Here is a 55,479-nt window from a genome sequence, read left to right as displayed (position 1 = left end):
TAGCGATTTCTTTGCGGTCTTTGAAAAACTCAAGGTGAGCTTCCCCAATGAGGGTCACGATCGCTGCCTTAGGATGCGCAATTTCTGAGAGAAGATGGATATCTCCCAGATGGTCCTGCCCCATTTCAAGGACAAGCTTCTCTGTCCCTTCTGGCATATGGAGAACCGTATAAGGGAGGCCAATCTCGTTATTGTAGTTCCCTTGTGTTTTATAGGTTTTATAAGTAGTAGATAATAACTGAGCCAACATATCTTTGGTCGTTGTCTTACCGTTTGAACCGGTGACAGCTAAGACATCTACTTGACTCTTCTCCAACACATATTGGGCTAATTTTTGAAAGGCCGCTAGAACATCATCTACCAACAAATATGGGTGGCCTTCTACTTCTTTTTCAGACAAGGTCGCTACGGCCCCGTTTTCAAAGGCCGTCTCGATGAAATCATGCCCATCACGCGCCCCCTTAAGAGGGACAAAAAGGTCACCAGTCCCAATCAAACGGCTGTCAAATTCCGGCTTGACGAGGGCTACATCTTTAAATTGACTGATATCATTGCGAGCAGCCAGGACACCTGCTACTTCGTGCAAGGTTAGATTCATAGTATTCTCCTCTAAAAAGGGGGAGCAGGAAGAAAATCGACTCCTCATTGAGTTGATTCCATCCCCTACTCCCACTTGGAACAGATTCTTACAGTAAGTGTGCTTCGCGTTTTTCGAAAGTTGCTTTTGCCAACTCAACCAAACGCTCGATCAAATCAGGATAGGACAAGCCCATGTTGTCCCACAACAAAGGATACATAGACCATTGGGTAAAGCCAGGCATGGTATTGAGCTCATTCAAGTAGATGCCCCCATCCTCTGTGTAGAAGAAATCACAACGGGAGAGACCTTTCCCACCAATGGCACGGAAGGCCAATTCGGCATTCTGACGCATGGTCGCAGCAACTTCTGCAGGAATTTCAGCCGGAATCGCCATCGTAATCTTATTATCGATGTATTTGGCTTCATAGTCATAGAAGGCTACATCTTTGACCACCTCACCAGGGAGGGTACTCTTGACATCGTAGTTACCCAACAATCCCACTTCAATTTCACGCGCTACGACACCCTGCTCAACCAGAACACGGCTATCATATTTAAAGGCCAATTCCAAAGATTGACGAAGTTCTGCCTGGTTCTCTGCTTTTGAAATCCCGACACTAGAGCCCATATTAGAAGGCTTGGTAAAGACAGGATAGGTCAATTCTTTTTCGATTAAGGCAATTTTAACTTCTAGGTCATCTCCTTCAAGGACTGCCACATAAGGAACTTGTGGAATCCCTGCAGATTCTAGGACCCGTTTCGTGGTAATCTTGTCCATCGCCACACTAGAAGAAAGGATATCACAACCCACATATGGGAGTTTCAAGACTTCTAGGAAACCTTGAACCGATCCATCTTCTCCCATTGGTCCATGAAGGACTGGAAAGACAACCGCTCCTTCTTGGTAGATACTGCTCGGAGATACTTTAGCTTCCCAATCAATGGTCTCGTTGGTCATCAAGCGTTCTGTTTCAGCAGGCTTCTCTTCAAAGCTTTGGGTCTTGATGAAGTCTCCCGCCTGAGTAATGAAATAGGTCTCAACAGAATACTTGTCATAATTAATCGCCCGCATGACGCTTTCAGCTGAAAGTACAGACACTTCGCGCTCTGCGCTACGGCCACCATAAAGAAGTACAATTTTTTCTTTTGCCATTGTTTGGTCCTAATCCTTTTTTTAATTTTGTGCTTCCTGATTGACTTGTCAGAAGCACTCCTCACATACGAGTTCGTCCCTCTAGTATACCACACTTTAAAAAGAAAGAAAACGAGAGAGAACACCTAAAAAACAAAAAAACCGGAGGGGTTCCTCCAGTTTTTGTAACCGCTTATAACTCGGTTCGATTTTCAATAGCTCGGAGAAGGGTCACTTCGTCCGCATATTCGATATCAGCTCCGACAGCTAATCCACGTGCCAGGCGGGTCACTTTGATGCCAGCTGGTTTGAGGACGCGTGAGATATACATAGAAGTTGCTTCCCCATCTGCAGTTGCATTGGTCGCCACAATTACTTCTTGGACCTCATGATCCATTAATCGTGTAATCAAGGACTTGAGGTTAATATCATCTGGTCCGACCCCATTCATAGGCGAAATCAAGCCATGAAGGACATGGTAGCGACCGTGGTACTCCTGGATATTCTCCATGGCCGACACATCTCGACTATCTTCTACCACTAAGATGGTCGATGGATCGCGCGTCTCGTCTCGACAAATGGCACACTCTTCTTCATCTGTTAGGTTCCCACAGATGGAACAGTAGCTTAATTCCCGCTTTGCTGACAAGAGATTCTTGGCAAACTCATTGACATCGTCATCACTCATTCCGATGGTATAAAAGGCCAGACGAGTTGCTGTTTTGATCCCAATACCAGGGAGCTTGGAATAACTTTCAATTAATTTTGCGATAGGTGTTGGATAGAGCATAGCTTCCTTTCTAGTTCATAGGATGTTTTTGCTGGTAGAGATTGATAATCTCTCTGGTAATACTGTGACTAACAGTCGCTTGGAGATTGGTATTGTGAGGGAAGACGACTGCCACCGCAATCTGAGGATTTTCAGATGGGGCATAGGCGATGACATTGGTATTTACAGCAGGGGTCCCACCATTTACAAATGTTTCTGCAGTCCCGGTCTTCGCACTGATTGGAACGGCAGCTCCTTCTCCGATGGTTTTACCAGTTGTTAAGCCACTGGTTCCGTATACCACCTGATAAAAACCTTGTTTAATGATAGCTAGATTTTCGGGTGTCAAAGCTACTTGATTGAGTTCTTTTGTTGCAATCTCTTCTTTCAGAGGGCCCAAACCTCCCTTGGCATCATTCTCATAAATTCCTTGGACCAGGTGTGGAGCCACGCGTTTCCCATCATTGGCAATGGTTGCAACATATTGAGCCAACTGCATAGGGGTATAGTTATCAAACTGACCAAAGGCGTCTGTTAGGTAATTACCAATCGTGAACTCTTTAGGAACATAGCCCGTAGATTCATTCGGAAGGTCAATTCCTGTCTCTGTTCCCAGACCATAAGAGGCAAAGGTCGAACGCAATTTGTTCATAGCTGGATCCAATTGGTCAGTCTTCAAGCTCATGTTTGGCTGATAGGGTTGGCCCATCAAATCAAGAGCTATCTGCACCATATAGGTGTTGGAAGAATATTCCAACGCTTGGACCGCATTGATTTCTTGGCTTCCAAACTGGGTGAACCAAGAAGTGATAGGAGCTGAACCAGAAAAGGAGATTGGTTGATCCAATAGGACTTGATTCCCAGAAATCACTCCATTTTCCCATCCTGCTGTCAAAGTCGCTGCTTTCACAACCGATCCTGGAACAAAGACATTGGTCACTGTTCCTAAAGCGTCAGGGGTCAGGTCTTGCGAACCAGCCTCATGTTTCATCCCCGCCATCGCAAGGATTTTACCCGTTTTTGGATCTAAGGCAACCGCATAGACTCCTTCTGAGTAGGTGGCATTTCCAGCGGCCAATTCTGCCTGGAAGGACTTCTTCAAGATGTCCTCCACTCCTCTTTGGAAATCCAAATCAATGGAAAGCTTGATATTGTTCCCTTTGCTTCCTTTGGAGAGGGTTTCGATTTTTTCGACATTGCCATTCTTGTCTAAATGGATTTCTTTTTCAACCCGTTCTCCTTGGAGAACAGACTCATATTGTTTTTCTAAATAAGAAGTTCCGACGCGATCATTTAAGGCATAGCCTTTTTCCAAATAATCATCCACTTCTTCAGCTGGAAGACCTGCTTGCTCTGTCGACACACTACCGACGATGGAAGCCAAGGGGCTATCAACCACTTTTCGATCCCAACTTGTGATCACTTCAAATCCTGGAAATTCTTTTAAATGATCTTTGACTGTCGTTACCTGCTCATCGGACATCGGATCGGTCACAATCGTAGCACTGGCAAAGTTTTCAACGGCATTCATTTGGCTAAAGAGATAGATGGCCTTCTTTTCTTCTTCTGTATAACCTAATTTTTCAGTCTCAATACTATCAACAGCATGCTGATAGATGGTTGCTTCTGGAAGTGGATTGCCGTCCGTGTCGATACGCTCTTCCTTGGGCAACTTATCCACTACCTCTTTATAGACTTCCGAATTTGCGAGATAAAAGTCGATCTCTTGACGCTTGGTGATTTGGGGATTCGAAACACTTACATAATTCAGAAGAAGCTGAGCTGTTTGACGCATTTCTTCTGCAGTAAACTTATTGCTTCGGGTAAAAGACAAGACCTTCTTGTCAACATTTTCTACCAGAGGCTGACCAGAAGCATCATAAATCTGTCCCCGGAGACTCCCTCTTGTTAAGTGTTTTTTGGTAGCTTTTGCCAATTTTTGTGTATAAAAGCCTTGATGAGTAATCTGCATATACCCTAGTCGAGCAATTAAAATCAAAAAGAGGGTACAGACTATACTGAATAACAAATAAAGTCGTCTAGTAATCCACCGATTATCAAATTTTCTCACCTTAGCATTCGCTTTTTTTGAACGTTTAGATTTTTGCGCCATACCTCTCCTTTCACCGTGATTCTCAGCCCCAGTCCCTAACAATCCATGGTAAAAATAGGATAACTTTAAAGGAAATCTGAGGAATATTTCTATTTTAAACTCAACCTCCATTATAGCACATTTCATCCAGACACGAGTCGCTAGACCAGATAAAATAATCGTCATTCTGAACTCCTCGGTAAGCATTCTTTTATGCATATGCGGGAGGCATAGCTCTTGACTGCAAAATAGCTCCCTTCTCAAATCACAGGAGACAAGTGATAGGAGATTTTTTGGTATAATAGAAACATCGAAAAAGTTAGTAAAGGAAACGATATGAAACTGATCTCATGGAATATTGACTCATTGAATGCCGCCTTGACGAGTGACTCTGCACGCGCAAAACTCTCTCAAGACGTCCTCCTCACCTTGGTTGCAGAGGATGCGGATATCATTGCCATTCAGGAAACAAAATTATCTGCTAAAGGACCAACAAAAAAACACCTAGAGGTCTTAGCAGAACTCTTCCCTGGATATGAAAACACCTGGCGGTCCTCTGTAGAACCAGCCCGCAAAGGATATGCAGGAACCATGTTCCTCTATAAAAAAGAATTGACACCAAGGGTAACCTTCCCAGAAATTGGTGCTCCTTCTACCATGGACGTCGAAGGTCGAATTATTACCCTTGAATTTGATGACTTCTTTGTGACCCAGGTCTATACTCCGAATGCTGGAGATGGGCTCAAACGCTTGGAAGAACGCCAAATCTGGGATGCCAAATATGCAGACTACTTGGCAGAACTAGACCAGCAAAAGCCTGTTCTGGCAACAGGAGACTACAACGTAGCCCACAAGGAAATCGACTTGGCTAATCCAGCCAGCAACCGTCGTTCCCCAGGCTTTACCGATGAAGAGCGTGCTGGCTTTACTAACTTGCTAGCCAAAGGGTTCACTGATACCTTCCGCCACTTGCATGGGGACCTTCCAGATCAATATACTTGGTGGGCACAGCGTAGCAAGACATCTAAAATCAACAACACAGGCTGGAGAATTGACTACTGGCTCACTTCTAACCGCATTGCGAACAAGGTAACTAGATCAGCTATGATTGACTCTGGTGCCCGTCAAGACCATACACCAATTGTCATGGAGATTGATCTATAAGGAGGAAACAATGGACTATCAAGCCGTCATCCCTGAATTTGTAGTATCTGACATCGAAAAGTCGCGCCACTTCTACTGCGACTTGCTGGGTTTCTCTGTCCAATACGAACGTCCAGAGGAGAAATTTCTCTTTCTCTCGCTTGAAGACTGCCAGCTGATGCTAGAAGAAGGCAACGCAGAAGAATTAGCCCAACTGACCTATCCTTTCGGGCGCGGTGTCAATATTTCCTTTGGTATCAAGGATGTCCCTCAGCTCCACCAAAAACTGCTGGAAGCCGAATATCCCATCCATCGTCCGCTGATAAAAAGAGAATTTCGAGTAGGAGATAGCTTTATTTATCCCCATGAATTTGCGATTTTGGATCCAGATGGTTATTTTTTAAGATTTAGCGAATAAGAAAAAGGAGGCTCTTAGCCTCTTTTTCAGTAAGTAACTATCCATTGACAGGCTTGTAAATCTATAGTCAAAAACAGTTGCTAAACCCTATGAAATCAACATGTCAAAGAACTTTGATAGCCCTTTTTTATAAAATTGAGTAGAATGAAATCAGGAAGCGAGGAAATCTTATGCAAGTCGGAAAACAAATCCAGCACTATCGTAAAGAGAAAAACTTATCTCAAGACGAATTAGCTGAAATCATCTTTGTCAGCCGTCAATCCATTTCCAACTGGGAACGCGGCGCAACCTATCCTGATATTCAAAACCTGCTCTTACTAAGCAAGGTCTTTGGAGTGTCATTGGACAAACTAGTCAAAGGAGATTTGGAAACCATGAAACAAATTATTCACGACCAAGAATTTATGCGCTATCAAAAAGATGAAGTGGTTTTTAGCTTACTGCTAATTGGCAGTCCTATCATCAGCACTCCCCTTATTCTTTATTTGGATGGATACGGCATCGCTATTAGTTGCTTGATTCTTGCTGTCGGTATATTCTACGCCCTACGCATTGAAAAATTCAAGAAAAAGCATAATCTTCGTACTTATCGCCAGCTTGTCGCCTATGAACAAGGACGCAGTCTGAGCGAGATTGAAGAAGCTGAAGAAAGGGGTAAAGCTCCCTACGAAGGAATCCTCATTCCTATTCTATTTGTCCTTGGAATTGGCGCTATTACTCTACTGATTTCTTGGCTCTTACTTACTTTCTTCCCTATCAAATAAAAGCGAAGTCATTAGACCTCGCTTTTTAACTGTCTTTAAAGTTATAGAGTTGCGGATAGTGATCACATTCAGGATTTTTCGGATGGCAAATGGCCCGTCCAAAATAGATCATAGCCTGATGAGCTGGGAGCCAGCGTTCAGGAGGAAGAACGTCCATGACTCGTTTTTCCACTTCTAATGGTGTTGCTGATTTCTTGACGATGTCATGGTGCTTGCAAATCCGCTCTACATGAGTATCAACAGCAAAGGCAGGAATTCCGAAACCGACACTCATGACCACATTGGCTGTTTTACGTCCCACTCCGGCTAAACTCTCCAGTTCCTCCCGTGTCTGAGGGACTTGGCCATCAAAGTTGTCCAACAATTGTTGGGCACATTTTTTGAGAAACTTAGCCTTATTGCGATAGAGACCTAATTTGGAAATATGCTTGGCAATGTCGGCTTCACTGGCGACCGCCATGTCTTGAGGAGTTGGGAAAGCTTCAAACAAAGCGGGCGTTGCCTTATTGACCGCTGCGTCCGTCGTCTGAGCAGAGAGCATGACCGCTACTAATAATTCAAAATGGTTACGAAAATCCAAACTTGGCTGAGCATCTGGAAAGAGGGCAATAATTTCTTCAATCACATGTCGTGCCCGTTTTTTTGATAAAACCATAACGTCTCCTTTGTATTACTAGACTTTATTATAGCATGAAGTCCGTCTATTTCTGAAAAAATCGGCTTCAGAAAAGGAAGTAGGACAGAATGAATTTTAAATGATATTCATTCTGTCCCACCTCCTACTTATATTAAAGGCGCCTTAACTCTATTGTTTGTTTTACACCAATCTCTTCAAGAAAGAAATCAAGGTTTGAGCAGAGCGTTCGCCAGCCTCTACGATAAATTCATCAAAAGAGATATTAGCCACGTGATCTGCCGTATCACTCATAGCCCGAATAACCATGAAAGGACGGCCAGCTGCATGAGCCGCTTGGGCAATAGCTGCCCCTTCCATCTCAACGGCCAATACTTCTGGGAAATGTTCCCTAATCGATGCGACTTTTTCTTCACTCGCGATAAAGCTATCCCCAGTCGCAATCAGGCCAACATGGGTTGGTGTTTGTTCCTCAGCTAGCACTTTTTTCATCTCTGAAACAAAATAGCGGCTGGATTCAAAGTAAAGAGGTTGCCCTGCCATTTGACCATACTTATAGCCAAAGGCTGTCACATCCACATCATGATAAGCCAATTTGTCCGCTAGGACAATATCTCCAACAGCCATCCCTGGTGCTACGGCACCTGCAGAACCTGTATTGATAATGGCTTCCACCTTAAAATCGTTGGCCAACACAGCCACACTCATGGCTGACATGACTTTTCCGATACCACTTTCAACCAAGACCACTTCATGGCGACCAATCGACCCTGTATAGTAAACCTTTCCTAGGCGAAGGTGTTTCTCTCCGTTCTGCAAAGCTTCCACTAAGATTTTTAATTCTTGTGGCATGGCCGCAATGATTCCAATTTTCATAATCGTAACTCCTTTGGTAGACGCTGCTTATAAGCGCCAGATTGCAAGAATTAACAAGATGAGGAGCAGGATGACCCAAAATAAGATCTTATTCAATTTTGATTGAATCACCTCATCTTTTTGGTTCTCAATCCGACGACTCTTGGTCACTGTAGGTTGGACTCTGATTGGAATAGTCTCCTGAGGATACGATGCTCCATGTCCACTATCTTCTTCCCTTGAAGTCACTGGCCGTTCATAACCAAAGCCTCTGTTCCCTGTCGGGAGAATTTTTGTTTCTTCCTCATCAAAGAGCGGGGGACCAGAGATCGCTTCTCCCCGGTTTGCCCGCTCAATCATTTCATCGGTTAATAAAGGTTTGCCCATCGGTTTCTCCTCTATTCTTTATTTGTTTTGTAGGTGTTTCCAGTATTGAATTGCCATAATGGTTTTGGCATCACAGATATCACCCGTTTGTATCAGCTCCTCAGCTTCTGCTAAAGTCACCTCAAAGAGCTCCAAGGTCTCATCTGCATCTTGAGGGCGAGGATTTTCCACTTTTTTCAAATTGGTCGCAAGATAGAGTTTGATCCGCTCGTTACAAAAACCAATGGCAGAATAAAAATCATACAACAACTCTAGATCCGCTGTGTAACCAATTTCTTCTTCCAATTCACGCAGAGCAGCTGCTTGAGGATCCGCATTTTCACCCTTTTCCAACTTGCCTGCTGGGATCTCTACAGAAGTTCTCTCGATCGCCTTGCGGTACTGCTTGACCAAAATAGTCTTGCCCTCATCTGTGATCGGTAAAACCGCAACAGCTCCATTATGAAAAATCAAATCACGCTGCGCTTGACCTTTTCCATCGGGTAGTTCCACTTGATCTGTAACTACTTGGAAAATCGGTCCTTGGTAAATCTCCTTGCGTTCAATGGTTTTTTCTTCAAATTGCATGAAAATCTCCTATTTATTTTTAGGATGGTGAGGAAGGCGAGTCGCGTACTCATCCTTATTGACTTGACGACCGCGACCAATCGCAATCGCGTCAGCCGGTACATCCTTGGTAATGGTGGATCCAGCACCGACTAGGGAATTATCGCCTAACTCAACAGGTGCAATGATGGTCGAATTAGATCCGACAAAGACATTGTTTCCAATAAGGGTCTTGTATTTATTCTTCCCATCATAGTTGACGGTGATGGTTCCTGCACCAAAGTTGACGTTGCTTCCGACTTCACAGTTACCAATATAGGTCAAATGGCCCGCTTTGGTATTTTCGCCGATAGACGAACCTTTGACTTCGACAAAGTTTCCGATATGGACATCTTTGGCAAGGCTAGAACCTGGACGAATATGGGCGTAAGGTCCTACTGTCACGCCATCGGCTACGGTGCTTTCTTCAATCATAGAGTTGGTAATAACAGCACCTGCACCAATCTCACTGTCCACGACATAGGTTCCATTAGTTAAGACTGTTTCAGCCCCAATTTTTGTTTGTCCTTTTAGGGTGACATTGGCTTCAATTTGTACCTCTGGGGCGATTTCGACATCGATATCGATATAGGCCGCATCTGGATTAACAAAGCTCACTCCATTAACCATGTGGGCTTGGTTAATACGGCGACGCATGATACCTTCTGCTGTCGCAAGGGCCACGCGGTCGTTAACCCCAAGACTTTCATCAAAGTCTTTGAGCGTATAGGCTCCAACTTTCTCTCCTGCTTCTCGGAAGATCCCAATCACATCTGTGATATAGTATTCACCTTGAGCATTGTTGGTGTTGATATTCTTCAAAGCTTCAAAGAGGCGGGCATTGTCAAAAACATAAGTCCCTGTATTGATTTCTTTGATTTGCTTTTCAAAATCTGTCGCATCTTTTTGCTCGACGATTCGAAGCACTTCCGCATTATCATTACGGACAATCCGACCATAGCCAAATGGATTAGCCGCTTCGGCTGTCAAAATCGTTGCCACATTCTTGTGATTGATATGGAAGTCGATCAAGTATTTGAGGCTTTCACCCGTAATCAAAGGTGTATCCCCTGCGATGACAAGGGTGTGGCCTTCAAGAGCTTCCAAGACTGGCTCTGCCATCATAACTGCATGACCAGTTCCCAATTGTTCGGTTTGTTTGACAAACTCTGTTTGTCCAGCTAAGACTTGCTCCACCAATTCAGCCTTGTGGCCCACAACCGTTACAGTCTTTTCGGGTGAGATGGCTCCAACACTACGGAAAACATGTTCCAACATAGAGATCCCAGCAACCTTGTGTAGAACCTTCGGCAAATCTGATTTCATACGGGTACCTTTTCCCGCTGCTAAAATAATGGCATAATTTGGCATATACATTCTCTTTTCTGTACAATATCGCTTACATTATACCATTTTTTGGCCGATTTGAAAAATTGACGTAGATCAAAAAACTCTCCTAAAAGGAGAGCATGTTCTATAATGGATAAACTTTGCGAAATTCTTCTAAAACCACCTTGCTGTCAGGTGTAAACGTCAGTCCTGCTTCCTCCAGCCACTCCGTGAAAAACTCCTCATGAACCTGACGCCAATAGGCTAAGGATTTGTCCCCCTCACCTTCCTTGTAGGCATGGTCGGCTGACACATGATGAAAAGGTTGAACAGAAACCTTGGTAATTTCGACAATACAGACAGCTTGATCTTGACTGTCTAAAACGACATCAAAGGTCCCTACTTGGGGAAGAGGTTCGTCCTCTACTGCGTAAAGATCGTAAGCTGAGGCAGTTGCTGTTTTTTCGCCTGTAAACACCAGATCCGCTAAAAGGTCTGGGTCCACTCCAAAGGCCCAGGCGTCTATCTCATCTCCGATAGAGGGGTTGATTTGCTTGTAGGCATTCCACATTTCTTGCGGTGTCATGGGTTCTCCTTTGTAATTTTTTACTTTCTTCTTTTATATGTTTAAGATGGTCTGGATGGTCAATTTCTAAATCAAAAATCTCTGGAATAGAGCTGTAATGGAGAATACATTCGATACCCATCTGATTCATTTTTTGTATGAAAGAAGTATTCAGATAGCCTGCTACAGCAAAATCAATCTTGTTCTTCCTTGCTTTATCCTGCATCTGTCTCAACATATCTAAAATAATTGGACTTTCCATATCATGCCATTGACTGTTTCTCACAGTCGCAAAAATAAAAGAAGTTAAATCATTCATTCCAACTACAATCTTTGAAATACCAGTTTCCAGTATCCTGTCCAAGTCGAAATAAGCTGATGGTAATTCAATCATCGTGCCGACTTTCCCGGTAAAACCATACTGACGCAATACTGTAATAGCTTGTTTTAATTGTTCGGCATCATTGACAAAAGGAAAAATAACAGACAGATTGGGTTTGGTTTGAAAAACTTCTGTAACAACACTTGTCTCAGCCTGAAATTCATCTGGACACGCCAACAAACGCCTGATACCTCTGTATCCAAATAAGGGGTGGCGTTCGTCAAAATACTCTTTAGTCCCGTCTAGAATATTTGCTTCTGCATTTGTTAACTCTGAAAAGCGATACCAGACTTCTTCATCTGAGTACAAATGACAAATAGTGTCTAGATAATCTTTCACAAATTGCTGACAATTTGGTAATAGTATGTTTTGATTGAGCTCTCTTAGCAAGTATTCCCCACGAATCAAGCCGACGTGGTGCAATAAATGGGGATAAACTTTTTCAACAATTTTTTCGCCACTAAGAGACAGTTGATTTCTCATCTTTCACCTCGTCTTAAAAGATACAATATCAGATATCATTATACGACACTTTCCTCTAGTTCAAAAGCTTCATAAGGTCCAACTAACTCATATCCTAAAAATTCTGCTACTTTTTTAGAAGCCACGTTATGAGCATCCCAAAGTGGAAACGTATCTCTATTTAAACTCTCTAGAATCATTGTAGCACCAAGCTTTTTAGCAAATCCATTTCCTTGTTCGTTTGGTCTAGTTGCAACTTCCACTTCAACTGCTCCTTGGTAAACTAACCCTGAGGAAATCCCAGCAATCAGTTCTTTATTTTTAACAATCACAAAGCCAAATCCACCTTTTAAAGTAAAATTCTGGTAGGACTCAAAATCTCCCTGTAAATCTTGTGACCATTCATCCTCAGAAAGGCAGTTATAAATATGATTATCAATAGGTACAATATTGTAACCTTTCTCTAACTGACTAACTAGATCATTTAGAAATTCAACTTGAAAATTTGCCTTATCCTTAAAAGAATAGCGAGTAAAAGAAATTAACCCAACTTGTCGACGCATAAAATCTTGCCACTTAGTGTCTTCTGAAATAATAATCTTATAATCTAAACCATATTGCCTAATAAAATCTTCCCAAAATCTAGAATTTAGCTCCCCTGCTAGGTATAGAAAATTCCCAATATCATAAAAACTTGTTGTCCCATCACTGTTTCGGTATACAGTTCCAATTTGAGATTTAAGACCATAGAGAACCATATTTTTCTTCCAGGTTTTAAATAGTTCCATTATCCCTCTATTTCACCTTCCAATTCCTATAACTTGTCAGTTCTAATTCTGGAAATCCTCGTAACTCTGCCTTCACTTTTAATACTAAAGGCGAGGCATTGTCTGCAGTAATTGCTTCCAAATTCAACCAAATTGCATTTGCTGAATCATTGCTTCCATCAAAAACTTCATGAGGAAGGGATTTTTGAGAGCTCTCGAAATCGAGTACGATATCATAAAAGGCCATGATATGGTGTACGGCGAAGTCTTGCCCCTCTTCTTGAACCAGCACGTCATAAATCCTAGGATTTGAATAACAGCTAAGCGTATAGCCTGTCTCTTCCAGAACTTCTCTCTTGAGGGTTTCTGTCAACCCCTCACCGAGTTCCTGACTACCACCCGGTAGGTCAAAACGATGCTGATAGGGGCCTCTTGTTTTTTCAATACAAAGCAATTTTCCATTCTCATAGCAAATGCCATAGACACCAAAGTGTTTTTTGATTTCCATATTCTACTCTTTTCTAAAAGTCCAAGATCAATAACTTACCTTATCCCTTAAAAGGAAAGAGGCTATAGATTTCATGCTCCTTGATATACTTCTTTAGTATCTCCATATTCTCTTCGATTTTTGCTTGGATATCTATCTTTTCACAAGTTGACTCAGCAATAAATATGAAGACATCGGTCATAAAAAGCTGTATTAAAGGCATTTTTTACCCCTTACGCATGCAAACATGTGGTAACTCTCTTCTAAGAAGTTCCCTTTGCTTTTGATTTGTTCTTCCCGTTGTTAAAAATCGGAGATGTTTCAGACTCTTCAGGTAGCTAACTGTTGATGCGTAGTTAAAAATAGACGTATCGACAAAATCCAAAAAACGAAGCTCACTAGAGGGCTGGATAAAATCCAATTCTGGTAATTTTTTATTTGCCGTAAATGAAAGATAGAGCAACTGATTTAAATCTCTAATAAAATTAAAGTTAGGCAACATTACACCATAATCAACGTGCAGATAACGCATGCCAGTATGAAAAGAAATGTTCTCTATCGTTTCCAAATTTGTCATGGAAGATATCCCTAGGGCTTTCACACAATCATTCTGGGGTAAGATAATCTTTTTTACTTTACTAGCCCCAACTATTAAAATCTTTTCTACTTGTTCATATTTTGAAAAGTCTAGCACATCAGATTTACTTCCCATCAAGTAAATCACCCTCGTATTGCTAGGTAAAGAAAGCTGATTAAAATCCACATCTTTCAGCATATCCTCTGGGTTTTCGACAATGTACTTTTGTCTTAATAAGCGATTGATATCGATAAATTCTTTATAAGTCAATTTTTCATCCAATAATGGTGCAATCTCTTCAATAGAATGCAGAGGCTCCATTGACAATAAATTCTCTCTTTCGGAAAATCCTTTTTTAATGATCTCTAAATATTTATCTAAACTGGTCATTATTCACCTCTTTTTATGAATATCATGCTTCGTTTTCTTTGTTCAACCTATCTATTTTTACAATGACACTTTTACAAGAAGAATAAACCATTGCTTGTCTCAAAAACTAAAATCATGAATCTTCAGAGTATTTTTTCTAAATAAACTATATCCTGCTTGCTCAATCTCGATCAAAAATGACCTTGACTCTGGCTCTACCCGAAGCGTCTAGATATTGCTCTAGTTTCGTAATAGACTCCTCTGAATCAGACAATTGAACAAACAAATCCCCATTGATGGTCATGACATCCTTTGTCGGTAAAAGCATGAGATTCTCAACGCTTGGATCATTCACAATCATTAAGGAAGGGGAATAAATACAGCTTGTGGAGAGGTCTAGATTTCCAAATCGTTCCCTAGCAGACACAAAAATAGATTCCATCCCACCTTGAGCTTTTAGCACAAATTCCCTCTCAAAAAATGCTTCAAAACTGTCGTAGATCTCGATGACATCCATAGTAATCCCATCTAAATAATAAACTTGATGACTTTGAATGTTCCCATCCTTCAATCTATAAGCGAATTGATCTCCAATAGCAGACATACCAAAAAAATAGTAGTCTGATGCATAATCTCTCCAGACGTCTTTCCATACCTCATCCGAATTCCAGGAATCTAGCGTAATAGCTTGAGTAGAATCCGTCCCAAACAAGCGATAATAGCCACCATAAAATTCCAAGCCATTGGTTATGGAGAGCAAATCCAGGTGAGCTCGCGGAAACTGTCTGGCTTTTAGTTTTTCTAGTTCAAGAGCTGAGGCCCCACTTTCTTGTATGACCAGATCCTCACAACATTTTAAAAAATTTTTCATTTCCATTTGCTTCTCATCTCTCCCTATTTGGCTTTAACCCAGCATAAATGCTATAAAATCATTTCGATAGTCTTCAGGAAGTTGCTTCTCGACAATAGCATTGATTCCTGTTAGAAAACCTTCTTTATAGTCCGACAAGTCCTCATCAATGTAGATGTTATTCTCAAACTTGGTGATTTCTAGCTTTTTCATCTGACTATAGGTAGACAAGAAAGTAGATAAAGAGGGGCTTAAGCTATAGAGCTTAGAATTTCCAGGAATCTTGCCATATACAGGACTAAGCTCGCTAGTTAGATCACAAAAGATTGGCTCATCCCCCATCATGTGAGCAAAAACCATATAACTCTCTTTCCAGCTAGGATCCTGCCATCCTTCTGATGCAGCTTCACATAGAGGGAGAGGAATTAGAGCAAGATCATAGGGAGCTCCTCTAAAATAAGCTTCTTCATCAAAGTCTAAATGCTGATAGAACTCTTTCAATTGACCAGACAAATCTGGCTTTTCGACATGGAGACAGTCACTAGTAAATACAAGCTCTCCTAAGCCCTTGTTTCTATGATAGACTTCTACGAATTCCTTCAACAAATTGAGCATCATTATTGGACTCCTCTCACATTTTTGGGATTATATTTGGCTATTTTCAACTGACGATTACGTATCATTCTGACCGCTAGGGACAGCCTGTGCCCAAATTCGTTCAAATTCCTCTTGACTAATCTTGATGGAGTCTGATAGATCCAACTCATCTTTTCGACCATCATAGAGTAGAAACCCTACTTCTGGAACATAATCCTGTAGGCAAGAGGAAGCATAAGAGTGCCCATTCAAAACGTTAATTTGTCGACTTGCGCGCTGACCAGTAAACTCTGTATAAATAACTCCTAGGCCTGTCATAAACTCACTATTGCCATAATAATAATATTCTTTTTCACACATTAGAACCACCTTTACCATTTGTCTCTACAAGAATGGCATTCTTTCCTCTTTGCCTCTTTCATCGACTAATTCAATGTTAAGCTTTCACATTATAGAATCTACGGGTTCTTAGATTTATTCTCCAAGACTCTCACTTCTACTTTATCCTCCGCTAAATGGAGATCCAGTACTTTTTCCTGGTCTTGAAAGAAAAGTGTCAGGTCTCTGGTAGAAAATTCAGTAGAATAAGAGGGCAAAAAGTCATCCAAAGACTCCATTTGAAACAAGACGTAAACTGGTGAAAACTCCCAAAAAACTAGGATAAACCGACTGCTATTGCCAACAAGACTTTGAATTGGTCTACTTAGATCTTTAGTAGTAAGATTGGCAGAAAACTCATAAAGGCAAGGAAGTGGAGAGTCTATAGGATTCAACTCCCCAGCATACCAATCAATTTCTTTAGGTTTGTCGATCAGAAAATGAACATCCTTTATTCCCTTCAAACTCTTGATTCGTCTTTCAACTTTTAATAAGGATAATTTCTTTTTTAAGTTACTCATTATTCTTGCTCTATCATTCTAAAACAGAAATTCTGCTCACAACCTCATTCTGTTTATCCAACAGATAAAGGAAATTCCCTTTTGTTTCCAGTTTACCAAGCTTAGCCCCATAATCCATCTCGTGAGCAGGGCAGGATTGAATCAACTTACGGATGCTCTTGTCCTTGTGCTCTATCTTCCAAAACAAATCCACCTTATCAAGCTGATGCTCCACTTGAATGGAATAGGTCGTGGATTGGATCTTTTTCCTTTTCCACTCCCAGCTATTTTCGTAATCGTTTTTCTCTATTTCATTGACTACATCCTCTATCAAGGAGTATGGAATAGAGAGTTCCAGAAACACGCGCCTCGCCCCTTTTACCAAGGCTTCTAAGAGCAGCTTTTTCTGTTCCAATGGACACAAAGTTTCATAGCTAGAAAAATCAAATAGGATCTGAATAGTATAGACGCCAAGTAGGTTCATAATGGCTGGATTGCTAATCGTATCAACACATTCTACGTTTATTTTCCAACAATCGTTAGTCACAATCGGTTTAAAGAGGCGCTCTACCATAGAGGTCATACATTTGGATTCATATATGAATGCGTTTCTCCGATCTTTCCAATTTTGTCGGTAGTCTTCAATTCTAGCTTCCTCGTATGTTAGCGCAGCTGAGTCCATCAGCTCCTCAATCCTCTGTTGATTTTCCACATAGGGCTTATCTAATTCAAAATACTGTAACTTCATATTCGTGGTCTCGTAGTTTTTTTCTTGTAGAAAGGTTTATCCTTAGGTCAAGGTCTGTTGTTTGTAGTTTTTTAAATATGCAATGATTCGCTTTTCTACCTGTTAGGCATTCCAACTCCTTTAGGATACATACTGTTTACTCTCCTCAAAAGAGATTTCCCTTTCTTGACCATTTTCCCATAGTCGTGGTATTCCTCCTGGCAATGGAGGATTGTTTGATCATCCAGAATCTCCGCAAATAAGCTAGGAATACATCTTTAAGTATCAATCTTCACAGGACCAATCTCAGCAATTCTAACAAGGTCAGAGGATCCCGATAACATCACATCATTTTGGTTTATAAAATTGAATTCAACCTTATTCTCTAAAAAGAGCAACTCTAGTCGTCCATTCACCTTATGAATCCCCTTAGAATAAAAATGGATTTCATCTAAATTAAAAAACTCTAAATTAATTTTTATGGCATTAAAATCGCTTTTCTGCCACTTTTCAGGGAAATTAGTTGGGAAATCATATACATAAAGGACAAGATCTAATTTGTAATCGTAACATAATATAGTATCAAGAAATACATTATTCAAGTCCAAATCACCATCAAACAAATGAATAATCTTTTCCTTCCCCACTACTTTTTCAAACCATTTCACAGTATGAACTCCTTTTTAAAAATGAATATAAGTCTTCTTTTTAAGATTCATTGTTTCCCTCTTTAAGGAGATGGTAACTTCTCTCTTTAAGTAGGTCTTAGAATAGCCTAATCCTCCTGCCGTCCTTTCCTTTTGTAACGTCATTGATTAAGTCCTTGACGGTAGATATATCGAACTGACGGGAAAAGTCTACAATTTTCTGGCGATTCTGTTCTGGATATAAATAAGATGCAGCTAAAATAAATAAAAATGGATTTATGACTTGACCAATATGCTCAAGATATTTAGGATGAGTCACATAAGACATAATTTTGTTAAAATCATCATCTTTCAGAACAATCTTTCTCTGATATATCGCTGCACAGGCACCTGCAGCTTGAGATGAGTTATTCGATTCTAAGGACTCATAAACAAAAGACAAGTTCTCTGTTTCTGAATTTTCTAGATAAGCAATCGCTACTGCTAGAGAGCGGTAGGTTACGGGTGTTGGAATATCTCTCAGCAGCAACGATTTGAGATAGGGGACTTCTTCTGTGCAATCCGTTGCGGCCATGGCGTAGAGTAAGTACATTTGTGATTCCCATGATTTAGGTTTTTCCATCTCCCCTTCCAAGGCCTGATGCAAGAATGGTCCATATCCTTTTAGTCTGCCCTTTAAAATTTTTTTCGCTGCCTTTTTTACCAAGGGCGTTCGTCCTGAAGTCAACTCATCTACATAGTCCATCTCAAACTCCTTTATTTCCTCTGCTTGCCAGTTCTTCTTCCAAGATTCTGTTATAAACTATACTTCCGACACAGGCTTCCCAGTCCAGCTCCTCAACTTCTTCCCTAGAAAAAATCTTAGGTTCCCGCCTACCATCTAGCCAGACCTTCCCAAAGTGAAGACCATTTGGGTCTCCCCACTTAAAGGCTAAATCTTTAAAAGGGCTTGGATCAAAATCCGCTTGGTGACCAATTATCTGCCAAGACCATACTGGACTTCGATCAAACAAGGTGTAGGAATCTGCAATGATGGGCTTACCCATAAATTGAGCACGAATTAGCTCCTCAACTGTTATAGTAGGCCTTGCTTGAAAGATATCGAAAAATTGAATGACATGACCAACGTTCACTTTTCCAAGGATTTGACCAAATACAAACATTTCCTCCGAAAATTGATAGCAAAAAATATCACCAATTTTAATAAATCGAAGTTTTGTTCGTGGCTTTTCATTCCACTCTCGAATCTTTATCTGGGGCAATCTTTTCTCCATAATTAATTCCTACTGCTCTTTCTTTAAGATATGAAAGAGATCATCTCTTAGAACGATTCCATCATCTTCTATCAAATAGGCCATGTGCTCCCAGAAGGGCAATTCTTGTTCAAGGGACTTTTCCAAGGCAAGTACTTGAGCCTTCAAGTTTGCTGCAATCTCTTCGACTTCATCTTGCTCAATCTCATAAAACTTTGCTTTCAAAAGAAAGATGCCTGATAGAAAGAGTGAATACGAGGAAACAAAAGTATGCAAGGAAGAATTGACATAAACCCTCGATTCTTGAAAAACTTCCCTTCCTTCTTGATTGCAAAGTAAGAAGACTTGCTTCTCTTCTCCAATTACAAAGGCACCTAAAAACACTGACCAAAAAGCCTATAACTCTCCTGATTTTTCCTTAGTTCGACTAGTTCGTCGCCTGCTTTGACAAAAGAAAATCCCATTTTGGAGTAATCCTCTAAATATGCCAAAAGGTTGAAACGGACCTCATCCAAACTAAATGGTTTCTCCTCTTTAGGACCTACGCTAAAACCGTACTCCTTCACCAATTCATCGATATTGACTGTCATTTTTCTCCTTATCACTATCAGTCATTGAATACCATTTCTCTAATCGGCCTAGCTAATCATCAAAAGGCATAAAGCTATCATGTTGCTGATAATAATTTAAAGCCTCGACCAAGTCTTGGGGACTAGCATCTGGCTTTTCCTCAAGTGCGACTGCAAGAACATCAATCAACTGCTCTCCATAATAGACTAGCAGCAGATCTTGCTCCGTCACTTCTGTCGGGTAGACATCACGGTCTTCCACAACATCCGGATAATCGGATACCCAATAGAGCCTAGCTAGTGCCAGTTCTCCATCCTCCTTGCCATAGAGGCAAAAATCATCTGATACTAATTGATCCACGCGCACCTGCTCAATTATCTGCTCTAGTGAAAGTTCTTGGTGTTTTCGCATCCCTTCTCCTTTTTAATCTCACTCTTCAACAAAAGAGTTCAAAAATTCCTCAAAAGAAGCCCATTGACCGTAGATCTCAGCTGTTTCTTCTAGAACATAGAAATACACCTTGCCATAATCCTCTGCCCTTAAAGAAAGAGCATAGTTGCCCGATCCAGGATCATAGGCAAAATGGAGAAGATCTGTGGCCTTAAATCCCGCCGGTACAGCCTCATCGTCAAACCAAGTAAAAGACTTCTTCATCTCCTCCAGTGAATCAAAGGAATTGAAAGGAAAGAGATGACGGTCATCGTGAACACCCCTTACTTGGGGCTGGTCACCATTGTACTTGAGATAAAAATCCTTCATGGCTTCCGGCAATTTCTTTCCAAGAATCTCCTCAAATTGTAAAAAATCTTCGCTTGAAATAGCTGGATCTGTGTCTGTTAATACTAGCATCTCGTCTCCTTTTGAGTCTCTCTTCCCAAAGGCTTTTTTTATTTGACCTCCATATTACAGGTCCCTTTTAGGCTATCATACCATAAGATTCCTTTTCCATAAAGCTAAAATAGAAAATGAGCCCAGTGGTTTTACTAGACTCATTTCATCCTTATTATTTTACTTTTTTCAGCCCTTACTTCAAACTCCAACCACCATCAATCGTGAGGATCTGTCCTTGCATGGCAGATGCCTTCCCACTGGCCAAAAAGAGGCTGACTTCCGCCACTTCTTCTGGCTCTATCCAGCGCTTGATGGGCGTCTCACTGGCTACCCAGTCTGCTAAGCCACCTGGTTCAAAGTCCGCTGCGGTCATGCCTGTTTTGACGGCTCCGGGTGCGATGCCAAAGACCTGAACCCCAGCTTCTGCATAATCCAGGGCCAACTGTTTGGTAAATCCCGCTAGAGCATGCTTGGAGGAGGTATAAGCGTGACCGCCTCCACCAGCTAGGCTAGAAGCAATGGAGCACATATTGATGATGATCCCTTGCTTCTTCTCCAACATTTTAGTCAGATAATACCGTGTCAGCTCTACCGGAGTCACATAGTTGATCTCAAAGATCTCCTGAATCTCCTGAGCGCTTTGCTCAAGGAGCGGTTTGTAATCATCTAAAACTCCAGCCGTATTGCACAAGACATCGACCTGGGGACACCAGTCAAAAATCGGCGCCAAATCCAGGGTCAAGTCCCGCTGTAAGAAGTGGAAATCACCTACTAACTGAGGATACGCTCCCTGGTCCACTCCATAGACCTGGTAGCCCTTCTCTAGAAAGAGTCGTGCTTGAGCCAGACCAATCCCGGAACTCACGCCTGTAATCAAGGCCCTTTTAGTCATGGACTTCCACCCAATCTGTCGCTAAAACATCACAAGGAGTTGGACTCCACATGGAGAAACCTTCACCCTCACCAGAGACGTTGATGAGGAAATAAGGTGTCACTTCCAGAGCCACTCCATTTTGCTCGATGGTATCAAAGAGTTGGACATAGTTCTCAGCACCACCCCAACCAGTACGTACATATTTCTTTTTTGCCTTTAGTCCAGGCAAGATTTCTTCAAATGTCATGATCTTCTCCTTTGTTTCATACTCCCTTTCATTATAACAAAAATCAAGCTTTCTCGTTGTTTTTCAACAGCAAAAAGGAGGAGCTTCCTCCCCCCTTTTCACTCTATTCACCATTTTCTGTCTTGTTCTTTTTCAAGGCGCGAATCGTGAACCAATAGTAAATCATCAATCCGATAACGATGATCACCGTCGGCAAAATGATGGTCATGCTGGAATTCTGAATCCCTTGGGCCAAAGTCCAACGATGCAAGAATCCCACTACTAAGAAGGACAGAATAGGAAAGATGAAGGCACGAGCAAACTCTTCTTTCCACTGCCAGAGGATAAGTCCTGCACTAGCCCCTGTCATGATGAAGGTATCCCATGGACTAGGTACCGTCAACCAACCTAGAGTTGGCAAGAAACGGACCCCTACTATTTCACTGATGAAATAGATCCCAAGGACGAGAACGACTGCAACATAGATTGCTTTTTTTGTCTTCTCTTCTGCAAAAATGAGGCGACGAAGGAGATAGAATAGTAATCCAACAGCTAAAATACCCATAACACTATCCGTTAGATAGACCAGGGGTTTAAGAACCAGGACTGCTTGAGAGGCAAAATCACTTAAGAGGCGATAAAAAATCACAATTCCCGAGACAATCGCCCCATATTTTAGAACGGAGCGCGTGGATTCTTTAGGCATATTTTCGATGATTTGGTCTGCCATTCCCTTGGGATCCTGTCCAAAATAGTCCTTGGCTGTCAATCCATCACCGCTTGCTTGCGAAAAATCTAGCGCTAGATTATAGACCTGCTCTCTTAATGCTTTCTCCTCATATAAGAAGCCGGCAAAATTGAAATAATCCCAGAGATCTTGGAAATAAGCTTGGTCCTCCTGGCTAAAGGTTTGAACCAAAGCCTGCGTTTCTTCATAATAAATAGCTGATGTCATGATGTTTCCCCCTTTCTTTGGAGACGAAATACAATGAAGGACAAGACTAGTCCTATCAGAGGGAGTAGCCAGCGTAATACATTAGCAGTTCCTGGATTCACAAAACGAACACAGCATCCAGTTACAAAGAAAGTCACACCCATGACCAGTAGGCTAACAGCAAGCCGTCCCTGATTTCTATAGGTCATGATCGTAAATCCAAGAAGAACCAGAAAAGCCAGAACAATCGCCCAACCATCTGGCAAAAGGATACTTCGATTCAGACTCAAATGGTCAGAAAATACGTGCTCTATCCTAGGAGACAGAATCAAACTAATCACACTGATGATAAGAGCCCAAGGCCACTTGATTTCCCCATAGCTCTGCTTGGACCAAAGCCACATCATAAATTGACTGTACACAAAGAAAATGAGTAGATCTAGCAAATATGTTAAGGGAGCAATCACCAGTGGCAGCATCCAGGCAAAATCCATTACAAACCGCATGCCAACGAAAATCGTTCCAAGAATCAAGAATAACCCCACATAAGAACCTAGCCTGCGTCTAGGTAACTCCGAGAGAACTTGGTCCATCATGGCCCTTGGATCCTTTCCAAAATAATCCACTGCCCGATTGCCTTCTTTCTCAGCAACCTTTAAATCGCAAACCATATTGTAGAGCTGCTCCCCCAGTAGCTCATCATCATAAAAATAGGACTTCACTCCAATATAAGCTATCATTTTTTTCATATAGGCTTGATTGTCCTTATTTAGGTGCATCAATTCGGCTGACATTTTTTCTGTATAATCTTCGATCATGCTTCCCCCTCCTTTTTAACGCGTTCTACTTTAACGACCAGATCCTGCCACTGGTTCCAAAATTCCTCTAGGCGCTCTCTTCCTTCCATGGTTAGAGAGAAATATTTGCGATCAGGTCCATCCGGAGAGGGCCTCATCTCTCCTACGATGACTCCCTGCTTCTCTAGCTTCTGAAGCAAGGGATAAACGGTCCCCGCAACGATCTTATCGAAGCCGGTTTCCTTGAGACTTTGGATCAATTCATAGCCATAAATAGATTTTTTTGAAATAATTTCTAAAACACAACCTTCCAGGACACCCTTGAGCAATTGCGACTCTTTCATCCTGCTCCCCCTTTCTATACCGCATCTTTTTAGCTAGTTTGTTTTACATACTAGTCCTTTCATTATTAGTATACTCCTCCTTAGCTAGTTTGTAAAGCATAATAGTTAAAAATACTGCATGAAACTCGATAAATCCGAGCATTATGACTAAATATACAATTATTTTCAAATAAAATTTGCTTTTTATAAAAAAAGGTGTATAATAATACAAAATCTTTATTAAAGGAGATAAGTGATGAAAAAATCTAAACTAGCTTTCCTAGCAGGTGTCACGGTTGCTTCAGCCCTGTTCCTTGCTTCTTGTGGATCATCTGCAAAGTCTTCTCAGACAAACACTTTTTCATACGTGTATAGCACTGATCCAGACTCTTTGAACTACCTCCTTTCAAACCGTTCAACAACAAGTGATGTCACAACTAACTTAGTAGATGGACTTTTTGAAAACGACCAATACGGTAACTTGGTCCCTGCTCTAGCAGAAGATTGGTCTGTTTCTAAGGATGGATTGACTTATACTTACAAACTTCGTAAAGATGCAAAATGGTATGACTCAGAAGGGAACGAATATGCGGATGTCACTGCACAGGACTTCGTCACTTCTCTGAAATATGTAGCAGACAACAAGTCAGATGCCCTCTACTTAGTTCAAAACTCAGTAGCCGGCCTGGATGACTATGTCACTGGTAAAAACACGGACTTCTCTAAAGTTGGTGTCAAAGCCGTTGATGACCATACCCTCCAATACACCTTGGCTCAACCTGAATCCTTCTGGAATTCTAAATTGACGACTTCGACCATGATGCCCGTCAATGAAAAATTCCTCAAGTCTGCAGGTAAAGACTTTGGTAGCGTCAAACCTTCTGGAATCCTATACAACGGTCCTTACTACTTGAAATCCTTCACTTCAAAATCGTTGATGGAGTTCACTAAGAACGAGAACTACTACGACAAAGACAATGTGAAGATCGATGATATCAAATTGACCTACTTCGATGGTTCTGACCAAGACTACCTAGCTCGTAACTTCTCTGATGGAAACTTGACCACTGCGCGTCTCTTCCCAACGAGCTCAACCTTCAGTACCATTGAGAAAAAATTCAAGGACAATATCGTTTATTCACCGCAAGATGCGACTGTCTACTATGTCTACTTCAACGTAAACCGTCAAAACTACGGTCATACTGAGAAAAAAACAGACGACCAGAAGAACCAAACCAAAACAGCTCTTCAAAACAAAAACTTCCGTCAAGCCATCAACTTTGCCCTTGATCGTACTTCTCTAAGTGCCCAATCAAACGGTAAAGACGGGGCTAGCAAAACCCTTCGTACGCTTCTTGTACCTCCAACATTTGTGCAAGTAGACAACAAAGACTTCGGTACTGTTGTTGAAGAAAAACTTGCTGCAACAGGAGATGATTGGAAGGATGTCAGCCTAGCTGATGCACAAGATAGCATGTTCAATGCGGACAAGGCTAAAGCACAATTTGCTAAAGCCAAAGAAGAGCTCCAAGCGCAAGGTGTCCAATTCCCAATCCACATCGACTATGTGGTTGACCAGTCTTCTGCTAGCATTGTGCAACAAGCTGATTCAATGAAAGACTCCATCGAAAAAACATTAGGAAAAGAAAATGTTGTCGTGGATGTTCAGAAATTGTCTACTGAAGATGCGGACAATGCAACCTACTTCGCTCAAAGTCCTGATCAAAAAGACTTTGATATGGATATCGCTGGTTGGGGACCTGACTTCCAAGACCCATCAACTTACTTGGATATCTTCAATCCAGTCGATGGTTCAGCCTTAGCAGGAATGGGAATCAATCCGGCAACTGACCAAGCCCTAATTGAAAAACTAGGTTTGAACGAGTACAAACAACTATTGGATGATGCCAATGCAGAACAATTGGATACCAAAACTCGTTATGAAAAATATGCTGTTGCTCAAGCTTGGTTGACAGACAATGCCTTTGCACTTCCTGTATACTCTAAAGGTGCTGTTCCTTCTATCACGAAGATCAAACCATTTACAAAAGCCTTCTCCTTGATTGGTATCAAAGACGGGGCTAGCTACTACAAGTACATGGAATTACAAAGTGATACAGTCACAACGGCTGACTATGACAAAGCTTATAAGAATTGGTTGAAAGAAAAAGAAGAATCCAATAAAAAAGCACAAGAAGAACTTGCAAAACACGTGAAATAATCACGATAAAAACACCGGGGATGTAATCCTCGGTGTTTTAAAATGTAGACAAATTGTTTCTTTATATAGAACAAATTAGGAACACATAAATAATTAAGATAATACATCCAATTAGCTCATTCAAGCATACACTGAAACTTTCCGCTGTAAGAAAACTGCTAGAAACATTCTTGTTTCTAGCACTCGGGAGTTTTGAAACGTTAGGTTCAAAACTAAGTCATGGAACTTCCTAGAAGTTCGCTGATGTCCGTACTCACCTAAGGAAAGTTTCAAGGGGAGCTTTATCTTCACCTATTTTCCTAAGCTTCCATCGTATCAAACGCTATCTCACGACAATCTTCCGATAACTTCTAGAAGTCAGAAGAAAGACGAGAACATAAGAGATGAAAAAGACAGCACAAATGGAAAGAGTTGTTTGAAGGACCAAGCCCGCATTGGTCGCTCCTAAGATGGCTACGATCTTTGCAATCATCTTGTAGGCTACTCCTAGGTATAGGAAGGAGAAGAATAATGGAAGGAAAAAGACGGTGAGAATCTGTTTGCGAATGGTGGTGCCGGTTTGTTTTTGGTCCAATCCTACTTGTTGCAAGATCACAAAATTATCCCGATCCTCATGACCCTCTGAAATCTGTTTGTAGTAAATGACAAGTACTGTAGCTAATAGAAAGATGACTGATAGGAAAATCCCAATAAAGAGGAGAGTCCCTGCTGTTTCACGCCACTCTTTCTCTATGCTGTATCGTTCATATCCACCAAAATAAGTCGCACCATATTGACTCATTTTGTCTGTCGAATACAGCTCTTTGGTCACGTCACCAGTAAAATCTTTGTTGTCTTTATTTTTGGCATTAATAGAGAATTCTAAATTCTTATCAACTTTTAGACCCAGTTGGTTCAAATCAGGGAGGACAAGGTACAAGCCCATTTGGTGTTGAAACAGGGCGTTTTGTGGGATCTTCCCTTGGATAAAATTGGAATCTAGTTTTTGTTTAATCGTGAAGGTCTTCCCATTGATTTCTAATTGTGCGTCTAATTTTCCAGGATATTGATACCCATAAGCTAAGATTTCATTTTCTCCAAGCTCAACTTTTTGACCCGTCAGTTGCTCGTAAGTCGCCTGATCAAAAAAGTAGACTGTTCCCTCTGTCTTCATCTCCTGACCAGCTTGTTCATAAACCTCTAAGCTCCTTCCATCAATCTTTCGAATTTCAGCCGACCAGTATGTTGTCTGTGCCACCTGATAATCTGATAGATTTGTCGCATCGGCTGTTTTCTTAATTTGAGCTTGAACATCCTTGATAACTGGTTCTGTCTCAGCATCTGAAGGCATATGCCCCACACTAATCATGTAATCAGAAGGGTAAACAGTATCTAGGTAGTTCTGCCCTCCAATAAAGATATTGAGCGACCCGGTTAAGGTTACCAAGACCATGGTGGAAAGAATACTAATGGTCGCAAGGCCCGCTGCATTTTTTCGCATCCGAGCTATTAAGTTGGAGACGGATATAAAATTCTCTGGCTTGTAATAGTAGGATTTCCGACCTTTGAGAAATCTTAAGAAGGTAATGGATCCTGCGTTGAATAAGAGATAAGTCGCTAGAATGACCAAGATGACGGCAATAAAGAATCCTTGAACAGCCGCTACCGGACGCTCAACGGTTAGCGCTATATAAAACGCAATTCCTAAGAGCCCAAGTCCTAAAAGAGTTTGGACCAGCAAGAAGCGTCCCTTCTTCTCTCCTGCTTTTTTCTGTTGCATGAGGTGGAGGGAACTGTAGCGCAAGAGGCGGAAAGAATTCAACAAAAGAATGAGGCTAAAAGCTAAGGCTAGTCCAAGTAAAGTATTAAGAACAGCCTCTATCTGGAAGGTTGATTGAATGACGACTGGTAGCCCCATACATTTTAGGAGCAAGGCAAAAATCAAGCGATCAAACAAGAGTCCCAAGCCCAGTCCTACTCCAACTGTGAGAACATAGAAGGAGAGCAGTTCCCATAAGGTCATGACGAGAAGGTGCTTCTTCTCCATCCCCAAAACACTGTACAGTCCCAATTCTTTGGAACGATTTTTCATGACATAGCCATTGGCATAAGCCACTAAAATGATGACGACTAATTGGACAACGAAACTACCAAAACCAAGAACAGTTCTCGCCGCTCCCCCTCCGTAAGAATCCTCTAAATGAGGGGTCGATGACAAGGCGATAAAACTATAAAGGATCATAGTCGTTAAAATAACAGCCAAGGCAAAGGGATAATAGAGCTTGCGATTTTGTTTGAGGTTGGAAAGAGCTAATTTACTTGTTAATTTAAACATCACGATCCTCCTTTCCCGCCATGACCGTCAAGGTATCTGAGATTTCTTGGAACATCTGACGCTCTGTTTTTTCCCCACGGAAAATCTGGTTGTAAAGGATCCCATCCTTGATGAAGAGCACGCGCTTAGCCCTCGCTGCCGCTGCAGTTGAGTGGGTCACCATGAGGATAGTTTGGCCCATGCTATTGATATCTTCAAAGACATCTAGCAAAGCAGCTGAAGACTTAGAATCCAGCGCCCCTGTTGGCTCATCAGCGAGAAGGATTTCAGGTGAGGTGATAATGGCCCGTGCTACAGCCACCCGTTGCTTTTGCCCACCAGAGATCTCGTAAGGGTATTTTTCTAAGAGCTGGTGAATGCCCAACTCCCGACTGACGCTATCGACCTTACTCATCATTTCCTTGACCGGTCTGCGTGAGAGGACTAGAGGGAGAAGGATATTGTCCTTGACGGACAAGGTATCCAGCAGGTTGAAGTCTTGAAAGACAAAGCCTAGTTTTTCCCGACGGAAGCTTGAAGCATCCTTGTTCTTGATGGTTGAGGTGTCAGTCCCGTTGAGGTAGACCCGCCCTTCGGTCGGCTGGTCCAGCATGGCTAGGATATTGAGAAGGGTCGATTTCCCGGAGCCTGATTCCCCCATGATGGCGACGTACTCCCCTTTTTCCACGGTGAAGTGAATATCTTTCAATGCTTCGACCTGCGTCCCTTGAAAGCGGGTTTTGTAGATTTTTTTCACATGTTGTACATCTAATAAGGCCATTTTTATTCTCCATTTCCATCTAGTTATACGATTGACTTCCATAAAACTTTTTACACCTCTATTGTAACCATTTGGAGAGAGATCTACAATAAGCTAACCTTTCATTTTTACCCTGATTTCTTACATTTCTGTAAGGTATTAAAAAACTAGCTTCCTTGCGGGAGCTAGTTTCTTCTTATAAAGCTGTGATGGCTGTGATCAAACCAAAGATGATCCCTGGTGCATTGGCTGCAGCAAGTGGGATATCGCGTTCTTTTTTGAAGAGTCCATAATAGACCCAAAGGCTACAGTTGATAGCGGCAACTAAAGGTTGGACAAAGTTTCCTTTGTGACCAGCGAGGTTATCCATGATTTGTGGGAAGTAAGACACATACATCATCACAGACATAAAGGTTGCAACCCAACCAAGAATTTTCATTTGTTTTTCATTCATTTTCAAAATACCTTTCATTTTTTAAGTACGCACTATTCTAACGCTTGTCCTCTTAAAATTCAAGTACTTTTTTCAACTGTTACCGAACTGTAAAGTGTCACAATCTTGTGATTTTGCAGGAAGATGGATTTCTTTTTGAGTGAATTTTCTCTCTAGTTGCCATTTTTTGACACTTTGTCTAATTCTTTTACAAATGTGATCGTTTTCATTTTGCGTAGCATGCAAATTAATTGCATTTTCTTCCTACTTATGCTATTTTGATACACAGAGGTAAAATTTTATGAATAAACAAAAAATCAACCAAATCGTTGGCTCGATCGGTGCCTTTATTGGGATTATCGTTTTCATTGCCTACATCCCACAAATTATTGCTAATTTACAGGGAAATAAGGCCCAACCTTTCCAACCCTTGTCAGCTGCTATTTCTTGCTTGATCTGGGTCATTTATGGTTGGACAAAGGAACCTAAAAAAGACTGGATTTTGATCATTCCGAATTCGGCAGGTGTCATCCTAGGGGGATTGACTTTCCTTACATCACTTTAATAGAAAGTGAACAAAGACTGAACTCTACGGGTTCAGTCTTTTTTGTGTATCCCTTTGAAAAACAAAAACAATCGCAGTCGGTTTTCGTACAAAAAAGCCCGCTATGAGCAAGCTAAAAAAATTGACAATTCTTTTCTTTGAATAACCTATGCTGGATTATTGTGCAAAAATATCCAAATAATATCTGATTATTATTAGAGTATATTGAAACTTTCCGCTGTGAGAAAAGTGCCTGAAATAATTATGTTTCAGGCACTCGGAATTATTGAGACCTTAGGCTCAATAATTAGTCATGGAACTTCTTCGAAGTTCGCTGACGTCCGTACTCACCTAAGGAAAGTTTCCAATATGATTTGAGCTTCTCTTTTCCTAAATCTGCACAATCTTACGGTAACTCCGAGAGGTGATCCAAAAGACGATCAGGTAGGTGACGAGAAAGACGGCACAGACACTGAGGGTCACGATGAGGACTTGGCCACTATTGATGACACCGAGCACTTTGAGAATGAGACGAATCATATGATAGGCAAAGGCCAGGTGGACAAAGGCAAAGATGAGGGGAAGGAAGAAGACGGTCCGCACTTGACGGTTGATAGTCCGTTTGACCTCGTTTTCATCAAGCCCCACCTGTTGGAGGATGACGAAGCGGTCACGGTCTTCATAACCTTCCGAGATTTGCTTGTAGTAGATGACGATGACCGTTCCGACCATAAAGATCAGTGACAAGAAAATCCCGATAAAGAAGATGCCACCAAAGAGGCTATTCAACTCTGCCACATCATTGGCTCGGTTACCTCCATAGACAAATGTTCCTTGGCCCTGTTGACTGCTCAATTCATCGATCATCTTATCATAGCTAGCTGCCAGCTTGAGTTGCTGGTCTTCACCGACATTGACATTGAATCCACCATAGATATTGGTATAGATGGCAAGATTTGGAAATTGGGCGATAAAGGCTGAGAGATCTGGAACGATTAGGTAATTGAAATCCTCCGTCAGCATGTTATACATGTTGGGCAAGTGATCTGTGATAAAATCCTTGGTCACTTCTTCCTTTACTTGGAAGTCTTGGCCATTGATAGTAAACTGCTTTTGGCCTTTGAGAGCCTCGTTATGAGCAAAGAGGATAACTTGGTTGCCAGTCAGATCGGCCTCTTCTCCTGTCATCTGCTCATAGCTAGCTGCGTCAAAGACCATAAAGACGGTTTTGGGAGTGACGCTGCGTTCGTCAGCTGGATAGACCGTAAAGTCTGTGCCCTTTTGGGATTTGATTCCAAAGTTGGCATAGGTCATCAGGTCACGATTCTTGATTTCAAGCTGGTGCTCAGAAGCAAATTCATCAAATTTCTGATTGATTTGCTCCAGGTCTACCCCTTTTCCTTGGACAGAGAAATCATGAGGAGCCATAATTTTCTTGACCATTTCGCCACCAACATAGATGTTGGTCGCAGCAGAGATGGTCACTAGCACCATGGTTGAGAGGATGGCAATAGTCGCAAGTCCCACTGCATTTTTCTTCATGCGATAGATGAGGTTAGAGACCGAGATCATATTGTTGGGTTGGTAATAATAGCCCTTCTTTTTCTTAAGCAGATGCAAGAAGACGGTGATCCCAGCATTAAAGAGCAGGTAGGTTCCGATCATGACCAAGACAACCGCTAGAAAGAAAATCACAATCGCAGACAATGGGTCTTTGACTGACAAAGCCAGGTAGTAGCCAAAACTAAGAGAAACTAAACCCAGGATGGTTTGGGGCCACAAGAAGCGGGATTTCTTTTCACCACTAGCCTTCTCACGCGTCAACTGCAGGGCATTCAAACGGAGAATTCGCCAAGCATTGAGAAAAACTAGGAGGCCAAAGATGAGACCAAAGGTGACAAAGACCAAGATGACAATCCCAGGTTGGAAGGTGGATACCAGCTGGACCTTCATCTTCATGAGTTTCAAGAGAAAGGCAAAGATCAGCTTGTCAAAGAGAGCCCCGATCAACACTCCGCTTGAGATAGTCAAAAAGCCAAAGATCAAGAGTTCCTTGAAAATCATGCTGATGAGATGGCGCTTCTCAAGGCCCAGCATGCTGTAGATCCCCAGTTCCTTGGAGCGGTTTTTCATGACGAAGCTATTGGCATAGAGCACAATGATGGCCCCCGCAGCGTTGACCACAAACAGTCCCAAGCCTAGGGTGAAGAGCATGGGAGATCCCCCTCGAAGTTTTGAAATATGGGGATTAAAGGTCAGGGAGTCAAAGAGGTAGGCGATGGTCACTGCGAGAATGACTGCAATCGCAAAGGGATAATAAAGCTTGCGGTTCTTGATCAGATTAGAGCAAGCTAATTTAGTGGTTAATCGAAACATCTACTCCACCTCACTTGCCATGACCGTTAGGGTATCCGAGATTTCTTGGAACATCTGACGCTCTGTCTTTTCCCCGCGGAAGATCTGGTTGTAGAGAATCCCGTCCTTGATAAAGAGCACGCGCTTGGCCCGAGCTGCCGCTGCGGTTGAGTGGGTCACCATAAGAATGGTTTGCCCCATGGTATTGATATCTTCAAAGACATCTAGTAAAGCAGCCGAAGACTTGGAATCCAGCGCCCCTGTTGGCTCATCAGCAAGGAGAATTTCAGGTGAGGTGATGATGGCCCGTGCTACAGCCACCCGTTGTTTTTGCCCACCAGAAATTTCGTAAGGATATTTCTCTAGAAGTTGGTGAATGCCCAACTCTCGACTCACGCTATCGACCTTGCTCATCATTTCCTTGACGGGTCTGCGAGAAAGGACCAAAGGTAAGAGGATATTGTCCTTGACGGACAAGGTGTCGAGCAGGTTGAAGTCTTGAAAGACAAAGCCTAGTTTTTCCCGACGGAAGCTCGAAGCGTCCTTGTTCTTGATGGTCGAGGTATCGGTGCCATTGAGGTAGACTCGTCCTTCCGTCGGCTGGTCCAGCATGGCTAAGATATTGAGGAGGGTCGATTTCCCAGATCCTGATTCCCCCATGATGGCGACATACTCCCCTTTTTCAACAGTGAAGTGAATATCCTTTAAGGCTTCAACCTGCGTCCCTTGAAAGCGGGTTTTGTAGATTTTTTTGATATGTTGAACGTCTAGTAATGACATACTTTTCTCCTTATACTAGTAGATCAAGAAAAATTCTTGGGTTTGTTGTAGGACTTGGCGACCAAATTCCGCCTTTTCCAAATCGGTTTTCTTATTTGGTTTCTTAATCTTTTTGGGTTCTTTCATCCATTTCAAGAGTTTCATTTTCTTGACCTCCTTTATTTGATGAGACTATTGTATAAAAAATAAAAGGCGGTCACCATAACCTAACCTTTCATTTTTAAAATTAAATCTTACATTTTTGTCATTTTCAAATAAAAGAGAAGCTTAGGGAGAGAATCATTAGGTACCGACGAATTCTCCTAATCCATGACCAACTTCTTCTCTTCAAAACGTATAGCAACAGTCGTCCCTTGGCCGACTTGAGACGTCATCTGGAGTTGGTGCCCTAGCTGATCGGCAATCTTTTTAGACAGATAGAGGCCTAGTCCAGAAGATTGCTGGGTCAAATGCCCATTGTAGCCGGAGAATCCCCGCTCAAAGACACGGAGTATATCGCTATCCTTTATTCCAATCCCACTATCTTTCATATAAAGGGTCTGGTCTTTGAAATAGATCTCAATCCCGCCAGTGCTGGTATACTTAAGGCTATTAGACAGCAATTGCTCGATGATGACCAAGAGCCACTTGCGATCGGTAATGACGGCGACATCTAAGTCATGCAGATCCACCGTCAAGCCCTTTTGAATAAAGAAGATGGCATACTTTCGCACGACTTCTTTGACCAGCTCTTCGAGTGGAACACGCTTAAGAACCAAATCATCGTGAAAGCTTTCGAGTCTCAGATACTGGAGGACCACATTGGCATAGGAATCAATCTTAAAGAGCTCCTGCTCCATTTGTTGTCTCAGCTCGCTGTCTTCTATATTTTTAACTAAGAGTTGGCTGGCCGCAATGGGCGTCTTAATCTGGTGGACCCAGAGGGTATAGTAATCCATCAGGTCATTGTAGGTCTCTAGACTCACCGTTGTCTGCTCACGTTGGGCTTGCTGACTGGTTGCTAGTTTCTGACTCAAGACCAATTCTAGAGGGGTCTCAGGTAGTCCCTCCCCATAGAGCACTTCCTTCCGACAGGCCTGATACCCAGCTACAGCATCCCAAATGACCAGAAGAAGACTCAAAAAAGCCAAAATTCCTGTCAGGTAAAGGAGAAAATTGCGGTAGCCTTCGAATATATAGGCAAACAAGACCAGGGATGAAAGGAGTAACCCAATTAAATAGAGATAGCGACGGTGAGAAATCAGATAATGTTTGACAAATAAGAATCGATTATCCATTGCTCAACCCGTATCCTATACCTTTTTTCGTTTCGATAAAATGTTCCAGTCCTGCTTCTTCGAGTTTCTTCCGAAGTCTAGCTACATTGACCGAGAGGGTGTTATCATCAATAAAGAAATCACTGTTCCACAATTCCTTCATTAGATCATCCCGAGCCACTACACTTCCAGCTTTTTCAAAAAGGATGCGAAGAATTTGAAATTCATTTTTGGTCAAATTAACCACCTCTCCCTCGTAGACCAGATCCATGGATTTGAGATTGAGGATAGCGCCCCGGTGTTCTAACAAATCTTGATCAGTTCCAAACTCATAAGAGCGGCGAAGGAGACCCTGAATTTTTGCCAGAAGGACATTGGGATCAAATGGCTTGGTCACATAGTCATCGCCTCCCATATTGATAGCCATGACGATGTCCATAGCTTGATCTCGTGAGGATAAAAACATGATAGGGACCTTAGACACCTTACGAATTTCCTGGCACCAATGGTAGCCATTATAAAGAGGAAGGCCAATATCCATCAGAATCAGATGAGGATTGGTCTGGACGAAGGTCCCCAATACATCCATAAAGTCATCAACTGCAATAACTTCAAAGCCCCACTGCTCCATGATTTTCTTCACTTGTTGGCGAATGGTTTCATCATCTTCGACAAGAAGAATTTTGTGCATGCTCTTTCCTTCTCTTTCTTACTAGAGTATTACCCTTTCATTATATCAAATTATCCAAGGAGCATACATATTTTTCGCCATCTCAACTTACAGGTAACTCCTTTCGTCAATTTCCTATTTTTACTGAGGGGCTTTTCAGGTATTTTATGCTATACTGAACATACAGATACAAAGGAGAATCTCATGTCCACGATTTTTGATTATCTAGACTATGTCGCCTATGATTCCATCTACGATCGCCCTTTTAAGGAACTCGATGTCCTGGCACTGACAGAGCTGACCTATCTTCCTTTTGATCGGATCGTGCCTCAAGGGGATACGACCAATATTGAAGTCCGCTTATCTGATGCAGTAGAGCTAGTCGATCGAACCACAGATTTCATCGTGACAGACAAACACCTGCAATTAGTCGATATCCTAGCTACATCCAAACGCTTTAAGAATGTCAAACTTCTTAACTATGTCGACGAATATGACCCCGATGTTCAGAAGCAGTTTGCGGCTATGACCTATCGTCTTACCATGGATGTTTATTTAGTTGTCTTCAGAGGGACGGATGATACCTTGATCGGCTGGAAGGAAGACTTCCACATGACCTATATGGACCATGTCCCATCTCAGAGGCGTGCAGCCAGCTACCTACAACATGTCATGAAGGAATTTCCTAAAGGACGCTTTATGGTAGCCGGCCACTCCAAAGGGGGCAATCTCGCAGCCTACGCCTGCTCTTACCTTCCAGATCATCTGATTGAAAAGGTCGACGCCATCTACTGTTACGACGCGCCTGGCCTCAACAAGGCCATTATCGAAACGGAGGGCTATCAACGAATCGCGCACCTCGTTCACCGCTTTGTCCCGCAAGGGTCTATCGTTGGGATGATGCTGGAAGTTCCTGAGCCTGCTACGATTGTCAAAAGCCGAGCTTTTGGTGGCTTTGCCCAGCATGACGCCTTTACTTGGATGGTTGAAAAGGATGGATTTGTGACCCTGGATCAAACCAGTCCCGATAGCCAGCAGACCGACGAGACCCTGAAGCAGTGGGTTCGCGAAACATCGGCGGATGAGCGCAAGAAGTTCTTTGATACCTTTTTTGGCATTTTTCTAGACGCCGGCATCACTTCGATTAATGATTTGATGAACTTGAAAAATTTCTCCAAGATCAAAGAAATCTTTCAAAATGCTCAGGACCTAGATCCAACAGAAAGAGAAATGCTGGAACGTCTAGCCAAGCAACTCATCGACACCCGTGTCCAAGCTTGGAAAAAATGGCAAACAGTTCCCCGGATCCTGCTTCAAATGACTGCATTTTTCAAGCGAAAAAAAGCAATCGAGTCCTCCTCACCTCTGCTTCTTGAGCACAAAGATTGACAATTTTAACTCTATTTTATAAAATGTAACAATATCGTTTACATCCAATGGTGTAAACGAATTTTTTTATAGAAAGAGAATTCATTAAAGCAAAACAAAACCCAGGAAATCACATTTCCTGGGTTTTTCGCTTCTTATTGACGATAGAAGTATTGATCTGCTGGATAGTTCCCAGCTGATTGGGTAACAACCAAGCGAGGTTTGCTCTTATCTGACTGGTCTCCATCAGGATTTTCAAAACCAATCTTAAAGAGGCCAACTGCCACTCCTGTTTCTCCCACACGTAGATCTACATAAGGGACTTTACTTGTTTTATCAGAGTTTGGCACTGCTTTTAATCTTCCTTGGCCTTTCACAGTTCCATCTTCTTGGATGACCATCTCTTGGCCTTTGGCATTGCGCCATGTCCCTGCCAGGCTTGAAAAATCTCCATTATTGATAGCCGCAATATCGAGGTCTACTTCCTTCTTAGGCGCTGGGTAAGCTTCCCACCATTTGTCCTGGTAGGCTTGGAAGGAGGCTTGATGGTAGAAGATACGTCTCAAAGGTGAAACGACGCCATCAGGACCTTGAACATTTTCAGGAATCAAGGTGACAATCAATTCTTGACCAGGACTTGCTCCAGTTGTTCCAGCTTGAACAAAGTAAACCTGATAGGTCGCGCCTGCTTTCTTAGGTTTCTTATCTTTATTGAGGACAAATTGGACATTGGTGGCTCCACTCCAGAAGCTCCATCCATTGTCCTGATCAGAGTAGATAGAAGGAAAGACAGTAGTCCGGTGATTGTAGTAATCTTCTGGACTATAACCATACAGCTTAAAGCCGGAATCCGCAATCTGCTTTTCAATAGATTCATTGGAATAGCTTCCCGCGAAGGTTGTCAAATCCCCATCCAATACCGCATCATCTGGATTCGTCGATTTGAAGAAATCCTTCCGATTGGCAAAGACCATCTCATGATCGGGGTCTTTATCTAACATGGTTACCGTAATAAGGGGGTCTTTATCTGTTTTGTATTTAAAGATACGCACAGTGATGGTGAAATCCTTATTTCCATCTGACTTTTTCATCTGACTAGTAGAAACCTTATTGGCTCCTTCTACTTTGAAATCCGTTGAGAAAGTTGCTGATACAGGACCATCTTCTGTCTCGTAATCAATCTTCCAAGATTTCCCATCTTTTTGAATCTTGGCCTTATCACGCGCACTAGAGACATATTCACCAGACAGATCGATAGCTTTTTCCTTAGATGAAGACGAGGTCTTCGAAGTCTGGTTGAACTCTTTTTGATGATCCGGTTGAATATTGGAGCTAGAGTAGAGATAGACTCCTCCGATTAGAACCACTGCACTCACAAAAGCGATGATCATCCAAAGATATTTCTTATCTAACTTTTTGATCATTTCAATACCTCCTTGAAATGGTAGTTACCTAATAGTATACCTTAAATTCTATTTAAAGCAAATTTTGACTGAAATTCATAAATTTTTTATCGTTTTTCGATACTTTTTTATTGACTTATTTTTTATAAGGAGTATACTATAAGTGAAAAATAAAAAAACTTCAAGGAGGCTTGCGATGAAAAAGTCAAAAACCTTAAAAAATGTCATTGAAGTCTTAACGGCTTTCATTTACTTCTGTGGCTTTATAACCGTGGCTGCACTGGTCGTCCACCTGCTTTCCCGGATGGGAGTGTTTAAGGATCTCATTCAATCTGGACGCTTGTCCTTTGATGTGAATGGCATCCAACTCTTCCCCAAACATCTCCAACCTCTCTGGCAGTTGCTCTTCCCACTAGCCTCAAGCGCTATCTATATTTACCTTCTCATCACCATTCGCAGCTTCCTCAAAAATCTCTACCAAGAAAAGATCTTTTCTCACTCCAACATTGATCTTTGCAACCGAGCTTGGAAGATTCTCTTGGTCTTGTCTTTTATGTCTGGCACACTTGAAACCAGTGGCGATGCTTATCTCCTTCCCTTCACTTTCAAATTTACCTTTAACACAGGGCTTCTCCTTGCCGTTCCAATCGTCTGGGTCCTTGGCAAGATTTTAGAGAGAGGGATTGAGATCGCTGAAGAAAATGAGCTAACCATTTAAGGAGGATGCCATGATTATCGTCAATCTAGATGTCATGCTGGCCAAGCGGAAAATGAAATCCAATGAGCTAGCCGATAAAATCGGCATCACGACAGCTAACCTCTCCATCCTCAAAACCGGTAAGGCCAAAGCCATCCGCTTCACCACCCTTGAAGCCATCTGCAAAGAACTCGACTGCCAACCCGGAGATATCTTGGAATACCGGCCAGATGAATAGGAACTATATTCGGAGACTTTCCTTAGGTGAGGACGGACGGTAGCGAATCCCTTTGGGATTCCATACCTAAGATTTGAGCCTACTGTCTCAAATCTTCCGAGAGTCTGAAACGATAACGTTTCAGACTCTTTTCTCACTGCGGAAGTCTCCATTAACATTTATTACTAATAGGACTCATCTTCTATCCTTGTAAAATTCAATGATAGGAACTATATCAATACAAGAAAAGCACTCCCGAGGAGTGCTTGAGAGCGTAGACCACCTGTTTTTCCTTACAAATCAAATAATTTCTCTAAAAAAAATTCATTCGTTAGAATTATTCAATCATCTACTGAAACTTTCCGTCGTGAGAAAAATGCCTGAAACACAGTTGTTTCAGGCACTCGGAATTATTGAGACCTTAGGCTCAATAATTAGTCATGGAACTTCTTCGAAGTTCGCTGACGTCCGTACTCACCTAAGGAAAGTTTTTTAGATGATTTTTTCTTTGTCTATCGTTTAACCGATGATGCTTCCATTTGGTACAGATGAATCTACGGTTAGGACCGTTAATTGATCTCCGTGTTCTGCGGAAAGAATCATGCCTTGGCTGACATATTTCTTCATCATCTTACGTGGTTTGAGGTTGGCCACGATTTGGAGTTTCTTGCCAACCAATTCTTGTTCATTTGGATAGAATTTCGCGATACCAGAGAGGATTTGACGATCTTCACCGTCACCAGCGTCAAGGCGGAAGCGAAGCAGTTTGTCTGATCCTTCGACGCGTTCCACTTCTTTGACCTCTGCTACACGGATTTCAACCTTGTCAAAGTCTTCAAATTTGATCTCATCTTTTTCCGACTTGAGTTCCACTTCTTCTGGAATCCATTCTTTTTCTTGTGGTTTGCCTGCAGTCATTTGAGATTGGATGTAGGCAATTTCTTCTTCCATGTCAAGACGTGGGAAGATTGGAGTTCCTTTGGCAACCACTGTGACATTTTCAGGGAAGCCTGCTAGGGTCAAGTTTTCAAGATCGAAGTCCAAGCCCAAGCCAAGTTGTTCCATGATGGCATTTGAGGTGTTCATCATGAATGGTTGGATCAAGTGAGCCACAACACGAAGGCTAGCTGCCAAGTGAGCCATGACCGCTGCCAATTGTTCCTTGTCACCGTCTTCTTTAGCGAGGACCCAAGGAGCTGTCTCATCGATGTACTTGTTGGTACGAGAGATGATGTTCCATACGGCTTCCAATGCGCGTGGGTAATCAACCCCGTTCATTTGCTTGTGGTATTCAGCGATGTTTTCTTCAACCACCTTAGCCAAATCAGCATCAAATACGGTAACATTTTCGACATAAGCAGGAACTTGACCACCAAAGTATTTATTGATCATGGCTACCGTCCGGTTGAGGAGGTTTCCAAGGTCATTGGCCAATTCATAGTTGATACGAGCCACGTAGTCTTCTGGTGTGAAGGTCCCATCTGAACCAACTGGCAAACTGCGCATGAGGTAGTAACGAAGCGGATCCAAGCCGAAGCGTTCCACCAACATTTCTGGGTAGATGACATTTCCTTTAGACTTAGACATCTTGCCGTCTTTCATGACAAACCAACCATGGGCAATCAAACGTTCTGGCAATTTGATATCCAACATCATGAGAAGGATTGGCCAGTAGATGGAGTGGAAACGAAGGATGTCTTTTCCGACCATATGGAAGACGGTTCCGTTCCAGAACTTGTCAAAGTTTTCATGATCTTCTTGACCGTAGCCAAGAGCCGTCACATAGTTAAGAAGGGCATCAATCCATACATAGACCACGTGTTTTGGATTAGATGGGACAGGAACTCCCCAGGTAAAGGTGGTCCGAGATACTGCCAAATCTTCCAAACCTGGCTCAATGAAGTTTTTCAACATTTCATTGAGACGGCCATCTGGTGTGATGAAATCTGGTTGGGATTTGAAAAATTCAACCAAGCGGTCTTGGTATTTGCTGAGGCGAAGGAAGTAAGATTCTTCAGAAACCCATTCTACTTCGTGACCTGATGGGGCTACTCCACCGATGACCTTGCCATTCTCATCACGGAAGACCTCAGCCAATTGGCTTTCTGTAAAGAACTCTTCATCAGAGACTGAATACCAACCAGAGTATTCACCTAGGTAGATGTCGTCTTGTGCCAGCAAGCGTTCAAAGACTTGCGCCACCACTTTTTCATGGTAATCGTCTGTCGTACGGATGAATTTATCATATGAGATATCGAGTAATTGCCAGAGTTCTTTCACTCCAACCGCCATCCCATCTACATAAGCTTGCGGTGTAATGCCAGCTTCTTCTGCTTTTTGCTGAATCTTTTGCCCGTGCTCATCGAGACCAGTCAGGTAGAAAACATCGCAGTTCATCATGCGTTTGTAACGTGCCAAGACGTCACAGGCGATGGTTGTGTAAGCTGAACCAATATGCAATTTACCAGATGGGTAATAGATAGGGGTTGTGATGTAGAATGATTTTGTCATTTTCTTTTCCTTTCAAGGCTAATGAAACCTTATGTAATAACACTTCATTATATCATTTTTAGGAGTCCCTGAAAACCAAAAAACAGCTAGGTCTGCGATGGACAAACAAAAAAGCTGACTGAAGTCAGCTTTTTTTATGGATAACAAATTATGTTATCTTACTTTCCAAGATAGTATTCTTTAACAACGTTCAATTTTTCGTCAAATTCGAATACCAATGGTGGGAAGTTAGGGATTTCCACATCCATGATTTCGTCGTCTGACAATTGTTTGATGTGTTTTACAAGAGCACGGATTGAGTTACCGTGTGCTCCTACGAATACGTTTTTACCATCTTTAAGAGCTGGAGCGATTTTATCTTCCCAGAATGGAAGAGCGCGTTCCAAAGTCACTTTCAAGTTTTCAGCATCTGGAATCACTGAGTCGTCAAGTGAAGCGTAACGACGGTCAGTGTGTGCTGAGTGCTCATCATCGCGATCCATGTTTGGAGGCAATACATCGTATGAACGACGCCAGATGTGTACTTGCTCATCACCAAATTGTTCAGCAGCTTCAGCCTTGTTTTTACCAGTCAAACCACCGTAGTGACGTTCGTTCAAGCGCCATGATTTTTCAACTGGAACCCACAATTGGTCAGAAGCTTCAAGAGCCAAGTTAGTTGTTTTGATCGCACGTTTCAATACTGAAGTGTAAGCTTGGTCAAATTCGATACCAGCTTCTTTGATCAATTTACCAGCGTCGATCGCTTGTTGTGTACCTTTTTCAGACAAATCAACATCAGCCCAACCAGTGAAAAGGTTAGCTTTGTTCCATTCAGACTCACCGTGGCGAGCAAAAACCAATTTTACCATTAGATGGATCTCCTTTTATTTTCCGAGGTTACCCTCGTTTATCTATTCTATTCTACTAGATTTTGAGGGAAAAATCTAGTCTTAACAGAGCTAGATCGAAGATTTCGTGAAAATTTTATCAATTCTTTTTCATGGACATTTACAAGTCGCTCTCACCAGGTTCTAAATCCTGCCTCTTCCACCCTCTTTCCACAAACAAGACTAAACAAAAAAACCTCTAAAAAGAGGTTTGCCTACAATTGCTTCTGGCATTCCGGACAAAGGCCATAAACTGTGGTTTGGCACTTGGTAATGACGTAGCCACTTTTTTCTCTCGCTTCTGCTCTCACGTCTGGAACTTCGATATCAATATCATCAATCTTCCCACAAGACTCACAAATCAAATTCAAATGATCGTGTCCCATAAAGTCAAAGTAGGTCGTGGTATCATTACGAACTTTAATTTCAGAGACAAAACCTTCTTCAATGAGGACCTTGAGATTGTTATAAACGGTTGCCAGGCTCATATTGGGAAAGGCTGGTTTCAAGTCCTGATAGATGGCATCTGCACTTGGATGTTCCTGACTTTTGACAAGATAGGAAAGGACAGCCCGACGCGTCTCTGTAATCCGTACAGATTTTTTACGCAAGTGTTGCAATACATCTTCCACTTTTTCTTGTTGAACGGAATCGAGCGTTAAACAAGCTAGCATGGTCTTTCCCCTTTCTGTCTCTTCTTTAAAACTATTATATCACGAATACCACATTTTGCCTAATTAGAATGTTTGTAAATAAGAAAAAGTGCAGGATTAAATTAGCTCGAATCAAGCTCCTTTACTCCCACACTTTTTTATATCTAATCTTAACTTCCCCAACTAAAGATCCATCTCATAGTTCCTAGTAAAATTTTAACAAAGAGGAACATAAAGAAGAGTTCCACCATAAACCAGAGACCTTTCAATAGATAAAGAATTGGCTTAATCATGAGCAGAACAAAGATTCCAACAATCCATCTCATGGTCCACCCTCCATTTCTCACTTTTTTCTATTATACTCCTATTTATAGGCCCTGTCTAGAAACTACTCTAAAACAAAAGGTTCCTTCTAGCAAGCTAGAAGGAACCTTTGTAATCACAATTATTTAACTGCGTCTTTAAGAGCTTTACCAGCTTTGAATGCTGGAACTTTAGAAGCAGCGATTTTGATTTCTTTACCAGTTTGTGGGTTGCGACCTTTACGAGCTGCACGTTCACGAACTTCAAAGTTACCGAAACCGATCAATTGAACTTTTTCACCTTTTGAAAGGTATTCTGAAACAGCTGCAAATACAGCGTCAACTGCTGCTGCTGAGTCTTTTTTAGTCAATTCTGTAGCTTCTGCCACTTTTGCGATCAAATCTTGTTTGTTAGCCATTTAACAAATCCTCCAAATTTTTTTAGGTTTTACCCTTAACATCTCTATCATATCTAAAAAATGCTTTTAGGTCAAGTACTAAACTTGTTTTTATCAACATTTATCTAGGAATAAATTCCTTTATTGACGGGCTTCTATGCAAATCGGACAAGAACTGCCCAGGCATCTTCACCAGTGTGAGTTTGAATGATCGAACCTGTCTCCAAAACAGAGATTGGAGCTGCAACCAAAGGCTGTAATTGTGCCTTCATTTGGTTAGCAAAGTCAGGTCCACCAGCATAGGAAATCCCTATCTCAGCGATTTCTTTACCAGATAAGTCTTGAATCAACTCGTCCAACCATTTTTTAAAGGTCTTCTGTCCGCGTCCTTTGACAATCGGTTGCAGTTCATCGTTCTTCATTTCCATGACAACCCGAATGTTCAAAAGGGAACTCAATAAACCAGTTACGCGGCCAATCCGACCTCCTTTCACCAGGTTTTCCAGAGTAGAAACCCCAATGTAGAGTCTAGATTTTTGCTTGACCTCTTCAATGCGGGCTACAATTTCCTCTACGCTAGCTCCTTCTTGAGCCATTTTCGCTGCTTCTACCACTTGGAACTTCATGGCTTGGTCCGTAAAGCTACTATCGATCACCGTGACATCTGCATTGGCTAAGGTAGCACCTTGACGTGCAGCTTCCACTGTACCAGATAAGGCGTGAGACATATGGATCGCAATAATTTGCGCCCCTTCTGCAGCCAAACCTTCGAAGGCTTCTGCAAACACACCTACTGGAGGTTGACTGGTCTTTGGAAGGTTCTTACTGGACTTCATCAACTGAAGGAATTGTCCTTCTGTTAATTCCGCATCTGAATAGAGGACACCGTCCACCATAACAGAGAGGGGAACGATGGTAATTCCGTATTTTTCAACAACTTCAGGCTCAATCGTTACGGATGAGTCTGTAACAATTTTTACTTGTGACATAACATTCCTACAATCTTTTCTTAGATATATCCACTCTATTATATCAAATTTTCTAGGCTTTTGTGGGATAAAGTCCTTTTTACTTAATCATCGATAGCTGCAAAGCCATCATTGACCAAAGCAACATCGGCCTTCATTCCACTTTCATCAAAGAGAATGCCATGGAGGACGCCACCATATACAGCCCCGCCATCCATGCCAATCTTCCCATCTTCGGTCACCCAGAGCTCCTTGGTTCCAATCTTTTGATCCAAGAGATAGTGAACCGGGGTATGGCCAAAAACAATGGTCTTTCCTGTCTGATTGATCGCTTCATGGAAGGGCTGGCGAATCCAGACCTTTTGGTAATCCGACGTTTCATGCCAATCAGGCAAGGTCAAGTCAAGCCCAGCATGCACAAAAATATAGTGTTCTGTTTCATAGACAAAAGGAAGCGAACGAATGAAAGCGACGAGATCCCCACAAGTCTCTTGCACGCGCCGAGCATCCTCCACTCCATCTACTGGAGCCGTGAGGGGACGACCAAGTAGAGAGTTGATGGTCGTGTCCCCACCATTTCGTCGGTAATGGTCGTAGCGCTCTGTTGGGTTATCGATCCAGGCTAGAAACATGTATTCGTGGTTCCCAGAGAGACAGATGGCTCCTTGCTGTTCGACAACATCTTTGACCAGTTCGATAACCTTACGACTATCTTCCCCACGGTCTATCAGATCTCCGAGAAAAACCAGCTGGGACTGACCATCCCAATGGGTCATCAGTTCCTCTAGCATACCGGCTTTTCCATGAATGTCTCCCACTACAAAATAGCTTTCCATTTCGGTTCCTTTCTTCTTAGGACGGCCGTTTTAGCAATTGCTCTGCCTGCATGCGGGCTGCTTCTGTCACATCTTCACCAGCTAGCATCTTAGCGACTTCTTCGACCCGTTCTTCATGACTGAGCAAGCGAACGGTCGAAACCGTTGAAAATTCATCGCTCACCTTTTCGATAAAGAATTGGTAATCGGCTACTGCAATGACCTGAGGTAAATGAGAGATGGCTAGCACCTGACCATAACGTCCAATCTTATAAATCTTCGAAGCAATGGCCTGCGCCACCCGACCAGATACCCCTGTATCCACCTCGTCAAAGACAATACTGGTCTTGCCTTCTTTACGTGAAAAGGCTGACTTGATGGCCAACATAAGACGGGACAACTCCCCACCTGATGCTACTTTTACCAAAGGTTTAAAGTCCTCTCCAGGGTTGGTTGAAATATAAAACTCAACCGTTTCGTTTCCTTCCCGATTAAACTTAGATGGGGTAAAACGCACTTGGAAACGTGCTTTTTCCATATAGAGATCCGCCAATTCCTGCTGGATCTCTGCTTCCAGCTCTTGGGCCAAGGCATGACGCCCTTGACTTAGTTCTTTAGCCAAGGCAACCAACTGTCCTTCCATGGACTTGAGTTCTTTTTCCAAGTCTTCAGAAGAGGTTCCTCCTCCTGTTAATAGGCTATATTCCTTGCTAATTTGCTCCAGGTAATCAAGGACATCCTTTACCTGACCGCCGTACTTACGCGTGATCGAGTGGATTAAGTCTAGTCGAGCTTCCACCTGCATCAAGCGGTTGCCGTCAAAGTCCAAACCATCTACCAGATCCTCCAAGCGCTTGGTCAAATCCTCCAGAGTATAGTAGGTCTCGGCCATTTGGTCAGACAAGGTCTTGTATTCTGCATCATACTCTTCGATGCTTTGCAGATCATTCATGGCCGACCGCACATTGCTAAGACTGGAGAAGTCTTCTGCATCCAGCATGGCATAAGCATTGCTTAGGGTATCTGCAATCATCTTATGGTTGAGCAGGCGTTGCCGTTCTTGCTCTAACTGGACATCTTCATCTAGGGACAGGGCTGCCGCCTCGATTTCCGAAATCTGGTATTCCAACATTTCGATCCGAGCTTGGTTTTCCTGGTTATTTTTTTGGATCTGCAAGACCTGCTTGCGCAAGGTCTTGTAATTCTCAAAGGTCTCTCTATAGGACTTCTTAGTCGCAAAAAAAGTATCTTCCCCAAAGCTATCCAGCATAGCGATATGCAATGGAGCTCGCATCAGTTCTTCCTGATCGTGCTGGCCATGAATATCTACCAATTGCTGGCCAACCGCCTTGAGAACAGAGAGGTTGACCATCTGCCCATTGATCCGGCTGACACTCCGACCATTCTGGAAAATTTCTCTGCGAATAATCAACTCCTCTGCCCATTCTAAGCCCTGCTCTTCAAATATCTGCTGAAGGGCAGGGTTTTCGTCAATCGCAAAGAGGCCTTCAATCTCAGCCTTAGGAGCACCGTGACGGATGACATCGGTTGTCGCCCGACTCCCCAGCATCATATTCATGGCATCGATAATGATGGATTTTCCTGCTCCAGTTTCACCGGTTAAAACCGTCATTCCTGTTTCAAAATTCAGAGCGATTTCTTCAATGATGGCAAAGTTCTTAATTGAAATTTCTAATAGCATCTCTCTCCTACCATTCCATCAATCGTTGTTCAATAAACTGAGCCTTTTCTTCCGAGCGGGCCACAATCAAAATACTATTGTCGTCTGAAATCATGCTAAAGATGATGTCATCAAAATCTTCTTGTAGATGCCGCTTGACTAGATAGGCTGTCCCTGGGACAAGCTTGAGGGTCAAAAAGCTCCCCATGCGTTCAAAGGATTGAAGATTATTTTCTGCTAATTTTCCACTATGTTGGACGCGTGGCAATTCGTAGACATAGGCTGAACCTTTTAAAGGCGTTTTAATAATCCCCAACTCTTTGATATCGCGGGAAACAGTTGCTTGTGTCGCAGAAATTCCAGCTTCTCTCAGATGTTCGACAATGGCATCCTGAGTACCCACTTTATTTTCTCGGATAAAGCGGCGTATTTTTTCTAATCGGTTTTGTTTACTATTCATGTTTAAAGTCAGTATGGGCTTTTTCGACAACTGCCGCAAACTCTTGCAGTTGAAGACGATCTTGCCCAGTATTTTTTTCTAAATAAAGTAAAAATTCAATATTGCCATGGCCCCCTTGAATCGGTGAATAATCCACTCCCAAGACGGAGAAGCCATGTTCTAAAGCAAAGCCTTGAACCTGTTCCAGGACGGACAGATGGACCTTGGCATCCTTGATAATCCCATTTTTCCCAATCTGCTCCCGACCAGCTTCAAACTGGGGTTTGACAAGGGCGACCACCTGGCCTCCCTCTTGTAAAATCCCATGGAGGGCTGGCAAGATGAGGTTGAGGGAAATGAAGCTAACATCAATGCTAGCAAAGCTCGGGGTTTGCTCAAAATCCTCAGACGTCGCATAGCGGAAGTTGAACTGCTCCATCGAGATGACCCGAGGATCCTGACGAAGCTTCCATGCCAACTGATTGGTCCCTACATCCACTGCATAGACCAAGGCAGCTCCATTTTGGAGCATAACATCCGTAAAGCCTCCTGTAGAAGCCCCAATATCCAGCGTGACCTTATCCTGCAGGTCAATCTCAAAAAGGTCCAAGGCCTTTTCTAACTTGAGACCACCACGACTGACATATTTGAGTTTTTCACCCTTGAGTTTTAATTCTGTCGCTTCATCAATTTTTTCGCCTGGTTTATCGAAGCGCTCGCCATTATGAACGGCAACGACCAGACCAGCCATCACACCGCGTTTGGCCTGCTCCCGGGTTTCAAAAAGTCCCTGCTTGTAGGCCAGTACGTCAACTCTTTCCTTCGCCATGAATTCTAAGTCTTTCTATTATCTTCTTGATTCCAGTCCCGTCGAAGTCTACCTGCTGAGAGATGCGATTGAGCAAGTCCTCACAGGCATTTAGCTCCCGGTCCAAATAAGCCTGAGCTCCATCTAGACCGAGGAGGGCAGGATAGGTCGATTTTTCAGCCTGCAGGTCCTTCTGAGGGGTTTTCCCTAAGGAAGCAAAATCAGCAGTCACATCCAAAATATCATCCCGAATCTGGAAGGCCAATCCTAAATGGAGGCCAATTTCCTCTAAGAGAGTCGCGATAGCTGGCTCAAGCTCTAAGAGGATCCCTGTTGCTTGGAATGGATAGGCAAGCAGTCGCCCTGTCTTATTGGCATGGATGACTTGCAACTGGTCCAAGGTCAGGCTCGCCCCTTCCCCTTCCATATCCAAGACTTGGCCTGCCACCATACCAGCTGTCCCTGAAGCATCCGATAACAGGGCAATCAGTTGCACCCTGATAGAAGCCGGAAGGTCTGCCTCTGCCACACAGCCAAAGGCATCTAAGAAGAGCGAGTCTCCTGCTAAGATGGCTAGGTCTTCCCCAAACTTTTTATGGTTGGTCAATTGACCACGACGATAATCATCATTATCCATGGCTGGTAAATCATCATGGATCAAGCTTCCCGTATGAATCATTTCAAGAGCGGCTGCCACCTGAAAATGAGCCTCAAGGATGGAAGCATGAAAGGCCTCCAACAACTCCAATAAGAGCAAAGGTCGAATCCGTTTCCCCCCTGCATGGACTGAATAGAGGATAGATTCTACCAAGCGGGGAGCGATTTGTTTAGCCTCGTAGAAGCCTTCTATCGCTTTTTCGACCCCTTGCAGTTTTTCTTCTAGAATCATACTAGTTCCGTTTCTGAGCCATCTGCTTGCATCACCTTGACCAAGGTCTTTTCAGCCTGATCAAGTGTTTCTTGCAAATCCTTTGATAGCTTCATTCCTTTCTGAAACTCTGAGATGGCCTCTTCGAGGGGCACTTGCCCACTCTCTAACTTTTGGACAATAGCTTCCAAATCAGCTAAATTTTCTTCAAATTTCTTTTCTTTCGACATGCTTTACCTCTACTTCTACTTGCCCATCCCGCATGACTAGCGTCAAGGCATCCTTTTCTTTGATCGTATCTACGCTATCCAAAACCTGATCTCCAGCCTGTACCAAGGCGTAGCCTCTAGCCACGATGCGACTGGTATCCAACATCAAGAGAGCTTCCGATAGGCGCTTGGCATCTGCTGCTTTTGTCTGGTAGAGCTCCTTGATTTTCAAGGTCAGCAATCGCTCCATCTGGAGAATCTGGTCTCGATAACGCTCCAGCTGATGCTGTGGTGCTTGGGAGGCCAATCGATGGCGGAGTTCTTGTAACTGGCGGCTATTTCTGGTAACCGACTCTGACACAGCCTGTTTCAATCGCAACTGAATCTGATCCAGTTTTTGCAGATAAGAATCATACAGCCGCTCTGGCTGACGGAAAATGACCGATTGGCTCAGTTTTTGCAGGCGTTCTCGATGATAGACCAGGCGGTTACGCATAGCGGTTGCCATCCGCCCTTCCTGCTTCTGCAAATGATTGAGCAGGTCCAACTTGGTCACAGGCGTCGCTAGCTCCGCCGCAGCTGTAGGAGTGGCTGCCCGGCGATCTGCGACAAAGTCTGCCAGAGTAGTATCTGTCTCATGCCCCACACTGGAAATAATGGGAATTCTAGACTCAAAAATAGCCCTCACAACTGGCTCTTCATTAAAGGCCCATAGGTCCTCGATGGAGCCACCACCACGACCGATGATCAAAACATCTAGGTCCGTCCGATTATTGGCCTTCTGGATATTGGCGACAATTTCTTGGGCAGCTCCCTCTCCTTGCACCTTGGTTGGAAAAAGGAGAATCTCCACGCCAGGAAAGCGCCGCGAAACAGTGGTGATAATATCGCGAATAACGGCCCCACTCTGACTGGTAATAACCCCGATTTTCTTGGAGAACTGGGGGATAGCCTGTTTGAACTTCTCTTGAAAAAGGCCTTCTTCCTGGAGTTTCTTTTTCAACTGCTCAAACTGTATGGCTAAAGCACCGACGCCATCTGGCTCTGCCTTTTCGATGACAATAGAATAACTGCCACTTGGCTCATAGAGTTGGATCCGACCGATGACATTGATCTTCATGCCTTCTTCGAGCTCAAAGCCGAAACTCTTATAAATCCCAGCCCAGACAGTCGCCTGGATCACAGCTTTTTCATCTTTAAGAGAAAAATACTGGTGATTGGGACGCTTACGGAAATTCGAGACCTGACCTGTCAAATAGACCCGCTCCAGATAGGGGTCCTTATCAAATTTTAACTTGAGGTATTTGGTCAGACTGGATACCGATAAATACTCTGACATAGTTCCCCTTTCACACGGAAAATTCTAGTATAAATTATACCAAAAATAAGCGGAAAAAGCTGATTCTACCTACGGAAAAAGCCCCAGATTTCATCATCTGAGACTTGGTTGTTTATTAGCAGTTGAAAAGGCAAATTTCCCTCATCCATTTTGGAATTTCTCGACTAATCGCTGTCGGTAAAACTACATAGGCATCCTTGCTCAAATCGTCTGCAATGGCCGAATGAAGGTGACTGGCAACTACCACGCGCTCATAGAGTCCAACTTGCGGAAATTGACCCACAAAGCCCGCAATCATGCCTGCTAAAGTATCGCCCATACCACCCGTTGCTTGATAGGGCCCTCCAACGGTTAGTTGGTAATAATCGGCTTGCCCTTGTTGCCAAATCTTGGTCTGGGGACCCTTTTGGACCAGAATACTTGCTGGAGGAAGTTGGGACAGAGACTGCCTTGTTGCTTCTTCCCCTTGATCTCCGATTGCTAGCCCGGACATGGCCTCCCATTCTTTTTGATGAGGGGTAAAGACCAGTTGAGCTGGAGGAAGAGAAAGTCCTAAGCGAGTATAGAGGCTAATGGCTCCACCATCTAGAATGAGCACTTGATGAGGCTGAACCCTATCAAAAACTAGCTTTACAAGGTGTGCCCCTAGCTCATTAGCATTGAGTCCTGGCCCCAACAAAATAACCCCTGCTTTTGCGATTTGCTCAGCCAACAATTCTTGGTCCGTCACAGCAAATGCCATGGCTTCAGGTAGCTGACTATGGAGGGCAGGGATATTCTCTCGGTCTGTCGCAACCGTGACAAGGCCCGCTCCACTATGAACCGCTGCGAGGGCTGCCATGATAATGGCTCCACCATAGGGATAAGTCCCTCCAATCAAGAGCAGACGCCCATAGTCTCCCTTATAGGAGTCTGACTGACGGCTAAGGATAACTTGTTGCAGCAATGTTTGGTCAACTCTTAACATAAGCGTCCCCTCTTTCTCCCTCTATTTTACCACGTTTAGGCTAAAAAAAGGCAGGAAGCGAAGTTCCTACCTTAAAAATCTTTCTAAACATTCTACAGCTACAAACACTGTCCCGAATCCATCCAAGCTGGTTTATTTCTTTAAAGCCCGAACAGCTGCCTCATAGGTCTGAGACATGAGCATGGTAATGGTCATAGGACCAACGCCACCTGGAACCGGAGTGATGTGACTAGCCAGAGGAGCTACTTGTTCATAGTCCACGTCTCCACAGAGCTTCCCATTTTCATCACGGTTCATCCCGACATCGATAACGACCGCTCCCTCTTTGACAAAGTCAGCTGTAACAAATTTGGCACGACCGATCGCCACCACTAAGATATCGGCTTTTCTAGCAATTTTAGCCAAATGATGAGTCCGCGAATGGGTCAAGGTCACCGTTGCATTTTTTGCTAAGAGAAGCTGGGCCATCGGTTTCCCCACGATGTTGGAACGGCCAATGACGACTGCATTTTTCCCTTCGACATCGATATCATATTCCCGGAACATTTCCATAATCCCTGCTGGTGTAGAGGGAACCATGACTGGATTTCCTGCCCAAAGATGTCCCATATTGAGAGGGTGGAAGCCGTCGACATCCTTATTAGGATCAATGGCTAACAAAACTGCCTCATCGTCGATATGGGCTGGTAGAGGCAACTGAACCAAAATTCCATGCCAGAGTGGATCCTGATTGTAGCGGTCAATGAGGGCTAATAAGTCCTCTTGGGAAATGCTTTCTGGCACTCGAACCACTTCACTTCGAAATCCTGCTGCCAAAGCTGACCGTTCTTTATTGCGGACATAGACCTGGCTAGCTGGGTTTTCTCCCACCAAAATCACTACCAAGCCTGGGACCTGACCAGTCTCAGCCTTTAAGCGAGCGGTTTTCTCAGCCAATTCCCCTTGCAATTTTACTGCCAAGGCCTTCCCATCAATTACATGTGTCATCTCAATCTCTTTTCTATTCAATATCTTCTCTATTATATCAGATTTGTGAACCTGCTCCTAACACTTCTTGATTAGACAAGGTTATAAGAAGAAACTATAACTATTTTCTTCCAACAAAAAAGAGACTAGATGCTCTAGACTCTTGATTGATACTTCTTAGTACAACAATTCGTAGATCTCCATTGCGATTAAGTCAATGCTATCGAATGTATAGGTCTCACGCGCTTCTACATCACGAAGAGTAAATACTGATCCATTTTCTTCATCATAGTTGTAAGCTACTTCAGCAACTACAACCCCTTCACGTTCAAAATTACGTTTTAAGTTTCCACCGTCTTTCGTCATCGCTTCCAAACGGCTGATAATTCGTACCAAATGTGATTCCATTTTGATTCTCCTATTTACTTTCTACTCTCCTATTTTATCATAAAAGAAGGAGGAAATTCCAATAAAAATCAACTTTTCCGCTATTTTCCTCTTTATTCCATGCCTAAAACCGGACTTCATACTAAATTCTTGCAAACTTTTAGAATACTGCTATAATGAAACTATAAAAGTTTGACTATTTCTGACCAATAGTTTTTACACTTTTTACCCTAGAGAAAGAGGTAAGAGAATGCTTTGTCAAAACTGTAAAATCAATGATTCAACCATTCATCTATATACGAACGTGAATGGCCACCAACAACAAGTAGACCTTTGCCAGAACTGCTATCAAATTATGAAAACGGATCCTAACAATAGTCTGCTTGCAGGATTAAACCAACAAAATCGAGGAGGACGGGATCCTTTTGAAGATTTCTTCAATCAACTTGGAAACTTCCAGGCTCCGCAAGAACCCCAAACCCCTCCGACCCAATCTGGAGGAGGCTATGGTGGTGGAAATGGCTATGGCTCAAATGGGAACGGTCGTTCTTCAGGACCAAGCAGACTCCAAGCTAAACAACAACCAAAGGGCCTCCTAGAAGAGTTTGGAATTAACGTTACTGAAATTGCTCGTCGTGGGGATATCGATCCGGTCATTGGCCGTGACGATGAAATTCTTCGCGTCATTGAAATCCTCAACCGTCGGACCAAGAACAACCCTGTCCTGATTGGGGAACCCGGTGTCGGAAAAACAGCTGTCGTAGAAGGGCTAGCGCAAAAGATTGTTGATGGGGATGTTCCTCACAAATTGCAAGGCAAGGAAGTCATTCGCTTAGACGTTGTCAGCCTCGTTCAAGGAACTGGGATCCGAGGCCAATTTGAAGAGCGCATGCAACAATTGATGGAGGAAATCCGTCGCCGGGAAGATGTGATTTTGTTTATCGATGAGATCCATGAAATTGTCGGTGCCGGATCTGCTGGTGATGGCAATATGGATGCTGGAAATATCCTCAAACCAGCCCTCGCTCGTGGCGAATTGCAATTAGTCGGTGCGACAACCCTCAACGAGTATCGTATTATCGAAAAGGATGCAGCCCTTGAACGCCGGATGCAACCCGTTAAGGTCGACGAACCTACAGTGGAAGAAACCATCACCATCCTCAAAGGCATTCAAAAGAAATACGAGGATTACCACCACGTCCACTACACCGATGGTGCAATCGAAGCTGCGGCTCTCCTTTCCAATCGCTATATCCAAGACCGCTTCTTGCCAGACAAGGCCATTGACCTCTTGGACGAAGCAGGCTCTAAGATGAACTTGACCCTCAATTTTGTCGATCCCAAAGTCATCGACCAACGCTTAATTGAAGCCGAAAATCTCAAGGCTCAAGCGACGCGTGATGAAGACTTTGAAAAGGCAGCCTACTTCCGCGACCAAATCGCTAAGTACAAAGAAATGCAAGGGCAACAGGTCACTGACCAAGATACGCCAGTCATTAGCGAAAAGACCATCGAACACATCGTCGAGCAAAAGACTAATATCCCAGTTGGCGATTTGAAAGAAAAAGAACAATCCCAATTGATCAACTTGGCAGCTGACTTGAAGGCTCATGTCATCGGTCAAGATGAGGCTGTTGAAAAAATTGCTAAGGCCATCCGTCGAAACCGGGTAGGGCTTGGAACACCAAACCGTCCAATTGGTAGCTTCCTCTTTGTTGGACCAACTGGTGTCGGGAAGACCGAGTTGTCCAAGCAATTGGCCATCGAACTCTTTGGTTCTGCTGACAGTATGATTCGCTTTGATATGAGTGAATATATGGAGAAACATGCTGTTGCCAAATTGGTCGGTGCTCCTCCAGGCTACGTCGGCTATGAAGAAGCAGGCCAGCTGACTGAAAAGGTGCGTCGCAACCCTTACTCTCTCATCCTCTTGGATGAGGTCGAAAAGGCCCACCCAGATGTCATGCATATGTTCCTCCAAGTCTTAGACGATGGGCGCTTGACAGATGGACAAGGCCGAACGGTGAGCTTCAAAGATACCATTATCATTATGACTTCCAATGCGGGAACTGGAAAAGCGAAGGCTAATGTCGGCTTTGGGGCGGCTCGTGAAGGTCGTACCAATTCTATCCTAGGTGAACTGGGGAACTTCTTTAGTCCAGAATTCATGAACCGCTTTGACGGCATCATTGAATTCAAAGCCTTGTCTAAGGAAAACCTCCTTCAAATCGTCACTCTCATGTTAGACGATGTCAACCAACGCTTAGCCCACAATGATATCCACCTGGATGTTACCGATAAGGTCAAGGAGAAACTGGTTGATTTGGGCTACGATCCGAAAATGGGGGCACGTCCTCTTCGTCGCACCATTCAAGACTATATTGAAGATGCCATTACAGATTACTACCTAGAAAATCCTAGTGAGAAAGATCTGAAGGCTGTCATGACCAGCAATGGGAAGATTTGCATCAAAGGAAAGAGCAAACCTGCGAACGAAG

The 55,479-nt window shown here is 42.9% G+C and carries 65 protein-coding genes and 1 pseudogene (1 of these 66 only partly in view); 9 read left to right on the top strand and 57 right to left on the bottom strand.

Annotated elements, in window-relative coordinates:
- The 4 genes from AC3E8G_RS01935 to pbp2b all read right to left on the bottom strand — a co-directional run.
- Positions 1-598: the beginning of a UDP-N-acetylmuramoyl-tripeptide--D-alanyl-D-alanine ligase gene (locus AC3E8G_RS01935; RefSeq protein WP_414286173.1), read on the bottom strand. It extends 773 nt beyond the left edge of the window; only the first 598 of its 1,371 coding nucleotides appear in the window; it begins with the start codon at positions 596-598; its stop codon lies beyond the left edge, outside the window.
- A gap of 88 nt (positions 599-686) precedes the next feature.
- Positions 687-1,733 (bottom strand): D-alanine--D-alanine ligase, encoded by a 1,047-nt coding sequence (locus tag AC3E8G_RS01930; protein WP_154858597.1) that lies wholly within the window; start codon positions 1,731-1,733, stop codon positions 687-689.
- A 172-nt stretch (positions 1,734-1,905) separates the two neighbouring features.
- Positions 1,906-2,502 carry a recombination mediator RecR gene (gene recR / locus AC3E8G_RS01925; RefSeq protein WP_006596694.1) on the bottom strand — a complete coding sequence of 199 codons (597 nt, stop codon included), beginning with the start codon at positions 2,500-2,502 and terminating at the stop codon, positions 1,906-1,908.
- A gap of 10 nt (positions 2,503-2,512) precedes the next feature.
- Entirely contained in the window at positions 2,513-4,594 is a 2,082-nt protein-coding gene (pbp2b, locus tag AC3E8G_RS01920; RefSeq protein WP_490676895.1) for a penicillin-binding protein PBP2B, read from the bottom strand.
- Positions 4,595-4,909: 315 nt separating this feature from the next.
- Here pbp2b and AC3E8G_RS01915 point away from each other — a divergent pair, with 315 nt between their 5' ends.
- From AC3E8G_RS01915 to AC3E8G_RS01905, 3 genes are all read left to right on the top strand, one after another.
- Complete coding sequence (locus tag AC3E8G_RS01915; protein WP_048715560.1) at positions 4,910-5,737, top strand: exodeoxyribonuclease III; 828 nt, start codon at positions 4,910-4,912, stop codon at positions 5,735-5,737.
- Positions 5,738-5,747: 10 nt separating this feature from the next.
- Positions 5,748-6,134 (top strand): bleomycin resistance protein, encoded by a 387-nt coding sequence (locus tag AC3E8G_RS01910; protein WP_490676894.1) that lies wholly within the window; start codon positions 5,748-5,750, stop codon positions 6,132-6,134.
- Positions 6,135-6,304: 170 nt separating this feature from the next.
- Positions 6,305-6,898 (top strand): helix-turn-helix domain-containing protein, encoded by a 594-nt coding sequence (locus tag AC3E8G_RS01905; RefSeq protein WP_490676893.1) that lies wholly within the window; start codon positions 6,305-6,307, stop codon positions 6,896-6,898.
- Positions 6,899-6,923: 25 nt separating this feature from the next.
- Here AC3E8G_RS01905 and nth read toward each other — a convergent pair whose 3' ends face one another.
- From nth to AC3E8G_RS01765, 28 genes and pseudogenes are all read right to left on the bottom strand, one after another.
- Entirely contained in the window at positions 6,924-7,553 is a 630-nt protein-coding gene (gene nth / locus AC3E8G_RS01900; RefSeq protein WP_125375054.1) for an endonuclease III, read from the bottom strand.
- 162 nt (positions 7,554-7,715) lie between these two features.
- Positions 7,716-8,408 carry a 5'-methylthioadenosine/adenosylhomocysteine nucleosidase gene (locus AC3E8G_RS01895; protein WP_490676892.1) on the bottom strand — a complete coding sequence of 231 codons (693 nt, stop codon included), beginning with the start codon at positions 8,406-8,408 and terminating at the stop codon, positions 7,716-7,718.
- A 27-nt stretch (positions 8,409-8,435) separates the two neighbouring features.
- On the bottom strand, positions 8,436-8,774 hold the full coding sequence (gene macP, locus AC3E8G_RS01890) for a cell wall synthase accessory phosphoprotein MacP (RefSeq protein WP_287514381.1): 339 nt from the start codon (positions 8,772-8,774) through the stop codon (positions 8,436-8,438).
- Positions 8,775-8,792: 18 nt separating this feature from the next.
- Positions 8,793-9,341 (bottom strand): NUDIX hydrolase, encoded by a 549-nt coding sequence (locus tag AC3E8G_RS01885; RefSeq protein WP_287514384.1) that lies wholly within the window; start codon positions 9,339-9,341, stop codon positions 8,793-8,795.
- Positions 9,342-9,350: 9 nt separating this feature from the next.
- Positions 9,351-10,730, bottom strand: a complete 1,380-nt coding sequence (gene glmU / locus AC3E8G_RS01880) for a bifunctional UDP-N-acetylglucosamine diphosphorylase/glucosamine-1-phosphate N-acetyltransferase GlmU (RefSeq protein WP_287514386.1) — start codon at positions 10,728-10,730, stop codon at positions 9,351-9,353.
- A gap of 103 nt (positions 10,731-10,833) precedes the next feature.
- Positions 10,834-11,274: an ASCH domain-containing protein gene (locus AC3E8G_RS01875; protein WP_287514388.1), complete on the bottom strand. Its 441-nt coding sequence runs from the start codon at positions 11,272-11,274 to the stop codon at positions 10,834-10,836.
- A complete protein-coding gene (locus AC3E8G_RS01870; protein WP_490676891.1) occupies positions 11,216-12,118 on the bottom strand; it encodes a putative PEP-binding protein in 903 nt (300 codons plus the stop codon). Before AC3E8G_RS01870 ends, AC3E8G_RS01875 begins: the two co-directional genes overlap by 59 nt.
- A 38-nt stretch (positions 12,119-12,156) precedes the next feature.
- Complete coding sequence (locus tag AC3E8G_RS01865; protein ID WP_048789710.1) at positions 12,157-12,885, bottom strand: GNAT family N-acetyltransferase; 729 nt, start codon at positions 12,883-12,885, stop codon at positions 12,157-12,159.
- Between the two features lie 7 nt (positions 12,886-12,892).
- Complete coding sequence (locus AC3E8G_RS01860) at positions 12,893-13,372, bottom strand: NUDIX hydrolase (RefSeq protein ID WP_287514393.1); 480 nt, start codon at positions 13,370-13,372, stop codon at positions 12,893-12,895.
- A gap of 40 nt (positions 13,373-13,412) precedes the next feature.
- Positions 13,413-13,535, bottom strand: a pseudogene (locus AC3E8G_RS01855) (DUF6707 family protein); the annotation flags it as partial.
- A gap of 42 nt (positions 13,536-13,577) precedes the next feature.
- Positions 13,578-14,318: a hypothetical protein gene (locus AC3E8G_RS01850; RefSeq protein WP_287514396.1), complete on the bottom strand. Its 741-nt coding sequence runs from the start codon at positions 14,316-14,318 to the stop codon at positions 13,578-13,580.
- 160 nt (positions 14,319-14,478) lie between these two features.
- Positions 14,479-15,168, bottom strand: coding sequence for an SMI1/KNR4 family protein (locus AC3E8G_RS01845; RefSeq protein ID WP_490676889.1), 690 nt, complete (start codon positions 15,166-15,168; stop codon positions 14,479-14,481).
- A gap of 33 nt (positions 15,169-15,201) precedes the next feature.
- A complete protein-coding gene (locus tag AC3E8G_RS01840) occupies positions 15,202-15,765 on the bottom strand; it encodes a hypothetical protein (RefSeq protein ID WP_287514399.1) in 564 nt (187 codons plus the stop codon).
- Between the two features lie 54 nt (positions 15,766-15,819).
- Positions 15,820-16,104: a hypothetical protein gene (locus tag AC3E8G_RS01835; RefSeq protein ID WP_287514402.1), complete on the bottom strand. Its 285-nt coding sequence runs from the start codon at positions 16,102-16,104 to the stop codon at positions 15,820-15,822.
- 98 nt (positions 16,105-16,202) lie between these two features.
- Positions 16,203-16,643 carry a hypothetical protein gene (locus AC3E8G_RS01830; protein WP_287514405.1) on the bottom strand — a complete coding sequence of 147 codons (441 nt, stop codon included), beginning with the start codon at positions 16,641-16,643 and terminating at the stop codon, positions 16,203-16,205.
- A 13-nt stretch (positions 16,644-16,656) separates the two neighbouring features.
- Positions 16,657-17,370 carry a hypothetical protein gene (locus AC3E8G_RS01825; protein ID WP_129268690.1) on the bottom strand — a complete coding sequence of 238 codons (714 nt, stop codon included), beginning with the start codon at positions 17,368-17,370 and terminating at the stop codon, positions 16,657-16,659.
- Positions 17,371-17,627: 257 nt separating this feature from the next.
- A complete protein-coding gene (locus AC3E8G_RS01820) occupies positions 17,628-18,017 on the bottom strand; it encodes an Imm50 family immunity protein (RefSeq protein WP_287514408.1) in 390 nt (129 codons plus the stop codon).
- A gap of 97 nt (positions 18,018-18,114) precedes the next feature.
- A complete protein-coding gene (locus tag AC3E8G_RS01815) occupies positions 18,115-18,741 on the bottom strand; it encodes a hypothetical protein (RefSeq protein ID WP_490676888.1) in 627 nt (208 codons plus the stop codon).
- 1 nt (position 18,742) lies between these two features.
- The gene (locus AC3E8G_RS01810; RefSeq protein WP_048715501.1) at positions 18,743-19,270 is read right to left on the bottom strand and encodes an Imm26 family immunity protein; all 528 of its coding nucleotides are present in this window, start codon (positions 19,268-19,270) and stop codon (positions 18,743-18,745) included.
- Positions 19,271-19,279: 9 nt separating this feature from the next.
- Positions 19,280-19,474 (bottom strand): hypothetical protein, encoded by a 195-nt coding sequence (locus AC3E8G_RS01805; protein ID WP_490676887.1) that lies wholly within the window; start codon positions 19,472-19,474, stop codon positions 19,280-19,282.
- Positions 19,475-19,623: 149 nt separating this feature from the next.
- Positions 19,624-19,839, bottom strand: a complete 216-nt coding sequence (locus AC3E8G_RS01800) for a hypothetical protein (protein ID WP_490676886.1) — start codon at positions 19,837-19,839, stop codon at positions 19,624-19,626.
- A 52-nt stretch (positions 19,840-19,891) separates the two neighbouring features.
- The gene (locus tag AC3E8G_RS01795) at positions 19,892-20,230 is read right to left on the bottom strand and encodes a DUF7716 domain-containing protein (RefSeq protein WP_272078967.1); all 339 of its coding nucleotides are present in this window, start codon (positions 20,228-20,230) and stop codon (positions 19,892-19,894) included.
- Between the two features lie 18 nt (positions 20,231-20,248).
- Positions 20,249-20,668 (bottom strand): SMI1/KNR4 family protein, encoded by a 420-nt coding sequence (locus AC3E8G_RS01790; RefSeq protein ID WP_272078970.1) that lies wholly within the window; start codon positions 20,666-20,668, stop codon positions 20,249-20,251.
- Between the two features lie 175 nt (positions 20,669-20,843).
- Positions 20,844-21,542, bottom strand: a complete 699-nt coding sequence (locus AC3E8G_RS01785) for a 3-oxoacyl-ACP reductase (protein ID WP_490676885.1) — start codon at positions 21,540-21,542, stop codon at positions 20,844-20,846.
- Positions 21,535-21,771: a DUF2829 domain-containing protein gene (locus tag AC3E8G_RS01780; protein ID WP_000141913.1), complete on the bottom strand. Its 237-nt coding sequence runs from the start codon at positions 21,769-21,771 to the stop codon at positions 21,535-21,537. The genes AC3E8G_RS01785 and AC3E8G_RS01780 overlap by 8 nt, the downstream gene beginning before the upstream one ends.
- 103 nt (positions 21,772-21,874) lie before the next feature.
- The gene (locus tag AC3E8G_RS01775; RefSeq protein WP_490676884.1) at positions 21,875-22,705 is read right to left on the bottom strand and encodes a hypothetical protein; all 831 of its coding nucleotides are present in this window, start codon (positions 22,703-22,705) and stop codon (positions 21,875-21,877) included.
- Positions 22,702-23,502 (bottom strand): hypothetical protein, encoded by an 801-nt coding sequence (locus AC3E8G_RS01770; RefSeq protein WP_154858651.1) that lies wholly within the window; start codon positions 23,500-23,502, stop codon positions 22,702-22,704. Before AC3E8G_RS01770 ends, AC3E8G_RS01775 begins: the two co-directional genes overlap by 4 nt.
- Positions 23,499-23,825, bottom strand: a complete 327-nt coding sequence (locus tag AC3E8G_RS01765) for a PadR family transcriptional regulator (RefSeq protein WP_154858653.1) — start codon at positions 23,823-23,825, stop codon at positions 23,499-23,501. Before AC3E8G_RS01765 ends, AC3E8G_RS01770 begins: the two co-directional genes overlap by 4 nt.
- Positions 23,826-24,060: 235 nt before the next feature.
- Between AC3E8G_RS01765 and AC3E8G_RS01760 the strand changes: the two genes are divergently transcribed.
- On the top strand, positions 24,061-26,025 hold the full coding sequence (locus AC3E8G_RS01760; RefSeq protein WP_414286183.1) for a peptide ABC transporter substrate-binding protein: 1,965 nt from the start codon (positions 24,061-24,063) through the stop codon (positions 26,023-26,025).
- A gap of 322 nt (positions 26,026-26,347) precedes the next feature.
- Here the strand turns inward: AC3E8G_RS01760 and AC3E8G_RS01755 are convergent, their stop codons facing one another.
- The 3 genes from AC3E8G_RS01755 to AC3E8G_RS01745 form a co-directional block, all read right to left on the bottom strand.
- Positions 26,348-28,339 (bottom strand): FtsX-like permease family protein, encoded by a 1,992-nt coding sequence (locus AC3E8G_RS01755; RefSeq protein ID WP_490676883.1) that lies wholly within the window; start codon positions 28,337-28,339, stop codon positions 26,348-26,350.
- Complete coding sequence (locus AC3E8G_RS01750) at positions 28,332-29,099, bottom strand: ABC transporter ATP-binding protein (protein ID WP_048715480.1); 768 nt, start codon at positions 29,097-29,099, stop codon at positions 28,332-28,334. Before AC3E8G_RS01750 ends, AC3E8G_RS01755 begins: the two co-directional genes overlap by 8 nt.
- Before the next feature lie 175 nt (positions 29,100-29,274).
- Positions 29,275-29,532, bottom strand: a complete 258-nt coding sequence (locus AC3E8G_RS01745; RefSeq protein WP_003006102.1) for a SemiSWEET family transporter — start codon at positions 29,530-29,532, stop codon at positions 29,275-29,277.
- Between the two features lie 280 nt (positions 29,533-29,812).
- Here AC3E8G_RS01745 and AC3E8G_RS01740 point away from each other — a divergent pair, with 280 nt between their 5' ends.
- Positions 29,813-30,076: a SemiSWEET family transporter gene (locus AC3E8G_RS01740; RefSeq protein ID WP_003012241.1), complete on the top strand. Its 264-nt coding sequence runs from the start codon at positions 29,813-29,815 to the stop codon at positions 30,074-30,076.
- Between the two features lie 369 nt (positions 30,077-30,445).
- On the opposite strand, the gene AC3E8G_RS01735 is transcribed toward AC3E8G_RS01740, so the two are convergent.
- From AC3E8G_RS01735 to AC3E8G_RS01715, 5 genes are all read right to left on the bottom strand, one after another.
- Positions 30,446-32,431, bottom strand: coding sequence for an FtsX-like permease family protein (locus AC3E8G_RS01735; protein WP_048715478.1), 1,986 nt, complete (start codon positions 32,429-32,431; stop codon positions 30,446-30,448).
- On the bottom strand, positions 32,432-33,190 hold the full coding sequence (locus AC3E8G_RS01730; protein ID WP_006596750.1) for an ABC transporter ATP-binding protein: 759 nt from the start codon (positions 33,188-33,190) through the stop codon (positions 32,432-32,434).
- A gap of 15 nt (positions 33,191-33,205) precedes the next feature.
- Positions 33,206-33,334, bottom strand: coding sequence for a hypothetical protein (locus AC3E8G_RS01725; protein WP_023022528.1), 129 nt, complete (start codon positions 33,332-33,334; stop codon positions 33,206-33,208).
- A 158-nt stretch (positions 33,335-33,492) separates the two neighbouring features.
- Complete coding sequence (locus AC3E8G_RS01720) at positions 33,493-34,467, bottom strand: sensor histidine kinase (protein WP_048715476.1); 975 nt, start codon at positions 34,465-34,467, stop codon at positions 33,493-33,495.
- The gene (locus AC3E8G_RS01715) at positions 34,460-35,137 is read right to left on the bottom strand and encodes a response regulator transcription factor (RefSeq protein ID WP_006596753.1); all 678 of its coding nucleotides are present in this window, start codon (positions 35,135-35,137) and stop codon (positions 34,460-34,462) included. The genes AC3E8G_RS01720 and AC3E8G_RS01715 overlap by 8 nt, the downstream gene beginning before the upstream one ends.
- Positions 35,138-35,320: 183 nt before the next feature.
- Between AC3E8G_RS01715 and AC3E8G_RS01710 the strand changes: the two genes are divergently transcribed.
- Positions 35,321-36,505, top strand: coding sequence for a DUF2974 domain-containing protein (locus AC3E8G_RS01710; protein WP_490676880.1), 1,185 nt, complete (start codon positions 35,321-35,323; stop codon positions 36,503-36,505).
- Between the two features lie 134 nt (positions 36,506-36,639).
- Here the strand turns inward: AC3E8G_RS01710 and AC3E8G_RS01705 are convergent, their stop codons facing one another.
- A complete protein-coding gene (locus tag AC3E8G_RS01705; protein ID WP_490676879.1) occupies positions 36,640-37,908 on the bottom strand; it encodes a DUF6287 domain-containing protein in 1,269 nt (422 codons plus the stop codon).
- Between the two features lie 175 nt (positions 37,909-38,083).
- On the opposite strand from AC3E8G_RS01705, the gene AC3E8G_RS01700 reads away from it, so the two are divergent.
- Positions 38,084-38,605, top strand: coding sequence for a DUF2975 domain-containing protein (locus AC3E8G_RS01700; RefSeq protein WP_314370119.1), 522 nt, complete (start codon positions 38,084-38,086; stop codon positions 38,603-38,605).
- 10 nt (positions 38,606-38,615) lie between these two features.
- A complete protein-coding gene (locus AC3E8G_RS01695) occupies positions 38,616-38,822 on the top strand; it encodes a helix-turn-helix domain-containing protein (protein WP_003006064.1) in 207 nt (68 codons plus the stop codon).
- A gap of 498 nt (positions 38,823-39,320) precedes the next feature.
- Here the strand turns inward: AC3E8G_RS01695 and metG are convergent, their stop codons facing one another.
- The 16 genes from metG to AC3E8G_RS01615 all read right to left on the bottom strand — a co-directional run bounded on the left by metG (position 39,321) and on the right by AC3E8G_RS01615 (position 53,002).
- Positions 39,321-41,312, bottom strand: coding sequence for a methionine--tRNA ligase (gene metG, locus AC3E8G_RS01690; protein WP_125375016.1), 1,992 nt, complete (start codon positions 41,310-41,312; stop codon positions 39,321-39,323).
- 158 nt (positions 41,313-41,470) lie between these two features.
- The gene (locus AC3E8G_RS01685; protein ID WP_002900876.1) at positions 41,471-42,163 is read right to left on the bottom strand and encodes a phosphoglycerate mutase; all 693 of its coding nucleotides are present in this window, start codon (positions 42,161-42,163) and stop codon (positions 41,471-41,473) included.
- A 233-nt stretch (positions 42,164-42,396) separates the two neighbouring features.
- Positions 42,397-42,855, bottom strand: coding sequence for a Fur family transcriptional regulator (locus tag AC3E8G_RS01680; protein WP_048687796.1), 459 nt, complete (start codon positions 42,853-42,855; stop codon positions 42,397-42,399).
- Between the two features lie 149 nt (positions 42,856-43,004).
- A complete protein-coding gene (locus AC3E8G_RS01675; protein ID WP_185759638.1) occupies positions 43,005-43,160 on the bottom strand; it encodes a hypothetical protein in 156 nt (51 codons plus the stop codon).
- Between the two features lie 119 nt (positions 43,161-43,279).
- A complete protein-coding gene (locus AC3E8G_RS01670) occupies positions 43,280-43,555 on the bottom strand; it encodes an HU family DNA-binding protein (protein WP_006596762.1) in 276 nt (91 codons plus the stop codon).
- Positions 43,556-43,689: 134 nt separating this feature from the next.
- Positions 43,690-44,523, bottom strand: a complete 834-nt coding sequence (locus AC3E8G_RS01665) for a DegV family protein (RefSeq protein WP_195610912.1) — start codon at positions 44,521-44,523, stop codon at positions 43,690-43,692.
- An 83-nt stretch (positions 44,524-44,606) separates the two neighbouring features.
- Positions 44,607-45,338, bottom strand: coding sequence for a metallophosphoesterase (locus tag AC3E8G_RS01660; RefSeq protein ID WP_411400637.1), 732 nt, complete (start codon positions 45,336-45,338; stop codon positions 44,607-44,609).
- A 16-nt stretch (positions 45,339-45,354) separates the two neighbouring features.
- Positions 45,355-47,019 (bottom strand): DNA repair protein RecN, encoded by a 1,665-nt coding sequence (gene recN / locus AC3E8G_RS01655; protein WP_490676876.1) that lies wholly within the window; start codon positions 47,017-47,019, stop codon positions 45,355-45,357.
- A 7-nt stretch (positions 47,020-47,026) separates the two neighbouring features.
- A complete protein-coding gene (locus AC3E8G_RS01650) occupies positions 47,027-47,458 on the bottom strand; it encodes an arginine repressor (RefSeq protein WP_048715457.1) in 432 nt (143 codons plus the stop codon).
- Positions 47,451-48,266 (bottom strand): TlyA family RNA methyltransferase, encoded by an 816-nt coding sequence (locus AC3E8G_RS01645; RefSeq protein WP_048687779.1) that lies wholly within the window; start codon positions 48,264-48,266, stop codon positions 47,451-47,453. The genes AC3E8G_RS01650 and AC3E8G_RS01645 overlap by 8 nt, the downstream gene beginning before the upstream one ends.
- Positions 48,247-49,134 carry a polyprenyl synthetase family protein gene (locus AC3E8G_RS01640; RefSeq protein WP_490676875.1) on the bottom strand — a complete coding sequence of 296 codons (888 nt, stop codon included), beginning with the start codon at positions 49,132-49,134 and terminating at the stop codon, positions 48,247-48,249. The genes AC3E8G_RS01645 and AC3E8G_RS01640 overlap by 20 nt, the downstream gene beginning before the upstream one ends.
- Positions 49,131-49,343 (bottom strand): exodeoxyribonuclease VII small subunit, encoded by a 213-nt coding sequence (locus AC3E8G_RS01635; RefSeq protein WP_006596769.1) that lies wholly within the window; start codon positions 49,341-49,343, stop codon positions 49,131-49,133. The genes AC3E8G_RS01640 and AC3E8G_RS01635 overlap by 4 nt, the downstream gene beginning before the upstream one ends.
- Positions 49,321-50,661 (bottom strand): exodeoxyribonuclease VII large subunit, encoded by a 1,341-nt coding sequence (gene xseA, locus AC3E8G_RS01630; protein ID WP_414283803.1) that lies wholly within the window; start codon positions 50,659-50,661, stop codon positions 49,321-49,323. Before xseA ends, AC3E8G_RS01635 begins: the two co-directional genes overlap by 23 nt.
- A 115-nt stretch (positions 50,662-50,776) precedes the next feature.
- Positions 50,777-51,628 carry an NAD(P)H-hydrate dehydratase gene (locus AC3E8G_RS01625; protein WP_490676872.1) on the bottom strand — a complete coding sequence of 284 codons (852 nt, stop codon included), beginning with the start codon at positions 51,626-51,628 and terminating at the stop codon, positions 50,777-50,779.
- Between the two features lie 132 nt (positions 51,629-51,760).
- A complete protein-coding gene (locus AC3E8G_RS01620; protein WP_185759636.1) occupies positions 51,761-52,615 on the bottom strand; it encodes a bifunctional methylenetetrahydrofolate dehydrogenase/methenyltetrahydrofolate cyclohydrolase in 855 nt (284 codons plus the stop codon).
- A 156-nt stretch (positions 52,616-52,771) separates the two neighbouring features.
- Entirely contained in the window at positions 52,772-53,002 is a 231-nt protein-coding gene (locus AC3E8G_RS01615) for a DUF1797 family protein (RefSeq protein ID WP_006596773.1), read from the bottom strand.
- A gap of 229 nt (positions 53,003-53,231) precedes the next feature.
- On the opposite strand from AC3E8G_RS01615, the gene AC3E8G_RS01610 reads away from it, so the two are divergent.
- A partial coding sequence (locus tag AC3E8G_RS01610; protein WP_490676870.1) for an ATP-dependent Clp protease ATP-binding subunit occupies positions 53,232-55,479 on the top strand: 2,248 nt, incomplete at its 3' end.

Source organism: Streptococcus sp. SCPM-O-B-15294 (M123) (assembly GCF_058200455.1).
The sequence above is the reverse complement of the archived record's forward strand: the minus strand, read 5'-3'. Positions and strand labels throughout refer to the sequence as shown.

Bases quoted from the DNA above. Each gene is read 5' to 3' on its own strand.
- AC3E8G_RS01930 (WP_154858597.1), bottom strand. From the start codon at position 1,733: ATGGCAAAAGAAAAAATTGTACTTCTTTATGGTGGCCGTAGCGCAGAG.
- recR (WP_006596694.1), bottom strand. From the start codon at position 2,502: ATGCTCTATCCAACACCTATCGCAAAATTAATTGAAAGTTATTCCAAG.
- pbp2b (WP_490676895.1), bottom strand. From the start codon at position 4,594: ATGGCGCAAAAATCTAAACGTTCAAAAAAAGCGAATGCTAAGGTGAGA.
- AC3E8G_RS01915 (WP_048715560.1), top strand. From the start codon at position 4,910: ATGAAACTGATCTCATGGAATATTGACTCATTGAATGCCGCCTTGACG.
- AC3E8G_RS01910 (WP_490676894.1), top strand. From the start codon at position 5,748: ATGGACTATCAAGCCGTCATCCCTGAATTTGTAGTATCTGACATCGAA.
- AC3E8G_RS01905 (WP_490676893.1), top strand. From the start codon at position 6,305: ATGCAAGTCGGAAAACAAATCCAGCACTATCGTAAAGAGAAAAACTTA.
- nth (WP_125375054.1), bottom strand. From the start codon at position 7,553: ATGGTTTTATCAAAAAAACGGGCACGACATGTGATTGAAGAAATTATT.
- AC3E8G_RS01895 (WP_490676892.1), bottom strand. From the start codon at position 8,408: ATGAAAATTGGAATCATTGCGGCCATGCCACAAGAATTAAAAATCTTA.
- macP (WP_287514381.1), bottom strand. From the start codon at position 8,774: ATGGGCAAACCTTTATTAACCGATGAAATGATTGAGCGGGCAAACCGG.
- AC3E8G_RS01885 (WP_287514384.1), bottom strand. From the start codon at position 9,341: ATGCAATTTGAAGAAAAAACCATTGAACGCAAGGAGATTTACCAAGGA.
- glmU (WP_287514386.1), bottom strand. From the start codon at position 10,730: ATGCCAAATTATGCCATTATTTTAGCAGCGGGAAAAGGTACCCGTATG.
- AC3E8G_RS01875 (WP_287514388.1), bottom strand. From the start codon at position 11,274: ATGACACCGCAAGAAATGTGGAATGCCTACAAGCAAATCAACCCCTCT.
- AC3E8G_RS01870 (WP_490676891.1), bottom strand. From the start codon at position 12,118: ATGAGAAATCAACTGTCTCTTAGTGGCGAAAAAATTGTTGAAAAAGTT.
- AC3E8G_RS01865 (WP_048789710.1), bottom strand. From the start codon at position 12,885: ATGGAACTATTTAAAACCTGGAAGAAAAATATGGTTCTCTATGGTCTT.
- AC3E8G_RS01860 (WP_287514393.1), bottom strand. From the start codon at position 13,372: ATGGAAATCAAAAAACACTTTGGTGTCTATGGCATTTGCTATGAGAAT.
- AC3E8G_RS01850 (WP_287514396.1), bottom strand. From the start codon at position 14,318: ATGACCAGTTTAGATAAATATTTAGAGATCATTAAAAAAGGATTTTCC.
- AC3E8G_RS01845 (WP_490676889.1), bottom strand. From the start codon at position 15,168: ATGAAAAATTTTTTAAAATGTTGTGAGGATCTGGTCATACAAGAAAGT.
- AC3E8G_RS01840 (WP_287514399.1), bottom strand. From the start codon at position 15,765: ATGATGCTCAATTTGTTGAAGGAATTCGTAGAAGTCTATCATAGAAAC.
- AC3E8G_RS01835 (WP_287514402.1), bottom strand. From the start codon at position 16,104: ATGTGTGAAAAAGAATATTATTATTATGGCAATAGTGAGTTTATGACA.
- AC3E8G_RS01830 (WP_287514405.1), bottom strand. From the start codon at position 16,643: ATGAGTAACTTAAAAAAGAAATTATCCTTATTAAAAGTTGAAAGACGA.
- AC3E8G_RS01825 (WP_129268690.1), bottom strand. From the start codon at position 17,370: ATGAAGTTACAGTATTTTGAATTAGATAAGCCCTATGTGGAAAATCAA.
- AC3E8G_RS01815 (WP_490676888.1), bottom strand. From the start codon at position 18,741: ATGGACTATGTAGATGAGTTGACTTCAGGACGAACGCCCTTGGTAAAA.
- AC3E8G_RS01810 (WP_048715501.1), bottom strand. From the start codon at position 19,270: ATGGAGAAAAGATTGCCCCAGATAAAGATTCGAGAGTGGAATGAAAAG.
- AC3E8G_RS01800 (WP_490676886.1), bottom strand. From the start codon at position 19,839: ATGACAGTCAATATCGATGAATTGGTGAAGGAGTACGGTTTTAGCGTA.
- AC3E8G_RS01795 (WP_272078967.1), bottom strand. From the start codon at position 20,230: ATGCGAAAACACCAAGAACTTTCACTAGAGCAGATAATTGAGCAGGTG.
- AC3E8G_RS01790 (WP_272078970.1), bottom strand. From the start codon at position 20,668: ATGCTAGTATTAACAGACACAGATCCAGCTATTTCAAGCGAAGATTTT.
- AC3E8G_RS01785 (WP_490676885.1), bottom strand. From the start codon at position 21,542: ATGACTAAAAGGGCCTTGATTACAGGCGTGAGTTCCGGGATTGGTCTG.
- AC3E8G_RS01780 (WP_000141913.1), bottom strand. From the start codon at position 21,771: ATGACATTTGAAGAAATCTTGCCTGGACTAAAGGCAAAAAAGAAATAT.
- AC3E8G_RS01775 (WP_490676884.1), bottom strand. From the start codon at position 22,705: ATGACATCAGCTATTTATTATGAAGAAACGCAGGCTTTGGTTCAAACC.
- AC3E8G_RS01770 (WP_154858651.1), bottom strand. From the start codon at position 23,502: ATGATCGAAGATTATACAGAAAAAATGTCAGCCGAATTGATGCACCTA.
- AC3E8G_RS01765 (WP_154858653.1), bottom strand. From the start codon at position 23,825: ATGAAAGAGTCGCAATTGCTCAAGGGTGTCCTGGAAGGTTGTGTTTTA.
- AC3E8G_RS01760 (WP_414286183.1), top strand. From the start codon at position 24,061: ATGAAAAAATCTAAACTAGCTTTCCTAGCAGGTGTCACGGTTGCTTCA.
- AC3E8G_RS01755 (WP_490676883.1), bottom strand. From the start codon at position 28,339: ATGTTTAAATTAACAAGTAAATTAGCTCTTTCCAACCTCAAACAAAAT.
- AC3E8G_RS01750 (WP_048715480.1), bottom strand. From the start codon at position 29,099: ATGGCCTTATTAGATGTACAACATGTGAAAAAAATCTACAAAACCCGC.
- AC3E8G_RS01745 (WP_003006102.1), bottom strand. From the start codon at position 29,532: ATGAATGAAAAACAAATGAAAATTCTTGGTTGGGTTGCAACCTTTATG.
- AC3E8G_RS01740 (WP_003012241.1), top strand. From the start codon at position 29,813: ATGAATAAACAAAAAATCAACCAAATCGTTGGCTCGATCGGTGCCTTT.
- AC3E8G_RS01735 (WP_048715478.1), bottom strand. From the start codon at position 32,431: ATGTTTCGATTAACCACTAAATTAGCTTGCTCTAATCTGATCAAGAAC.
- AC3E8G_RS01730 (WP_006596750.1), bottom strand. From the start codon at position 33,190: ATGTCATTACTAGACGTTCAACATATCAAAAAAATCTACAAAACCCGC.
- AC3E8G_RS01725 (WP_023022528.1), bottom strand. From the start codon at position 33,334: ATGAAACTCTTGAAATGGATGAAAGAACCCAAAAAGATTAAGAAACCA.
- AC3E8G_RS01720 (WP_048715476.1), bottom strand. From the start codon at position 34,467: ATGGATAATCGATTCTTATTTGTCAAACATTATCTGATTTCTCACCGT.
- AC3E8G_RS01715 (WP_006596753.1), bottom strand. From the start codon at position 35,137: ATGCACAAAATTCTTCTTGTCGAAGATGATGAAACCATTCGCCAACAA.
- AC3E8G_RS01710 (WP_490676880.1), top strand. From the start codon at position 35,321: ATGTCCACGATTTTTGATTATCTAGACTATGTCGCCTATGATTCCATC.
- AC3E8G_RS01705 (WP_490676879.1), bottom strand. From the start codon at position 37,908: ATGATCAAAAAGTTAGATAAGAAATATCTTTGGATGATCATCGCTTTT.
- AC3E8G_RS01700 (WP_314370119.1), top strand. From the start codon at position 38,084: ATGAAAAAGTCAAAAACCTTAAAAAATGTCATTGAAGTCTTAACGGCT.
- AC3E8G_RS01695 (WP_003006064.1), top strand. From the start codon at position 38,616: ATGATTATCGTCAATCTAGATGTCATGCTGGCCAAGCGGAAAATGAAA.
- metG (WP_125375016.1), bottom strand. From the start codon at position 41,312: ATGACAAAATCATTCTACATCACAACCCCTATCTATTACCCATCTGGT.
- AC3E8G_RS01685 (WP_002900876.1), bottom strand. From the start codon at position 42,163: ATGGTAAAATTGGTTTTTGCTCGCCACGGTGAGTCTGAATGGAACAAA.
- AC3E8G_RS01680 (WP_048687796.1), bottom strand. From the start codon at position 42,855: ATGCTAGCTTGTTTAACGCTCGATTCCGTTCAACAAGAAAAAGTGGAA.
- AC3E8G_RS01675 (WP_185759638.1), bottom strand. From the start codon at position 43,160: ATGAGATGGATTGTTGGAATCTTTGTTCTGCTCATGATTAAGCCAATT.
- AC3E8G_RS01670 (WP_006596762.1), bottom strand. From the start codon at position 43,555: ATGGCTAACAAACAAGATTTGATCGCAAAAGTGGCAGAAGCTACAGAA.
- AC3E8G_RS01665 (WP_195610912.1), bottom strand. From the start codon at position 44,523: ATGTCACAAGTAAAAATTGTTACAGACTCATCCGTAACGATTGAGCCT.
- AC3E8G_RS01660 (WP_411400637.1), bottom strand. From the start codon at position 45,338: ATGGAAAGCTATTTTGTAGTGGGAGACATTCATGGAAAAGCCGGTATG.
- recN (WP_490676876.1), bottom strand. From the start codon at position 47,019: ATGCTATTAGAAATTTCAATTAAGAACTTTGCCATCATTGAAGAAATC.
- AC3E8G_RS01650 (WP_048715457.1), bottom strand. From the start codon at position 47,458: ATGAATAGTAAACAAAACCGATTAGAAAAAATACGCCGCTTTATCCGA.
- AC3E8G_RS01645 (WP_048687779.1), bottom strand. From the start codon at position 48,266: ATGGCGAAGGAAAGAGTTGACGTACTGGCCTACAAGCAGGGACTTTTT.
- AC3E8G_RS01640 (WP_490676875.1), bottom strand. From the start codon at position 49,134: ATGATTCTAGAAGAAAAACTGCAAGGGGTCGAAAAAGCGATAGAAGGC.
- AC3E8G_RS01635 (WP_006596769.1), bottom strand. From the start codon at position 49,343: ATGTCGAAAGAAAAGAAATTTGAAGAAAATTTAGCTGATTTGGAAGCT.
- xseA (WP_414283803.1), bottom strand. From the start codon at position 50,661: ATGTCAGAGTATTTATCGGTATCCAGTCTGACCAAATACCTCAAGTTA.
- AC3E8G_RS01625 (WP_490676872.1), bottom strand. From the start codon at position 51,628: ATGTTAAGAGTTGACCAAACATTGCTGCAACAAGTTATCCTTAGCCGT.
- AC3E8G_RS01620 (WP_185759636.1), bottom strand. From the start codon at position 52,615: ATGACACATGTAATTGATGGGAAGGCCTTGGCAGTAAAATTGCAAGGG.
- AC3E8G_RS01615 (WP_006596773.1), bottom strand. From the start codon at position 53,002: ATGGAATCACATTTGGTACGAATTATCAGCCGTTTGGAAGCGATGACG.